General features: G+C 71.1%; 50 protein-coding genes (1 of these 50 running past the window's edge). 40 read left to right on the top strand and 10 right to left on the bottom strand.

Annotation, left to right across the window (positions count from 1 at the left end; translation table 11 throughout):
• The 4 genes from ACIPK3_RS30870 to ACIPK3_RS30855 all read left to right on the top strand — a co-directional run.
• Window positions 1-806: the 3' portion of an ABC transporter ATP-binding protein gene (locus ACIPK3_RS30870; protein WP_402575007.1), read on the top strand. It extends 295 nt beyond the left edge of the window; only the last 806 of its 1101 coding nucleotides appear in the window; its start codon lies off the left edge, out of view; its stop codon occupies window positions 804-806.
• Window positions 803-2326, top strand: a complete 1524-nt coding sequence (locus tag ACIPK3_RS30865) for an ABC transporter ATP-binding protein (RefSeq protein WP_402575005.1) — start codon at window positions 803-805, stop codon at window positions 2324-2326. The genes ACIPK3_RS30870 and ACIPK3_RS30865 overlap by 4 nt, the downstream gene beginning before the upstream one ends.
• Before the next feature lie 108 nt (window positions 2327-2434).
• Window positions 2435-3835: a M1 family metallopeptidase gene (locus ACIPK3_RS30860; protein WP_402575003.1), complete on the top strand. Its 1401-nt coding sequence runs from the start codon at window positions 2435-2437 to the stop codon at window positions 3833-3835.
• A gap of 47 nt (window positions 3836-3882) precedes the next feature.
• Window positions 3883-4551 carry a trimeric intracellular cation channel family protein gene (locus ACIPK3_RS30855; RefSeq protein ID WP_402575002.1) on the top strand — a complete coding sequence of 223 codons (669 nt, stop codon included), beginning with the start codon at window positions 3883-3885 and terminating at the stop codon, window positions 4549-4551.
• On the opposite strand, the gene ACIPK3_RS30850 is transcribed toward ACIPK3_RS30855, so the two are convergent.
• Complete coding sequence (locus ACIPK3_RS30850) at window positions 4448-5677, bottom strand: alpha/beta hydrolase (protein ID WP_402575000.1); 1230 nt, start codon at window positions 5675-5677, stop codon at window positions 4448-4450. The two genes, ACIPK3_RS30855 and ACIPK3_RS30850, sit on opposite strands and share 104 nt — an antisense overlap.
• A gap of 153 nt (window positions 5678-5830) precedes the next feature.
• Between ACIPK3_RS30850 and ACIPK3_RS30845 the strand changes: the two genes are divergently transcribed.
• Complete coding sequence (locus ACIPK3_RS30845) at window positions 5831-6691, top strand: thioesterase family protein (RefSeq protein ID WP_402574998.1); 861 nt, start codon at window positions 5831-5833, stop codon at window positions 6689-6691.
• Here ACIPK3_RS30845 and ACIPK3_RS30840 read toward each other — a convergent pair.
• Complete coding sequence (locus tag ACIPK3_RS30840) at window positions 6678-7271, bottom strand: TIGR03086 family metal-binding protein (protein ID WP_402574996.1); 594 nt, start codon at window positions 7269-7271, stop codon at window positions 6678-6680. The genes ACIPK3_RS30845 and ACIPK3_RS30840 overlap by 14 nt on opposite strands.
• A gap of 137 nt (window positions 7272-7408) precedes the next feature.
• Here ACIPK3_RS30840 and ACIPK3_RS30835 point away from each other — a divergent pair, with 137 nt between their 5' ends.
• Both ACIPK3_RS30835 and ACIPK3_RS30830 read left to right on the top strand, forming a co-directional pair.
• Entirely contained in the window at window positions 7409-8386 is a 978-nt protein-coding gene (locus tag ACIPK3_RS30835; RefSeq protein ID WP_402574994.1) for a helix-turn-helix transcriptional regulator, read from the top strand.
• Between the two features lie 139 nt (window positions 8387-8525).
• Window positions 8526-8933, top strand: coding sequence for a hypothetical protein (locus ACIPK3_RS30830; RefSeq protein ID WP_402574993.1), 408 nt, complete (start codon window positions 8526-8528; stop codon window positions 8931-8933).
• Window positions 8934-9015: 82 nt separating this feature from the next.
• Here the strand turns inward: ACIPK3_RS30830 and ACIPK3_RS30825 are convergent, their stop codons facing one another.
• Window positions 9016-9648 (bottom strand): TetR family transcriptional regulator, encoded by a 633-nt coding sequence (locus ACIPK3_RS30825; protein ID WP_402574991.1) that lies wholly within the window; start codon window positions 9646-9648, stop codon window positions 9016-9018.
• 122 nt (window positions 9649-9770) lie between these two features.
• Here ACIPK3_RS30825 and ACIPK3_RS30820 point away from each other — a divergent pair, with 122 nt between their 5' ends.
• The 3 genes from ACIPK3_RS30820 (at window position 9771) to ACIPK3_RS30810 (ending at window position 11595) form a co-directional block, all read left to right on the top strand.
• Window positions 9771-9935, top strand: coding sequence for a hypothetical protein (locus tag ACIPK3_RS30820; RefSeq protein ID WP_402574989.1), 165 nt, complete (start codon window positions 9771-9773; stop codon window positions 9933-9935).
• Window positions 9936-9967: 32 nt separating this feature from the next.
• A complete protein-coding gene (locus ACIPK3_RS30815) occupies window positions 9968-10261 on the top strand; it encodes a DUF4190 domain-containing protein (RefSeq protein WP_402574987.1) in 294 nt (97 codons plus the stop codon).
• A 170-nt stretch (window positions 10262-10431) separates the two neighbouring features.
• The gene (locus ACIPK3_RS30810; RefSeq protein WP_402574985.1) at window positions 10432-11595 is read left to right on the top strand and encodes a cysteine desulfurase family protein; all 1164 of its coding nucleotides are present in this window, start codon (window positions 10432-10434) and stop codon (window positions 11593-11595) included.
• An 8-nt stretch (window positions 11596-11603) separates the two neighbouring features.
• Here ACIPK3_RS30810 and ACIPK3_RS30805 read toward each other — a convergent pair whose 3' ends face one another.
• The gene (locus ACIPK3_RS30805) at window positions 11604-12275 is read right to left on the bottom strand and encodes an N-acetylmuramoyl-L-alanine amidase (protein ID WP_402574983.1); all 672 of its coding nucleotides are present in this window, start codon (window positions 12273-12275) and stop codon (window positions 11604-11606) included.
• A gap of 60 nt (window positions 12276-12335) precedes the next feature.
• Here ACIPK3_RS30805 and mnmA point away from each other — a divergent pair, with 60 nt between their 5' ends.
• Window positions 12336-13463 carry a tRNA 2-thiouridine(34) synthase MnmA gene (gene mnmA / locus ACIPK3_RS30800; RefSeq protein ID WP_402574981.1) on the top strand — a complete coding sequence of 376 codons (1128 nt, stop codon included), beginning with the start codon at window positions 12336-12338 and terminating at the stop codon, window positions 13461-13463.
• Between the two features lie 4 nt (window positions 13464-13467).
• Here the strand turns inward: mnmA and ACIPK3_RS30795 are convergent, their stop codons facing one another.
• Window positions 13468-13791, bottom strand: a complete 324-nt coding sequence (locus tag ACIPK3_RS30795; protein ID WP_402574979.1) for a DUF427 domain-containing protein — start codon at window positions 13789-13791, stop codon at window positions 13468-13470.
• 51 nt (window positions 13792-13842) lie between these two features.
• Here ACIPK3_RS30795 and ACIPK3_RS30790 point away from each other — a divergent pair, with 51 nt between their 5' ends.
• The 12 genes from ACIPK3_RS30790 to ACIPK3_RS30735 all read left to right on the top strand — a co-directional run bounded on the left by ACIPK3_RS30790 (window position 13843) and on the right by ACIPK3_RS30735 (window position 26415).
• Window positions 13843-14382 carry a TIGR00730 family Rossman fold protein gene (locus ACIPK3_RS30790; protein ID WP_402574977.1) on the top strand — a complete coding sequence of 180 codons (540 nt, stop codon included), beginning with the start codon at window positions 13843-13845 and terminating at the stop codon, window positions 14380-14382.
• An 18-nt stretch (window positions 14383-14400) separates the two neighbouring features.
• On the top strand, window positions 14401-15099 hold the full coding sequence (locus ACIPK3_RS30785; protein WP_402574975.1) for an SDR family oxidoreductase: 699 nt from the start codon (window positions 14401-14403) through the stop codon (window positions 15097-15099).
• A gap of 93 nt (window positions 15100-15192) precedes the next feature.
• Window positions 15193-16200, top strand: coding sequence for a methionine synthase (locus ACIPK3_RS30780; RefSeq protein ID WP_402574973.1), 1008 nt, complete (start codon window positions 15193-15195; stop codon window positions 16198-16200).
• A gap of 15 nt (window positions 16201-16215) precedes the next feature.
• Entirely contained in the window at window positions 16216-18411 is a 2196-nt protein-coding gene (ligA, locus tag ACIPK3_RS30775; RefSeq protein ID WP_402574971.1) for an NAD-dependent DNA ligase LigA, read from the top strand.
• 259 nt (window positions 18412-18670) lie between these two features.
• Entirely contained in the window at window positions 18671-20941 is a 2271-nt protein-coding gene (locus ACIPK3_RS30770) for a putative bifunctional diguanylate cyclase/phosphodiesterase (protein ID WP_402574969.1), read from the top strand.
• Between the two features lie 189 nt (window positions 20942-21130).
• Window positions 21131-21427, top strand: a complete 297-nt coding sequence (gene gatC / locus ACIPK3_RS30765) for an Asp-tRNA(Asn)/Glu-tRNA(Gln) amidotransferase subunit GatC (protein WP_018531282.1) — start codon at window positions 21131-21133, stop codon at window positions 21425-21427.
• Between the two features lie 5 nt (window positions 21428-21432).
• Window positions 21433-22935, top strand: a complete 1503-nt coding sequence (gatA, locus tag ACIPK3_RS30760; protein ID WP_402574967.1) for an Asp-tRNA(Asn)/Glu-tRNA(Gln) amidotransferase subunit GatA — start codon at window positions 21433-21435, stop codon at window positions 22933-22935.
• Window positions 22932-23174 carry a hypothetical protein gene (locus ACIPK3_RS30755; RefSeq protein WP_402574965.1) on the top strand — a complete coding sequence of 81 codons (243 nt, stop codon included), beginning with the start codon at window positions 22932-22934 and terminating at the stop codon, window positions 23172-23174. Before gatA ends, ACIPK3_RS30755 begins: the two co-directional genes overlap by 4 nt.
• Before the next feature lie 15 nt (window positions 23175-23189).
• Window positions 23190-24704 (top strand): Asp-tRNA(Asn)/Glu-tRNA(Gln) amidotransferase subunit GatB, encoded by a 1515-nt coding sequence (gatB, locus tag ACIPK3_RS30750; RefSeq protein WP_402574963.1) that lies wholly within the window; start codon window positions 23190-23192, stop codon window positions 24702-24704.
• A 130-nt stretch (window positions 24705-24834) separates the two neighbouring features.
• Window positions 24835-25230 carry a hypothetical protein gene (locus ACIPK3_RS30745; protein WP_402574961.1) on the top strand — a complete coding sequence of 132 codons (396 nt, stop codon included), beginning with the start codon at window positions 24835-24837 and terminating at the stop codon, window positions 25228-25230.
• A gap of 22 nt (window positions 25231-25252) precedes the next feature.
• The gene (locus ACIPK3_RS30740) at window positions 25253-25822 is read left to right on the top strand and encodes a GNAT family N-acetyltransferase (protein WP_402574959.1); all 570 of its coding nucleotides are present in this window, start codon (window positions 25253-25255) and stop codon (window positions 25820-25822) included.
• 35 nt (window positions 25823-25857) lie between these two features.
• Window positions 25858-26415, top strand: a complete 558-nt coding sequence (locus ACIPK3_RS30735; RefSeq protein WP_402574957.1) for a hypothetical protein — start codon at window positions 25858-25860, stop codon at window positions 26413-26415.
• 83 nt (window positions 26416-26498) lie between these two features.
• Here ACIPK3_RS30735 and ACIPK3_RS30730 read toward each other — a convergent pair whose 3' ends face one another.
• Together ACIPK3_RS30730 and ACIPK3_RS30725 are read right to left on the bottom strand one after the other, a co-directional pair.
• Window positions 26499-27653 carry a PQQ-dependent sugar dehydrogenase gene (locus tag ACIPK3_RS30730; protein WP_402575067.1) on the bottom strand — a complete coding sequence of 385 codons (1155 nt, stop codon included), beginning with the start codon at window positions 27651-27653 and terminating at the stop codon, window positions 26499-26501.
• Window positions 27654-27775: 122 nt separating this feature from the next.
• On the bottom strand, window positions 27776-28774 hold the full coding sequence (locus ACIPK3_RS30725) for an aldo/keto reductase (protein WP_402574955.1): 999 nt from the start codon (window positions 28772-28774) through the stop codon (window positions 27776-27778).
• 75 nt (window positions 28775-28849) lie between these two features.
• Between ACIPK3_RS30725 and ACIPK3_RS30720 the strand changes: the two genes are divergently transcribed.
• From ACIPK3_RS30720 to serA, 6 genes are all read left to right on the top strand, one after another.
• Window positions 28850-29812, top strand: coding sequence for a 2-hydroxyacid dehydrogenase (locus ACIPK3_RS30720; RefSeq protein WP_402574953.1), 963 nt, complete (start codon window positions 28850-28852; stop codon window positions 29810-29812).
• 409 nt (window positions 29813-30221) lie between these two features.
• Window positions 30222-33263, top strand: coding sequence for a putative bifunctional diguanylate cyclase/phosphodiesterase (locus ACIPK3_RS30715; RefSeq protein WP_402574951.1), 3042 nt, complete (start codon window positions 30222-30224; stop codon window positions 33261-33263).
• A gap of 252 nt (window positions 33264-33515) precedes the next feature.
• Complete coding sequence (locus ACIPK3_RS30710) at window positions 33516-35363, top strand: acetolactate synthase large subunit (RefSeq protein WP_402574949.1); 1848 nt, start codon at window positions 33516-33518, stop codon at window positions 35361-35363.
• Window positions 35364-35395: 32 nt separating this feature from the next.
• Entirely contained in the window at window positions 35396-35920 is a 525-nt protein-coding gene (gene ilvN / locus ACIPK3_RS30705; protein ID WP_402574947.1) for an acetolactate synthase small subunit, read from the top strand.
• A 124-nt stretch (window positions 35921-36044) separates the two neighbouring features.
• Window positions 36045-37043: a ketol-acid reductoisomerase gene (gene ilvC / locus ACIPK3_RS30700; protein ID WP_402574945.1), complete on the top strand. Its 999-nt coding sequence runs from the start codon at window positions 36045-36047 to the stop codon at window positions 37041-37043.
• A 218-nt stretch (window positions 37044-37261) separates the two neighbouring features.
• Window positions 37262-38851, top strand: a complete 1590-nt coding sequence (gene serA / locus ACIPK3_RS30695; RefSeq protein WP_402574943.1) for a phosphoglycerate dehydrogenase — start codon at window positions 37262-37264, stop codon at window positions 38849-38851.
• A 148-nt stretch (window positions 38852-38999) separates the two neighbouring features.
• Here the strand turns inward: serA and ACIPK3_RS30690 are convergent, their stop codons facing one another.
• On the bottom strand, window positions 39000-40547 hold the full coding sequence (locus ACIPK3_RS30690; protein ID WP_402574942.1) for an MFS transporter: 1548 nt from the start codon (window positions 40545-40547) through the stop codon (window positions 39000-39002).
• Window positions 40548-40643: 96 nt separating this feature from the next.
• Between ACIPK3_RS30690 and ACIPK3_RS30685 the strand changes: the two genes are divergently transcribed.
• Together ACIPK3_RS30685 and ACIPK3_RS30680 are read left to right on the top strand one after the other, a co-directional pair.
• Window positions 40644-41222, top strand: coding sequence for a TetR/AcrR family transcriptional regulator (locus ACIPK3_RS30685; RefSeq protein WP_402574940.1), 579 nt, complete (start codon window positions 40644-40646; stop codon window positions 41220-41222).
• A 4-nt stretch (window positions 41223-41226) separates the two neighbouring features.
• Window positions 41227-41580 (top strand): VOC family protein, encoded by a 354-nt coding sequence (locus ACIPK3_RS30680; protein ID WP_402574939.1) that lies wholly within the window; start codon window positions 41227-41229, stop codon window positions 41578-41580.
• 31 nt (window positions 41581-41611) lie between these two features.
• On the opposite strand, the gene ACIPK3_RS30675 is transcribed toward ACIPK3_RS30680, so the two are convergent.
• On the bottom strand, window positions 41612-42808 hold the full coding sequence (locus ACIPK3_RS30675) for a PucR family transcriptional regulator (protein ID WP_402574938.1): 1197 nt from the start codon (window positions 42806-42808) through the stop codon (window positions 41612-41614).
• A gap of 182 nt (window positions 42809-42990) precedes the next feature.
• Between ACIPK3_RS30675 and ACIPK3_RS30670 the strand changes: the two genes are divergently transcribed.
• The 4 genes from ACIPK3_RS30670 (at window position 42991) to ACIPK3_RS30655 (ending at window position 46630) form a co-directional block, all read left to right on the top strand.
• Window positions 42991-43917: a proline dehydrogenase family protein gene (locus tag ACIPK3_RS30670; RefSeq protein ID WP_402574937.1), complete on the top strand. Its 927-nt coding sequence runs from the start codon at window positions 42991-42993 to the stop codon at window positions 43915-43917.
• A 59-nt stretch (window positions 43918-43976) separates the two neighbouring features.
• Window positions 43977-45608 carry an L-glutamate gamma-semialdehyde dehydrogenase gene (pruA, locus tag ACIPK3_RS30665; protein ID WP_402574935.1) on the top strand — a complete coding sequence of 544 codons (1632 nt, stop codon included), beginning with the start codon at window positions 43977-43979 and terminating at the stop codon, window positions 45606-45608.
• 95 nt (window positions 45609-45703) lie between these two features.
• On the top strand, window positions 45704-46246 hold the full coding sequence (locus ACIPK3_RS30660; RefSeq protein ID WP_402574933.1) for a GNAT family N-acetyltransferase: 543 nt from the start codon (window positions 45704-45706) through the stop codon (window positions 46244-46246).
• A gap of 252 nt (window positions 46247-46498) precedes the next feature.
• Window positions 46499-46630 carry a hypothetical protein gene (locus tag ACIPK3_RS30655; protein ID WP_089098576.1) on the top strand — a complete coding sequence of 44 codons (132 nt, stop codon included), beginning with the start codon at window positions 46499-46501 and terminating at the stop codon, window positions 46628-46630.
• A 41-nt stretch (window positions 46631-46671) separates the two neighbouring features.
• Here the strand turns inward: ACIPK3_RS30655 and ACIPK3_RS30650 are convergent, their stop codons facing one another.
• A complete protein-coding gene (locus tag ACIPK3_RS30650; protein ID WP_402574931.1) occupies window positions 46672-48222 on the bottom strand; it encodes a purple acid phosphatase family protein in 1551 nt (516 codons plus the stop codon).
• Window positions 48223-48407: 185 nt separating this feature from the next.
• Here ACIPK3_RS30650 and ACIPK3_RS30645 point away from each other — a divergent pair, with 185 nt between their 5' ends.
• From ACIPK3_RS30645 to ACIPK3_RS30625, 5 genes are all read left to right on the top strand, one after another.
• Window positions 48408-49451, top strand: coding sequence for a 3-isopropylmalate dehydrogenase (locus ACIPK3_RS30645; RefSeq protein ID WP_402574929.1), 1044 nt, complete (start codon window positions 48408-48410; stop codon window positions 49449-49451).
• Between the two features lie 251 nt (window positions 49452-49702).
• The gene (locus ACIPK3_RS30640; protein WP_402574927.1) at window positions 49703-50791 is read left to right on the top strand and encodes a branched-chain amino acid aminotransferase; all 1089 of its coding nucleotides are present in this window, start codon (window positions 49703-49705) and stop codon (window positions 50789-50791) included.
• Window positions 50792-51172: 381 nt separating this feature from the next.
• Window positions 51173-52777 (top strand): citramalate synthase, encoded by a 1605-nt coding sequence (cimA, locus tag ACIPK3_RS30635; protein WP_402574925.1) that lies wholly within the window; start codon window positions 51173-51175, stop codon window positions 52775-52777.
• Window positions 52778-53015: 238 nt separating this feature from the next.
• Window positions 53016-56063, top strand: coding sequence for a glycoside hydrolase family 3 protein (locus ACIPK3_RS30630; protein ID WP_402574923.1), 3048 nt, complete (start codon window positions 53016-53018; stop codon window positions 56061-56063).
• Window positions 56064-56173: 110 nt separating this feature from the next.
• Window positions 56174-57517 (top strand): hypothetical protein, encoded by a 1344-nt coding sequence (locus ACIPK3_RS30625; protein WP_402574922.1) that lies wholly within the window; start codon window positions 56174-56176, stop codon window positions 57515-57517.
• Window positions 57518-57671: the final 154 nt, after the last annotated feature.

Genomic DNA, 57671 nt, shown 5'->3' with positions numbered 1-57671 from the left:
GCACCGAGCTGCTCTCCGCCGACCCGGACCACGTGCGCAAGCTGCGCGGCCGCCAGATGGCGATGATCTTCCAGGACCCGCTGTCCGCGCTGCACCCGTACTACACGATCGGCCAGCAGATCGTGGAGGCGTACCGGATCCACCACAACGTCGACAAGAAGACGGCGAAGAAGCGCGCCGTCGAGATGCTCGACCGGGTCGGCATCCCGCAGCCCGACAAGCGTGTCGACAGCTACCCGCACGAGTTCTCCGGAGGTATGCGCCAGCGCGCGATGATCGCGATGTCGCTGGTCAACAACCCCGAGCTGCTCATCGCGGACGAGCCGACGACCGCCCTGGACGTGACCGTCCAGGCGCAGATCCTCGACCTGATCCGTGACCTCCAGAAGGAGTTCGGCTCCGCGGTCATCGTCATCACCCACGACCTGGGCGTCGTCGCCGAACTGGCGGACGACCTCCTGGTGATGTACGGCGGCCGCTGCGTCGAGCGGGGCCCGGCGGAGAAGGTGTTCTACGAGCCCCGGCACCCCTACACATGGGGCCTGCTCGGCTCGATGCCGCGGCTCGACCGCGAGCAGCAGGAGCGCCTCATCCCGGTCAAGGGCTCCCCGCCCTCCCTCATCAACATCCCGTCCGGCTGCGCGTTCAACCCGCGCTGCCCGTACGCGGACATCCCGAAGGACAACGTCACCCGTACGGTCCGTCCCGAGCTGTCGGAGGTCGGCAGCAAGCACTGGGCCGCCTGCCACATGAGCCAGGAGCAGCGGGAGCGTATCTGGACCGAAGAGATTGCGCCGAAGCTGTGAGCGACAAGAAGGCCGACAAGAAGGCAGGGTCGATTCCTGCGCAGAGCGACGGCGCCGGCCGCGCCGACGGCGAGGTGCTGCTGAAGGTCACCGGCCTCCAGAAGCACTTTCCGATCAAGAAGGGCCTGCTTCAGCGGCAGGTCGGCGCGGTGCACGCGGTCGACGGCATCGACTTCGAGGTCCGGGCCGGTGAGACCCTGGGCGTCGTGGGCGAGTCCGGCTGCGGAAAGTCCACGATGGGCCGGCTGATCACCCGGCTGCTCGAACCGACCAGTGGCACCGTCGAGTTCCAGGGCAGGGACATCACGCACCTCGGCGTGGGCGGCATGCGCCCGATGCGCCGCGACGTGCAGATGATCTTCCAGGACCCGTACTCGTCGCTGAACCCGCGCCACACCATCGGCACCATCATCGGCGCTCCCTTCCGGCTCCAGGGCGTCGAGCCCGAGGGCGGCATCAAGAAGGAAGTCCAGCGGCTGCTGTCGGTGGTCGGTCTCAACCCCGAGCACTACAACCGTTACCCGCACGAGTTCTCCGGCGGTCAGCGCCAGCGCATCGGCATCGCCCGCGCGCTCGCCCTGAAGCCGAAGCTGGTGGTCGCCGACGAGCCGGTCTCCGCGCTGGACGTGTCGATCCAGGCGCAGGTCGTCAACCTCATGGACGACCTCCAGGAGGAGCTCGGCCTGACGTACGTGATCATCGCGCACGACCTCTCGGTGGTCCGGCACGTCTCGGACCGGATCGCGGTGATGTACCTCGGCAAGATCGTCGAGCTGGCGGACCGCGACTCGCTGTACCGGGCGCCGATGCACCCGTACACCAAGGCGCTGATGTCGGCCGTGCCGATCCCGGACCCGAAGCGCAAGGGTGCGAAGAGCGATCGCATCCTGCTCAAGGGCGACGTGCCGTCCCCCATCTCCCCTCCCTCCGGCTGCCGGTTCCACACCCGCTGCTGGAAGGCCACGGAGATCTGCAAGACGACCGAGCCGCCGCTCCTGGAGCTGAAGCCCGGTCAGCAGGTCGCCTGCCACCACCCGGAGAACTTCGAGGACCAGGCGCCGCAGGACACGGTCCTGCTCACCGTGGCCAAGGAGGCGTCGGAGCTCGTGCCGGACGCGGTCCTGGAGGAGTCGGCCGAGACGTCGGCGGCGGTGGCGGCGGCGGTCGCCCACGCGGAGCCGGACACGGAGGCGCAGCCGAGCGCGGAGGCCGAGCCGGAGACGGAAGCGGCGCCGAGCGCGGAGACGGAAGCGGCGCCGAGCGCGGAGGCCGAGCCGGAGACGGAAGCGGCGCCGAGCGCGGAGACGGAAGCGGCGCCGAGCGCGGAAGCCGAGCCGGAGACTGAAGCGGCGCCGAGCACGGAGGCCGAGTCGGAGGCGGAGCCGAGCGCGGAAGCGGCCGAGCCGAGCGCGGCTGCCGAGCCGGAGGCCGAAGTCGGGCCGAAGGCGGAGTCCGCCGGGGCCGGTGACGGCGTCACCAAGTCAGCGGCGGCCGATTCCGAGGGGTCGACCGAGAAGTAGCACATGCCATCCCGGCAAAGTCATGTACATGCCTGAACGGGAGGGTGCAGAGTCGTCCGTGTCATTTGGTCATTTGCCTGACCGGCACATGCTCGAAAGGGACGACTCATGGCACTCTCCCGTTCGGCACGTCTGGGGGCCGCCGTCACCGCGGCGGCCTCCTTCATGGTCATCGCCGCCTCCTCCGCCCCCGTGCAGGGCGCCCCCGGCATCGGTGACTCCTACTTCCCGCAGCTCGGCAACGGCGGCTTCGACGCCCGCCACTACGACCTCGACGTCGCGTACGCCCCGGGCACCGGCCGCCTCGACGGCCGTACGACCCTGACCGCGCGCGCCACCCAGAACCTGTCCTCGTTAGACCTCGACCTGCAGAAGCTGGAAGTCACCGGGGTCGAGGTGAACGGCAGACGGGCCGCGTTCACGCGCGACGGCGACGAACTGGTCGTCACCCCGCGCGCCACCCTGCGCAAGGGGCGGTCGTTCACCGTGACCGTCACCTACGGCGGCGTTCCCGAGGCCCTCGGCGGTCCCATCGTCTTCGGCTCGGACTACGGCTGGATGAAGACCGAGGACGGCGTCCTCGTCGCCTGCGAGCCCAACGCCGCCTCCACCTGGTTCCCGTCCAGCGATCACCCCTCCGACAAGGCCACCTACGACATCCGGATCAAGGCTCCCAAGGGGCTGACCGGGGTCTCCAACGGCCGGCTCGTGTCGACGTACGACCGGGGCGGCTCGACCTACACCCACTGGCGCGAGTCGAAGCCGATGGCGACCTACCTCGCCACCGCGACCATCGGCCGGTTCGACGTACGGACCGGCACCACCCCGGGCGGCACCCCGATCTACGTCGCCATCGACCCCACGCTCGCGAACAGCAGCACCGTCGACGTGTACGCCGTCACCGCCGCCGCCACCGACTACTGGTCGCAGGTCTTCGGGCCGTACCCCTTCGAGGTGACGGGCGCGGTCGTCGACAACGTACCGGCCGCGGGCTTCTCGCTGGAGGTCCAGTCGAAGCCGGTCTACTCGGCCGTGCGCAGCGAGTCGACGATCGTGCACGAGCTGGCCCACCAGTGGTTCGGCGACTCGGTCAGCGTGGCGCACTGGAAGGACATCTGGCTCAACGAGGGCTTCGCCACCTACGCCCAGTGGCTGTGGGCCGAGCACCAGGGCACCCGCTCGGCGCACGACTCCTTCCTCGCCGCCTACAACGTCCGCCCGGCCGACTCCGCCTTCTGGCAGACCACGGTCGGCGACCCGCAGCGCGACACGATGTTCGCCTCCGCCGTCTACCAGCGCGGCGCGATGACGCTCCAGGCGCTGCGCGAGCGGATCGGCGACACCGCCTTCTTCCGGCTGCTGCCCGCCTGGACCAGGCTGCACCGCTACGGCAACGCCGACACCGCGGACTTCATCCGCCTCGCGGAACGGATCAGCGGACGGCAGCTGGACGACCTCTTCCGGACCTGGCTGTTCACGACAGGGAAACCAGATCTTACGGCCAGCTAATCCTTGTATTGCAAGGTGCACGCTCAGTTCTGAGTAAGAATGGAAGGGTGCTCCAGCAACTGTTCAGTCCCTCCGTCCAGCACACGATCGACTTGGTCGGCATCTTCGTGTTCGCCATCTCCGGCGCGCTGCTGGCCGTCCGCAAGAACTTCGACGTGTTCGGCATCGCCGTACTCGCCGAGGTCACCGCGCTGGGCGGAGGGCTGTTCCGTGATCTGATCATCGGCGCCGTGCCGCCGGCCGCCTTCACGGACCTGGGGTACTTCCTCACCCCGCTGCTCGCCGCCCTGCTCGTCTTCTTCCTGCACCCGCACGTGGAGCGGACCCAGGCCGCCGTCAACGTCTTCGACGCGGCCGGACTGGGGCTGTTCTGCGTCGCCGGGACGACCAAGGCGTACGACTACGGCCTCAACCTCACCGCCTCCGCCACCCTGGGCCTGGCCACCGCGGTCGGCGGGGGTGTGCTGCGTGACGTGCTCGCGAACGAGGTGCCGTCACTGCTGCGCTGGGACCGCGACCTGTACGCGGTCCCGGCGATCGTGGGCGCCACCATGGTGGCGCTGTGCATCCACTACGATGCGCTGACCCCGTTCACCAGCGGGCTCGCGGTCGTCACGGCGTTCGTACTGCGCCTGCTCGCGATGCGGTTCCACTGGCGAGCTCCGCGGGCCTGGAACCGTCGTTCGACCGTTCGTGACGACGAGCCTCTTTCTTGACGGATTCCTGGCCGAACTGCTGGGTCAGCCAGCGGAAGACCGGTTCCACCTGCGGCTGCCACAGGTTCATGTTGTGGCCGCCGGCGCTGCGCGGCAGGAACACCACGTGCACGCGCGTCGGTGCCTTGGCGACCGACTCGAGGGCCTTGCCCGCCTCGTAGCCGTCACCCTTCTCGCCGGAGATGTAGAGCGCGACGCGCGGCGGTGTGGGTGCGTTGCGGAGGATCTCGTAGGGGTTGTTCTGCTTGCGCAGGTACCGGGAGTGCGCGGTCAGTGACCTGTGCTCGCCGATCGGGTCGTTGTAGCCGGACATCGAGACCGCCGCCCGGTAGCGGTCGGGGTGGGCGATCGCGAGCTTCGTCGCGCAGTGCGCGCCCGCCGAGTAGCCGGCGACCGCCCAGCCGGAGGGGGCCGGCTGTGCGCGGAAGTTGTCCATGACCATCTTCGGTACGTCGAGGCTCAGCCAGCTGTCCGCGTTCACCTTGCCCGCGATGTTCGCGCAGCCCGTGTCGACGTCGGCCAGCAGGCTGGTGCGCGGTGACACCAGGATGAACGGTGCGACCTGCCCGCTGCGCATCAGCGGCAGAAGCTTCTTGTGCGCGTCCATCGTTCCGAACCAGGCCTTCGCCGATCCGGGGTAGCCGGGAAGCAGCTCCACGACCGGGAACTTCTTGTTCCGCCAGGCGGGGTCGTTGTACTGCGGCGGCAGCCAGACGTAGACCTCGGCCTTCACGCCCGAGATCCGGCCCTCGAGCTCGGTCACCCGGACCCCGCCGGCCTCGTCCATGTCCGGCCCCTTGGCGGCCTTGAACTTCTGCTCCACCCTGGGCAGCTGTCTCAGCGCCATGCCGCCGGTGCCGTCCCGGCCCAGGTCCGCGGCCTGCTCGACGTGGTCGCCGGTGCCGAGCAGGTCGGCCCAGTTGTCGTACAGGTTGTTCTGGTTGTTGACCAGGACGAAGACCAACGTGACCGCCGTGCCCTGGGCGAACAGCAGCATCAGGGTCCGGCCCGCCAGGCGCAGTACCCGGGGTCCGCGAATTCTGGACCACACGACGAGGGGCAGGGCGAGGGCGACGACGGTCAGCACCACGGTCAGATAGAGGAACGGGGTCCCGGTGAGACTCATGTCCCAAAAGAGGCGATCGAACGCGTTTAGGTTGTGGACGTCTCGGAACCCGTGTTGAAAATCTCTGGAAGTTTGTGTCCGCAGGTTGGTCGCTTCATCTGAACGCAACATACAAAGCTACCGCTTAGTAATTTTGTGTTGTAGCGTTCAGGCATGTCTGAAGCAGCTACCGCGCCCCTCCAGCGGGCCGTGATCGGCGACAGCGAGTTCGACCGCGACACCGCGGTGACCCGGCGTGAGCCCGGCGTGTACGACATCGATCTCTCCGCCGGCTGGACCATCATCAGTGCCGTCAACGGCGGGTATCTGCTCGCGGTCCTGGGCAGGGCGCTCGGCGACGCCCTGCCGCACCCGGACCCCTTCACCATCTCGGCGCACTACCTGACCGCCTCCCAGCCCGGGCCCGCGGTCGTGCGCACCGAGACCGTGCGCACCGGCCGCGGCCTCTCCACCGGACAGGCGTCCCTCTACCAGTACGACGGGCAGGGCAACGAGGTGGAGCGCATCCGTGTCCTCGCCTCCTACGGCGACCTCGACGCCCTCCCCGACGACGTCCGCACGACGGCGGTGCCGCCCGTCCTGCCGCCCATGGAGCAGTGCTTCGGCCCCGAGGACGGTCCGGCCCCGATCGACGGCAGCAACGCCATCGTCGACCGTCTGAGTCTCCGTCTCGACCCCGCCACCCTCGGCTGGGCCCTCGGCGCACCGTCCGGCAAGGGAGAGATGCGCGGCTGGTTCGGCCTCGCGGACGGCCGTGACGCCGACCCGCTCGCCCTGCTCCTCGCGGTGGACGCGCTGCCGCCCACCGCCTTCGAGATCGGTATCAAGGGCTGGGTGCCCACGGTCGAGTTGACGGCGCATGTGCGCCGGCGCCCGGCCCCGGGCCCGCTGCGGGTCGCCATCACCACCCGCAACCTGGCCGGTGGCTTCCTGGAGGAGGACGCCGAGGTCTGGGACAGCGAGGACCGTCTGGTCGCCCAGTCCCGTCAGCTCGCGCGGGTCAGGCTCGGCTGAGCGGCTCGCGGCCGAGCCAGGCCGCGAGCTGTCCGTAGGCGTCCGAACCCTCGGGCGCCGTACGCGCGGCCGCGAACGGGGTGTCCGCGTCGCGCTCCGGGTCCGGCAGCACCCTGCGGGCGATCGCGAGCGCGAACCCGGCCGGCTCCGGGTCGAGCCCGAGCGGGTGGCCGAGCGCCTCGGCCAGGTCCCAGGTGTGGGTCACCAGCTCCATCGTGTAGCCGGACAGTGCCGCGTGCCCGGGTACCTCGCCCCACGGCACCCGGACCGCCGCCACCAGCCGTTCGTCGGGCGACCAGGCCTTGAGAACCCGCTCCCGCACCTCGTCGTAGGCGTCCGCCCAGGCGTCGTCCGCGACGCCTTCCACGAACGGGTGCACGGCCAGCCCGTCACCCCCCTCGCCGACCACCGCGATCCGCAGGGTGCCGCCGACCAGATGGCTCAGCAGGGTGCGCACGTCGAACTCGGCGCAGGGCGTCGGCCCCGTCAGCTGCCCGGGTTCCACGGTCGCGATCAGTGCGGCGGCCTGCTCGGTGGCGCGCCGGTAGTGGGGGCGGGGGTCGACGACGTTCGTGTCCATGGGTGCTCCGCGTTCCTTCCGTGATGCGTGATGCGTATGCGTGATGCGGTGGGAGAAGGATCCGTGGAAAACCTGACAGCTTCCGTCAACATTTCCGCCCGGCTCCGGGCGGCGCGGTTCCGGGGCATCCTGGGCCGGTGAAGTCCGACCGACTGCTGTCGATCCTGCTGCTCCTCCAGACCCGGGGCCGGGTACCGGCCCACGAACTGGCCGACCGGCTGGAGGTCTCCGTGCGCACCGTCTACCGCGACATCGAGGCCCTGTCGGCGGCCGGGGTCCCCGTCTACGCCGAGCGCGGCCGTCGCGGCGGCATCCAACTCCTCGCCGGATTTCGTACCGACGTCACCGGCCTGACCGCCGACGAGTCCCGGGCCCTGTTCGTGCTGGCCGCGCCGGGCGCGCACACCGCGCTCGGCCTGGACGCGGCGCTCGGCTCGGCGCTGCGCAAGGTGATGGCGGCCCTGCCCGCGCCGCACCGGCCGGCCGCGGAGGCGACCAGCCGCCGGGTCCTGGTCGACGCCACCCGCTGGCGGGGCGGGCCGGGACGGACCGTCGACCTGGAGGTGCTGCGGGAGGCGGTGTTCGCCGACCGCCGACTGAGGCTGCGCTACCGGCACAGCGGGGCGAAGGACGCGCGGACGTACACGGTGGACCCGTACGGCCTCGTCGCCAAGGCGGGCGTCTGGTACCTGGTCGCCGACCGGCAGGGCAGCCCGCGGCTGTTCCGCGCCGACCGGGTGCGGTCCGCCACGCCGCTGGACGATCCCGTGCGCCGCCGGCCCGGAGTGGATCTGGCCGAGGTCTGGGACGTGCTGCGCCGGGGGGTCGAGGAGCGGCCGGGCGGGATCGAGGTGACCGTACGGGTCCGCCGGGAGAGCCTGGACATGTTCCGGCGCGTGCTCGCCCCGGCGCTGACCGGACTGCCCGCCGACGACGGCGCGGACGAGTGGGCGACTGCCCGGCTGTCGTTCCCGGCGCTCCGCGCGGCCCGCCAACTGCTGGCGTTCGCCGACCAGGTGGAGGTGGTCTCGCCGCCCGAGGTGCGCGCGGAACTGGCCGCCGCGGCCCGTTCTGTCACGGACCTGTACCAGCGACGAGTCCGGGACGGTGGATGAAGTCGCAGGTCGGCGCGGTCACTTGGGTGTCGCTTTACCTCACTGACAGGCAGGGCACAGAGCGGACCCAAGAACGGCCCAAGCGGGGTTGGTTGAGTGCGCGCGTCAAAGTTCCTTCGAGTTTGTGGAGCTGTTCCTCATGAAGCGTGCACGTCTCGTCCCCGCTGTCGCCCTGCTGGCGCTGTCCCCGCTGCTGCTGACCGCCTGCGGCTCCGGCGACGACTCGTCGTCCACGAAGAACGGCACCTCGTCGTCCGCGGGGACATCGGGGTCATCGGGTGGCGGCACCTCGTCGTCCTCCAGCGGTGGCGCTTCGGGAAGCCAGAGCTGTCAGCCGCCGTCGGGGAAGCCGACCGGTATGCCCACCGGAATGCCGACCGGCAAGCCCGGCGGCGCCCCGTCCGGTGTGCCCAGCGGCATGCCGACCGGTGCCCCGCCGTCCGGCATGCCCAGCGGCGCTCCCTCGGGCATGCCCCCCAGGCGCCCCGGCGGTGGCTGCGGCGCCCAGTCCGGCGGTCAGGCCGCTCAGGGGCAGGGCCAGGGCTGACCTCGGGGTCACAGCGCACAGGGGCGGCGCGTCCGGCAACGGGCGCGCCGCCCCTGTGCGCTGTGCGGGGGACGGTCCGGGGTCAGTCCAGCCAGTGGCGACGGCCCAGGCTGATCAGCCGCATCTGACGGCTCGCGACATGGGCGACCCGGTCCCACTCCTCCGCCGAGGCCGAGGCCTCCAGGGCCTCGAGGAACAGTGAGGCGGTGAAGAGCATCTGGTCGACGTAGAGGTACGCGAGCATCAGCAGGTCGTCCTCGCCCCAGCCGACGGCCTCCGGGTCCTTGGCCAGCGCGGCCCGCACCTCCTCGGCGAACCTGCGCAGCTGCTTCCGGATGGCTTCCCGTACCGGCTGCACTCCGCCGTGCCGTTCGCGGGCGATGAAGCGGATGTGTGCGGGGTGGGTCTCGACATGCCGGGCGATCAGCTGGATGGCACGGGTGATGCGCTCGTCGCTGCCCCCGGCCGTGGACACGGTCGTACGGACCATCGGATGCAGGCTGCCCAGCGCCTCGTCGACCAGCGCCACGCCGAGGTCCGCCGTGGAGCGGAAGTGCCGGTAGAAGGCGGTCGGGGCGACGCCGACGGCCCGGGTGACCTCGCGCAGACCCAGACTGCTCAGGCTCTGCTCCTCCAGCAGGGCGAGTGCCGCGTCCAGGAACGCCTGCCGGGTCTTCTGCTTCTGGGCCTGCCGGATGCCGACGGTGTGACTCATGTCATCCAGTTAACAACTGTTCTCCGGATTTTAAAAGCCGTCCGAGGCGCTAGACTCAAAGTCAGTGAACAACTGTTACTACAACCGTTCACCGAAACTTCACGAAGGGGGGATCGAATCCCATGCTGTTCCTCGTCGCCGCACTCATGCTGTTGGGTGTCGTGATGGGCACCGTCGCCCACATGCCGCCCGCCGCCACCGTTGTGGCCGCCGCCGCGATCGCCGTCTGGCTCGGCATCTTCGCGCTGCGCGAGCGCCACGGCCGTCGTCGTACCTCGGCCGACTGACCGACCGATCCAATCCGCAGGAGCTGAGCACCATGCAACTGACCGCACCGGCCCCGAGCCGCACCGACACCGATAACCGCCGCACCGACACCAGCACCCGTGACGCCGACGGCATGGCCGTGGCCTCCTTCATCCTCGGCCTTCTCGGCCTCCTGGTCCTCAACGTCTTCCTCGGGCCGATCGCCGTGGTCCTCGCCGCCGTGGCCCTGTGGCGCGGCACCGCCCGCCGTGGCCGGGCCTACCTCGGTCTGGCGCTGGGCGTGGCCGACCTGGCGGTCCTGGTGACCGCCATGGAACTGTCCAACACCGTCTCCTGGAGCCTGTGAGCCGGCGGACCCAGCCCCCTGTGAGCCACCCGACCCGGCCCTGAGCCGCGCCGGCCCACCGGGTACGACGGCCGACGCCCCGAGGACGACGGGGCACCGCCGCCCGCCCGGCCGCATGGCCGCCCGCGCCGCCGAGCCGCCACCCGGGGCCCCGTAGAATCGGGCCCACCATGGCTTACCTCGACCACGCCGCGACAACCCCGATGCTTCCGGAGGCGGCAGAGGCACTGACCGCCGCGCTGAGCGTCACCGGCAACGCCTCCTCCCTCCACGCGTCCGGCCGAGCGGCCCGCCGCACGGTCGAGGAGTCCCGCGAGACACTCGCCGAAGCGCTCGGCGCCCGCCCCAGCGAGGTCGTCCTCACCTCAGGCGGCACCGAGGCCGACAACCTCGCGGTCAAGGGCCTGTACTGGTCCCGGCGCGACGCCGACCCGGCCAGAACCCGGGTCCTCGCGAGCCCCGTCGAGCACCACGCGGTCCTCGACGCCGTGCACTGGCTCGGCGAACACGAGGGCGCCACCGTCGAGTACCTCCCCGTCGACTCCTACGGCCGGGTGAGCCCGGAGGCGCTGCGCGAGGCGATCGCCCGCAATCCCGACGACGTCGCCCTGGCCACCGTCATGTGGGCCAACAACGAGATCGGCACGCTGCTGCCGGTCCGCGAACTCGCCGAGGTCGCGGCCGAGTTCGGCGTCCCGCTGCACTCCGACGCCGTCCAGGCCCTCGGCCAGGTCCCGGTCGACTTCGGCGCCTCGGGCCTCGCCGCGATGACCGTCTCCGGACACAAGATCGGCGGCCCCTACGGCATCGGCGCACTCCTCCTCGGCCGGGAGCACAGCCCGGTGCCCGTGCTGCACGGCGGCGGCCAGGAACGGCACGTACGCTCCGGAACCCTCGACGTCCCGGCGATCGCCTCCTTCGCGGTCGCCGCCCGGCTGGCCGCCGAACAACGGGTTCGGTTCGCCCGGGAGATCGGTGCCCTGCGGGACAGCCTGATCGAGGCGGTCCGTACGGCGGTGCCGGACGCGATCCTCGGCGGCGACCCGGTGCACCGCCTCCCGGCCAACGCCCACTTCACCTTCCCCGGCTGCGAGGGCGACTCCCTGCTGCTCCTCCTTGACGCCCAGGGCATCGAGTGCTCGACCGGCTCCGCCTGCACCGCGGGCGTCGCCCAGCCGAGCCATGTCCTGCTCGCCACCGGCACCGACCCGGACCTCGCCCGCGGCACCCTCCGCTTCTCGCTCGGCCACACCTCCACACGGGCCGACGTGGACGCCGTGGCGAAGGCGATCGGCCCGGCGGTGGAGCGCGCCAGGGCCGCGGGCCTCACCTGACGCGCGCGTCACGCCGTACGAGCCTGGCGCACCAGCCGTATGTAGCGGTCCCAGTCCCAGTACCGCCCCGGGTCCGTGTGGTCCGTGCCCGGCACCTCCACATGCCCGATGACGTGCTCCCGGTCCACCGGAATGCCGTACCGCCCGCATATCCCGGCCGTCAGCCGTGCCGAGGCCGTGTACATCGCGTCCGTGAAGGACGAGGCGCGCTCCACGAAACCCTCGTGTTCGATGCCGACACTGCGCTCGTTGTACGACCGGTTGCCCGAGTGGAACGCCACGTCCAGTTCACGGATCAGCTGGGTGATCCGCCCGTCCGCGCGCACGATGTAGTGCGCGGCGGCCCCGTGCCCGGGGTCCTGGAAGGCCCGCACCGCGCTCTTGTAGCCGCCCTGGGTGACATGGATGACCACCCGGTCGACCGGATAGTCGGCCGGCCGGTCCGCCGTCCGGTAGTTCGCCTCGGACGCGGCCACCCAATGGGCGCCGCGGAAGTCCACCGCACCCGCCACCCGTGACTTCTTCACCCCGGGCAGCCGCCAGTACAGCCGGGACAGCTCCTCCCGTGCCAGCGCGGCCGTGCCTGCCGCTGCCGCGACCCCGCCGACGACCAGGGCCCGCCGCCCCAGCCGCCGATCCGAGTCGCCGCCCTTTGCCGAACCCGCCCGTGTCGCGCCCACGTGGTCCAGAACGGATACGCGCGGTCTCCGGTTCCCGCGCCCCCTTACTCTGGAAGGGTTATGACTGAGACCCCGCAGCCCACCCGCCCCCTCCGCGTACTCGCCGCCATGTCCGGCGGCGTGGACTCCGCCGTCGCCGCCGCCCGCGCGGCCGAGGCGGGCCACGACGTGACCGGCGTCCACCTCGCGCTCTCCGCGAACCCGCAGTCGTTCCGCACCGGTGCGCGGGGCTGCTGCACCATCGAGGACTCCCGTGACGCCCGCCGGGCCGCCGACGTCATCGGCATCCCGTTCTACGTCTGGGACCTCGCCGACCGCTTCCGCGAGGACGTCGTGGAGGACTTCGTCGCCGAGTACGAGGCCGGCCGCACCCCGAACCCGTGCCTGCGCTGCAACGAGAAGATCAAGTTCGCCGCGCTGCTGGACAAGGCGCTGGCGCTCGGCTTCGACGCCGTCTGCACCGGCCACTACGCCCAGGTGATCGTGCACGAGGACGGCACCCGGGAGCTGCACCGGGCCTCCGACATGGCCAAGGACCAGTCCTATGTGCTCGGTGTCCTGGACGAGAAGCAGCTCGCGCACGCGCTGTTCCCGCTGGGCGACACCGTCACCACCAAGGACGAGATCCGCGCCGAGGCCGAGCGCCGCGGCCTCGCGGTGGCCAAGAAGCCCGACTCGCACGACATCTGCTTCATCGCGGACGGCGACACCCAGGGCTTCCTCTCCGCCCGGCTCGGCAAGGCCGAGGGCGACATCGTCGACGAGTCCGGCGCCAAGGTCGGCACGCACGAGGGCGCGTACGGCTTCACCATCGGCCAGCGCAAGGGCCTGCGCATCGGCGTCCCGGCCGACGACGGCAAGCCGCGCTACGTCCTCGACATCTCCCCGGTGACCAACACGGTGACGGTCGGCCCGGCCGCCGCCCTCGACGTCACCGCCCTGACCGCGATCAAGCCCCGCTGGTGCGGCACCGCCCCCCCCGGACCCGGCACCTACACCGCCCAGCTCCGCGCGCACGGCGGCGAGACCGAGGTCACCGCCGAACTCACCGACGGCACCCTGGAAGTCACCTTCACGGAGCCCGTCCGGGGCGTGGCCCCCGGCCAGGCGATCGTCCTGTACGACGGCACGCGCGTGGTCGGCTCCGCGACCATCGCGTCGACCACGCGCGCGGCGGCGGCCGTCTAGCGGGCTAGGAGGTTTCTACTTCGTAGAAGCAGAAGTGGTCCTTGATCCGCGCCACCCCGTCCTTCGGTTCGGGGTAACCCCACACCAGGTCGGGGGCGTCCGGCAGGGACCAGTACGACGCCGTCCCCTTGAACGGGCAGTACGTGTGGGTGTCGGAGGGGGTCAGCAGGTCGAGGCGTACGTCCTCGGCCGGGATGTAGTAGCGCACCGGGCAGCCCGTCTCGCGCAGCAACAGCGGCCGCCGGCTCTCCGCCAGCACCAGCTCCCCGCGCACCACGCGCACGTGCTGCTCGCTCTGCTCGATCGTGATCGTGTGTCCATCGCTCATACGCAGGGAAATGCTCGGAGGGCGCCGGTTCTTCCCGTCTAGGCTGAACGCATGCGTATTTGCGTCTTCCTCTCCTCCGCCGACCTGGCCGACCGCTACTCGCGCCCCGCGCGCGAGTTCGCGCAGCTGCTCGGAAAGGGCGGTCACACCCTGGTGTGGGGCGGTAACGACGTCGGTCTGATGAAGGTCGTCGCCGACGGCGTCCAGGAGGCGGGCGGCAGGCTGGTGGGCGTCTCCGTCCAGTTCCTCGCGGCGACGGCCCGGCCAGGCGTGGACGAGATGGTGATCGCGGCCGACCTCGCCGAGCGCAAGCGGCTGCTGGTGGAGAAGGCGGACGCGGTGGTCGTCATGGTCGGCGGGGCCGGGACGCTGGACGAGGTCACCGAGGTCCTTGAGCTGAAGAAGCACGGGCACACGGACAAGCCGGTCGTGCTGCTCAACACCGAGGGCTTCTACGACGGCCTCAAGGAACAGCTCCGCAGGATGGAGGACGAGGGCTTCCTGCCCCGACCGCTCACCGACCTGGTGTTCTTCGCGGAGGAGCCGGTGGGCGCGCTCGCCCACCTGGAGGAGAGCCAGGGCGTCAGGTAGACGTCCGGTGATGCGAGCATGGCCGACATGGCTACTCATGTGATCACCGGAGCCGGCTCCGGCATCGGCGCGGCCGTCGCCCGCAGGCTGCACGCGCGCGGGGACGACATCGTGCTGCACGCGCGCGACGCCGGCCGCGCCAAGGAGCTCGTGGCGGAGTTCCCCGGCGCCCGGACCCTGGTCGGCGACCTCTCCGACCCGGACCGGCTCTCCTGGGCCTTCTCCCACCAGGCGCTCCCGGACCGGGTGGACTCGCTGCTGCACATCGCCGGGGTCGTCGACCTCGGTGAGGTCGGCGAGCTGACCCCCAAGTCCTGGCACCACCAGCTCGACGTCAACCTCGTCGCGCCCGCCGAACTGACCCGGCACTTCCTGCCGCAACTGCGCCTCGCCCACGGCCATGTCGTCTTCGTGAACTCCGGCGCGGGCCTCAGCGCGCACGCCGGCTGGTCCGCCTACGCCGCCTCCAAGCACGGCCTGAAGGCCCTGGCCGACTCCCTGCGCGAGGAGGAGCACGGGAACGGCGTCCGCGTCACCTCCGTCTACCCGGGCCGCACGGCGAGCCCGATGCAGGCCAAGGTCCACCAACAGGAGGGCAAGGAGTACGAGCCGGCCCGTTGGATCGACCCCGAGTCGGTCGCGACGACGATCCTGATGGCCCTCGACCTGCCCGCGGACGCGGAGGTCAACGACCTGACGGTGCGACCGGGGAAGTGACGGGAGCCGTTTTCCGTGAACGGCGACCACTGCGTGAACGGCGCCGGGCAGCACCCTGAATCCGCTCCACCGCCGGAGGCATAGGCTTCCCGGGTGAGCGAAGACACGCAGTTCAGGTTCGGTGCCGCCACCGGTGTCGGGTCCATGCCCGGCGGCGACGCACGAGAAGCCGCCAAGACCGTCATGGGATCCTTCGAGGACTTCCCGTTCCTGCCCGAGCTGCCCGCCCGCGGCCCCGGTGCCGACATGATCGGCCGTACCACCGGGATGCTGGTCGAGCTGTACGCGCGCGTGGAGCCGAGCGGCTGGCGGATCGGGGACCGGCCGGGGCGGGACACCAGGCGGGCCCGGTCCTGGCTGGGTGAGGACCTCGACGCCCTGGAGGAGTTCGCCCAGGACTACGAGGGCCCGCTGAAGGTGCAGGCCGTCGGCCCCTGGACGCTCGCCGCCGCCCTCGAACTGAGGAACGGCGAGGTCGCCCTGTCCGACCCCGGCGCCTGCCGCGACCTCGTCGGCTCCCTCGCCGAGGGACTGCGTCTGCACCTCGCCGAGCTGCGCCGCCGGCTGCCCGGGGCCCAGCTCGTGCTGCAACTCGACGAGCCCTCGCTCACCGCCGTACTGCGCGGCCAGGTGCGCACCGCCAGCGGCTACCGCACCCACCGGGCCGTGGACCGTCAACTCGTCGAGGGCGCCCTCAGGGATCTCGTCGCGGTGCACGGCACCGGCCCGGTCGTGGTCCACTCCTGCGCCCCGGACGTGCCCTTCGCCCTGCTGCGCCGCGCGGGCGCGGCCGGGGTCTCCTTCGACTTCTCGCTTCTGACGGAGCGTGACGAGGACGCGATCGGCGAGGCCGTCGAGGGCGGCACGCGGCTGTTCGCCGGTGTCGTACCGGGCACGGACGGTCCGTTGTCAGACCCTGCCGGTAGCGTCATGGGGGTCAGAACGCTGTGGCGCAGGCTGGGGCTGAATCCGGGGCTTCTCGCGGAGACGGTCACGGTCACTCCCGCGTGCGGACTCGCGGGCGCTTCCCCCGCGTACGCGCGCCGGGCCCTCGCACACTGCGCCCTGGCGGCGAGATCACTCGCGGACAACCCAGAGTAACGGGAGGACGACACGGTGGCCGGCGACAAGCAGCAAGCGGAGACGGCAGTGCCCGCCGAGGCACGGGAGAAGCACGCCCGGATCGCCGAGCAGATCGAGGAGCACCGCTTCCGGTACTACGTGAAGGACGCTCCCGTCGTCAGCGACGCGGAGTTCGACAAGCTCCTGCGCTCCCTGGAGGCGCTGGAGGAGCAGTATCCGGAGCTGCGCACCCCGGACTCGCCGACCCAGAAGGTCGCGGGAGCCTACGAGACCGAGTTCACGTCGGTCGAGCACCGCGAGCGCATGCTCTCCCTGGACAACGCCTTCAACGACGAGGAACTGGCCGCCTGGGCCGAGCGCGTCGCCAAGGACACCGGCACCTCCGACTACCACCTCCTGTGCGAGCTCAAGGTCGACGGCCTCGCCGTCAACCTCACCTACGAGCACGGCCGGCTGACCCGCGCGGCCACCCGCGGCGACGGCCGCACCGGCGAGGACATCACGCCCAACGTCCGTACGATCGCCGAGATCCCGGACCGGCTGACCGGCGACCGCGTCCCCGACCTCGTGGAGATCCGCGGCGAGGTCTACTTCCCGATGGAGAAGTTCAAGGAGCTGAACGAACGCCTGGTCGCGGCCGGCGACAAGCAGTTCGCCAACCCGCGGAACGCGGCGGCCGGTTCGCTGCGCCAGAAGGACCCGCGCGTCACCGCCGGCCGCCCGCTGCACATGGTCGTCCACGGCATCGGCGCCCTGGCCGGCTACGAGGGCCTGACCCGCCTCTCCCAGGGCTACGACCTGTTGAAGTCCTGGGGCCTGCCCACCTCCGCGCACAACCGGGTGGTGGACGGCCTCGACGGCGTACGGGAGTTCATCGCGTACTACGGCGAGAACCGCCACTCCGTGGAACACGAGATCGACGGCGTGGTCGTGAAGCTGGACGAGATCCGCCTCCAGGGACGCCTCGGTTCGACGGCTCGCGCGCCACGCTGGGCGATCGCGTACAAGTACGCGCCGGAGGAGGTCAACACCAAGCTCATCGACATCAAGGTGGGCGTCGGCCGCACCGGCCGGGTCACGCCGTACGCCCAGGTCGAGCCGGTCACGGTGGCCGGTTCCGAGGTCGAGTTCGCCACCCTGCACAACCAGGAGGTGGTCAAGGCGAAGGGCGTCCTCATCGGCGACACCGTGGTGATCCGCAAGGCCGGCGACGTCATCCCGGAGATCCTCGGCGCGGTGGAGGACCTGCGGGACGGCAGCGAGCGCGCGTTCGTCATGCCCGCCGAGTGCCCGGAGTGCGGCACGCCCCTGCGGGCCATGAAGGAGGGCGACATCGACCTCCGCTGCCCCAACGCCCGCACCTGCCCGGCCCAGTTGAGAGAGCGCGTCTCCTATCTCGCGGGCCGGCAGTGCCTGGACATCGAACACTTCGGTGCGGTGGCGGCGGCCGCGCTGACCTCCCCGCTGGAACCGGCCGCCCCGCCGCTGGCCGACGAGGGCGACCTGTTCGACCTCACCGTGGAGAAGCTGCTGCCCATCAAGGCCTACGTCCTGGACCCGGACAGCGGCCTGCCCAAGCGCGACCCCAAGACGGGTGAGGACAAGGTCGTCACGGTCTTCGCCAACCAGAAGGGCGAGCCGAAGAAGAACACCCTCGCGCTGCTGGAGTACATCGAGGCGGCCAAGCAGCGCCCGCTGGCGCGCTTCCTCAACGGGCTGTCCATCCGGCACGTCGGCCCGGTCGCGGCCGAGGCCCTGGCCCGCGCCTTCCGCTCGCTCGACCGCATCGAGGAGGCCACCGAGGAGGAGCTGAAGAACACCGACGGCGTCGGCCCGATCGTGGCCGCCGCGGTCAAGGAGTGGTTCGCCGAGGAGTGGCACCGGGAGATCATCCGCAAGTGGAGGGCGGCCGGTGTCCGGCTGGAGGACGAGGCGTCGGGAGAGGACGAGGGACCGCGCCCGCTCGAAGGGCTCACCGTCGTCGTCACCGGCACCCTGGAGAACTTCACGCGCGACGGCGCCAAGGAAGCGCTCCAGAGCCGCGGGGCGAAGGTGACCGGGTCGGTGTCGAAGAAGACATCTTTCGTGGTCGTGGGCGAGAACCCGGGATCGAAGTACGACAAGGCGATGCAGGCCAAAGTGCCTGTTCTGGACGAGGACGGCTTCCGTGTTCTGCTGGAACAGGGACCGGAGGCCGCGGCCGAAGTCGCCCTCCCGGCCGGGGAGTAGCGGTTGAAGGCCACCCGATCGGCGCATATCAGATGTATACGGGTGGCCCGGGCGCATTCGGGCAACCACCGACGACCGCTGCCCGTGGAAGCCTTCCGCGGCCTACTGTTGAGACGTGCGCCTGCCGTGCCCAGCTGCGGCCGGGGCATTCCCGTGCTCATCGAGCGTGCGGGGAAGGGTTTTCCAACGCGGGACCGCTGATGGCCGTCGGACAGCGGACCGCGTGGCGTGGGCACCGCCGGCTGTGAGAGGGACGGGAATGGAACCGACCGAGAGCGCCGCCCCGGACTCATGGCAGCGCCTGCGCCGGAAGGCGGGCGCGTGGCGGGAGATCCGGTGGCCGCGCCGGGCCGCGGAGCGGACGGGGGCGGCCGCGGACGGCCGCGGCACCTTCCCCCCGGCACTCGTGGCCCCCCTGATGTCCCCGGCACCGCTGACCGTCGAACCCGTCGCCGTGCTTCCCGGTGGCGAACACGAACGCCGGCAGTCCTGGCCCGCGCTGCCCGCCGCGGTCGTCGCGGCCGCCGGATTCACCCTGGGCGCCGGATTCCTGCGGGCGTTCACCGACGGCCACGCCCTCTTCCCGTCCGGCACGGTCGGCTGGTCGCTGGCCGTGCTCACCGGAGTCATCGTCGGCCACCTGGTCATGCTCGGCCGCTCCCGCTGGTGGAGCGGCACCGGCTCCGGCGCCGCGCTCACCCTCGCCGTACTCCTGCTGTACGGCTGGGTGCCCGCCGGAATGGTCAGTCTCAGCGTCGTCGTCCTGGTCGCCGCCGCCCGCCGCAACCGGTGGCGCCAGGGCGCGCTCCAGGGCGCGGTGGACATCCTCGGGATCGGCGTCGGCGCCCTGGTGCTCCGTGCCTTCGGCCGCGTTCCGAGCGTCGAGGCCCCCTGGGACCCGCACCGCTGGACCGTCGCCACCGCCGCGGAGGTGGTGCTCGTCGCGGCCGCCTACCTCGCGGTCACCCGCGTCCTGCTGTGGTACCTGCACGCCCCGCGCGGCGGACTGCCCACCATCGCCCGCACCGCGCTGGCCAGACAGGGCCTGATCGCAGTCGCGCTGCTCGGCATCACCCCGCTGGTCTGCGCGGTCGCCGACGCCCAGCCGGTGCTGCTCCCGCTGTTCGCCATCCCGCTCGTCGCGCTCGACTCCACCCTGTGGATCGCCCGCGCGCGGGCGGAGGAACAACTGCGCGACCCGCTGACCGGGCTGCCCAACCGGCAGTGGCTCCTGGAGCGGATCTGGACCGCCCTCGACGACGCCGAACGCATCGGCGCGCGGGCCGCCCTGGTACTCATCGACCTCGACCGCTTCCGTTCCGTCAACGACACCCTCGGCCATCTCGCCGGCGACCGCCTGCTGCTCCAGACGGCCGACCGGCTGCGGCTCGCGCTGCCGCGCGGCGCCGAGGCGGCCCGGCTCGGGGGAGACGAGTTCGCCGTGTTACTGCCCGTCGCCGACTCCACCACGTCGGCGACCCGCGTCGCCCGCAACCTGATCGCCGCCCTCGGCTCCCCGCTCGACCTGGACGGGCTCACCCTCGTGCTGGAGGCCAGCGCGGGCGTCGCCGTCTTCCCCGATCATGCCCTGGACGCCGAGGGGCTGCTGCGCCGGGCGGACGTGGCGATGTACCAGGCGAAGCGGGACCGCACGGGCGTGGAGGTGTACGAGTCCAAGCGGGACTCCAACACCCCCGACCGGCTCGGGCTGCTCGGCGATCTGCGCCGCGCCCTGGACGCGCACGAGGTCCAGCTGCACTACCAGCCCAAGGTCCGCTTCGACGGCCAGGTCGCCGGTCTGGAGGCGCTGGTGCGCTGGGTCCACCCCGAGCGCGGAAAGGTTCCCCCGGACGAGTTCATAGCGATCGCCGAGTCCTCCGGGCTGATGCCCCATCTGACGGAGTACGTGCTGGAGACCGCGCTCGGGCAGGTCGCCCGGTGGCGCGCGCAGGGGCTGCGCGTGCCGGTCGCCGTCAACGTCTCCCCCCGCGACGTCCACACCCCCGGCTTCGCCGGTTCGGTGGCCGCCCGGCTGGCCCGGCACGGCGTCCCGGCGGGGGCGCTGCAACTGGAGATAACGGAACACGTGCTGCTGGAGGACCCGCAGCGGGCCGCGGACACCCTGGCCGGGCTGACCGGGCACGGTGTGAAGATGTCCCTGGACGACTTCGGCACCGGGTACTCCTCCCTGGTGCACCTGCGCCGGCTGCCGGTCAGCGAACTGAAGATCGACCGGTCGTTCGTGGCCCGGCTCGCCGTGGACAACCAGGACGCGGAGATAGTGCGCTGCACGGTGGACCTCGCGCACTCCCTCGGGCTGCTGGTGGTGGCCGAGGGCGTCGAGGACGACGAGACCTGGGAGCGACTGCGGGACCTCGGCTGCGACGCCGTACAGGGCTGGCTGGTCGCCGCGGCGATGCCCCCCGACGAAACCACGGCATGGCTGCGCGCTCGCGGCTCCCGCGGCTGGCAGCGCCCGAAGGCCGCCCTGCCGGCGGCGGCCGCGGACGACACGGGCCTGGTGGGCTGAGACCCGGGGGAGTGTGTCCGGGCGGCGCCGTGCCAGGCCGTGCGAGGCCGTCCCAAGGTCGCCGCGCGCTGCCCGAGAGCGGCCCGGGGGAGTGTGCCGGGCGACGCCGGGGGAAACCGTTGCACGGTCACGGTGCCCAGCCCCATAGGATTGGGTCAACCACACACACTCACCCCAGAGGAACGCTGCATGCCTGGCATCACGCGCGAGGAGGTCGCCCACCTCGCCCGGCTGGCGCGTCTGGAGCTGAAGCCCGAAGAACTCGACCACTTCGCGGGCCAGCTCGACGACATCATCGGCGCGGTCGCCCGCGTCAGCGAGGTCGCCGACCAAGACGTACCGCCGACCTCCCACCCGCTGCCGCTGACCAACGTCATGCGCGCGGACGAGGTCCGTCCCTCGCTCACCCCCGAGCAGGCGCTCTCCGGCGCCCCGGCCCAGGAGCAGCAGCGTTTCAAGGTGCCGCAGATCCTGGGGGAGGACTGAATCCCATGACGGACAACGTCAACATCATCAAGCTCACGGCCGCCGAGACCGCCGGGAAGATCGCCTCCGGCGAGCTGACGGCGGTCCAGGTGACCGAGGCCCACCTCGCCCGCATCGAGGCCGTCGACGAGAAGGTGCACGCCTTCCTTCACGTCGACCGCGAGGGCGCCCTCGCCCAGGCACGCGCCGTGGACGAGAAGCGCGCCCGTGGCGAGAAGCTCGGCCCGCTGGCCGGCGTCCCGCTCGCGCTGAAGGACATCTTCACCACCGAGGGCATCCCGACCACCGTCGGCTCGAAGATGCTCGAAGGCTGGATCCCGCCGTACGACGCGACGCTCACCAAGCGGCTGAAGGCCGCCGACGTCGTCATCCTCGGCAAGACCAACATGGACGAGTTCGCCATGGGGTCCTCCACCGAGAACAGCGCCTACGGGCCGACCGGCAACCCCTGGGACCTCACCAGGATCCCCGGCGGCTCCGGCGGCGGCTCCTCCGCAGCGCTCGCCTCCTTCCAGGCGCCGCTCGCCATCGGCACCGACACGGGCGGCTCCATCCGCCAGCCGGCCTCCGTCACCGGCACGGTCGGCGTGAAGCCGACGTACGGCGCGGTCTCCCGCTACGGCATGGTGGCGTTCTCCTCCTCCCTCGACCAGGGCGGCCCCTGTGCCCGTACGGTCCTGGACGCGGCCTTGCTGCACGAGGTGATCGCCGGACACGACCCGATGGACTCCACGTCCATCGACGCGCCCGTCCCGCCGGTCGTGGAGGCCGCCCGCAACGGCAGCGTCGCCGGTATGCGCGTCGGCGTCGTCAAGCAGTTCCGCGGCGAGGGCTACCAGGCCGGCGTCATCCAGCGGTTCGACGAGTCGGTCGAGCTGCTCAAGGAGCTGGGCGCCGAGATCGTCGAGCTGGACTGCCCGTCCTTCGACCTCGCGCTGTCGGCGTACTACCTGATCGCGCCGTCCGAGTGCTCGTCCAACCTCGCCCGCTTCGACGGCCTGCGCTACGGCCTGCGGACCGGCGACGACGGCACCCACTCGGCCGAGGAGGTCACCTCCCTCACCCGTGAGGCGGGCTTCGGCGCCGAGGTCAAGCGCCGCGTCATGCTCGGCACGTACGCCCTGTCGAGCGGCTACTACGACGCGTACTACGGCTCCGCGCAGAAGGTCCGCACGCTCATCACGCGTGACTTCGAGAAGGCCTTCGAGCAGGTCGACGTGATCGTCTCCCCGACGACCCCGACCACCGCCTTCGCGATCGGCGAGCGCGCGGACGACCCGATGGCGATGTACCTCGCCGACCTGTGCACCATCCCGACCAACCTGGCGGGCAACGCGGCCATGTCCCTGCCCTGCGGTCTCGCCCCGGAGGACAACCTGCCGGTCGGCCTCCAGATCATCGCCCCGGCGATGCAGGACGACCGTCTGTACAAGGTGGGTGCCGCCGTCGAGGCCGCCTTCGTGGAAAAGTGGGGACACCCGCTGCTGGAGGAGGCTCCGTCGCTGTGAGCAACACACTGTCGAAGGCCAAGGGCTTCAAGAAGACGAAGTCCGGCACGTACCTGTCGATGGCCGGGACCGCGTTCGGCGCGTTCGGTGTGGCCAAGCAGATGAAGAAGGCACGCACCGAGCACGACACCCTGCGGCTGATCGACGCCGCCGTGTCCGCCGCCGCGATCGTCACCGGCCTCGCCATCCTCTACCGCGAGCTCAAGCGGCTCGGCGACGACGACGTCCTGCTGGGCTGAGAGGGAACTTTCACCGTGACCACCACGACCGACCTGGTGTCGTACGAGGACGCGCTGGCGTCGTACGACCCCGTCATGGGCCTTGAGGTCCATGTCGAACTCGGCACCAAGACCAAGATGTTCTGCGGGTGCTCCACCGAGCTGGGCGCCGAGCCCAACTCGCAGACCTGCCCGGTCTGCCTCGGCATGCCCGGCGCGCTCCCGGTCGTCAACGCGACCGGCGTCGAGTCCGCCGTCAAGATCGGCCTCGCGCTGAACTGCGAGATCGCCGAGTGGTGCCGCTTCGCCCGGAAGAACTACTTCTATCCGGACATGCCGAAGAACTTCCAGACCTCCCAGTACGACGAGCCGATCGCCTTCAACGGCTACCTCGACGTACAGCTGGAGGACGGCGAGACCTTCCGCGTGGACATCGAGCGCGCCCACATGGAGGAGGACACCGGCAAGTCGACGCACGTCGGCGGCGCCACCGGCCGTATCCACGGCGCGTCCCACTCCCTGCTGGACTACAACCGCGCCGGCATCCCGCTCATCGAGATCGTCACCAAGCCGATCACCGGCGCCGGCGAGCGCGCTCCCGAGGTCGCCCGCGCCTACGTCCGTGAGCTGCGCGAGCTCATCCGGGCGCTCGGCGTCTCCGAGGCCCGCATGGAGATGGGCCAGATGCGCTGCGACGTGAACCTGTCGCTGATGCCCAAGGGCGCCGAGAAGTTCGGCACGCGCTCCGAGACGAAGAACGTCAACTCGCTGCGCTCGGTGGAGCGTGCGGCCCGCTTCGAGGTCATGCGGCACGCCGCGGTGCTCTCGTCGGGCGGCACGATCATCCAGGAGACCCGTCACTTCCACGAGGACACCGGGTCGACGACCTCGGGCCGGGTGAAGGAGGAGGCCGAGGACTACCGGTACTTCCCGGAGCCCGACCTCGTCCCGGTGGCGCCCGCCCGCGAGTGGGTCGAGGAGATCCGCGCCGCGCTGCCGGAGATGCCGCTGGCCCGCCGCACCCGCCTGCTCGCGGAGTGGGGCATCTCGGCCACCGACATGCAGTCGATCCTCAACGCCGGTGCGCTGGACCCGATCGTCGCCACGATCGACGCCGGCGCCGACGCGGCCTCCGCCCGCAAGTGGTGGATGGGCGAGCTGGCACGCAGCGCCAACGAGTCGGGCACGTCGCTGGACGAGCTGGCCATCACACCGCAGCAGGTCGCCCGGGTCACCGAGCTGGTGAACTCCGGTGACCTGAACGACAAGCTGGCCCGCCAGGTCATCGAGGGCGTCCTCGCGGGCGAGGGCACCCCGGACGAGGTCGTCGAGAAGCGCGGTCTGAAGGTCGTGTCGGACGACTCGGCGCTCGGTACCGCCGTGGACGAGGCCATCGCCGGCAACCCGGGAATCGCCGACAAGATCCGCGGCGGCAAGGTGGCCGCGGCCGGCGCCCTGGTGGGCGCGGTCATGAAGGCCACGCGCGGCCAGGCCGACGCGGCCCGCGTCAAGGAGCTGATCCTGGCGAGGCTGGGCGTCAGCGAGGGCTGACTCCGGCCCGAGGGGGTGCGCCGGCACCGGCGCACCCCCTCGGCACCGCGTCGGCCCGGTGAACGTGCCGCCCGGCGCGCGCGTACCCGAAGGTATGCGCTCGGAGGCACAGGTACTACGCTCGCCCGCCATGAGCGGACGCACCGATTACGACACCCGGCCGGACACGGACGAGGTGAGCGACGTGGACGACGACGTGCACGACGCGGCCGACGCGGCCGACGCGGCCGACGTGGACGGCGTGGATGAAGCCGACCACGAAGGCGACGGAGACGGGGCCGAGGACGCGCGCCGGGCCCGCTGGACCGCGTCCGGTGCCGGAGCCCTGCTGTTTCTCGCGGGACTCGCGGCGTCCCTGATGCGCCTGACCGGCTCCGCACCCGCCCTGGTCCCGGCCGCCTACGGGTTCGGCGCGGCGGTGTGCGCGTGCGGCGCGGTCCTCGGCCACGGGGGCCGTACGCGCCGGGCCCTGTGGCTGCTGATCGTCGGCACGATGGTCATGGCGCTGGGAGACCAGTTCGACTGAACATCCGAAGGAGAACGGCACGATGTACGCGATATCCCTGGGCGACGACGGCGCGGAACTGCGCCCGCTGGAGTCCTGGCACGCGGAGGAGTTCCTCGCCCACCTCGACCGGGGGCGGGAGCACATCGGCCGGTACATCACCTTCGGTTCGCAGGCCACCGACGTCGAGTCCGCCCGTGCCCTGCTCACCGGGCACGCCGACAAGCGCACCGCCGACAACGGAGGCCTGCACGGCATCTGGCTGGACGGCAAGCTGGTCGGCGGAGTGCTGTTCTGCACGTTCGACGCCGTGAACGGCACCTGCGAGGTCGGCTGCTGGCTGGAACCCGCCGCGACCGGGCGGGGACTGATCACCCGGGCCATCACCGTGCTCATCGACTGGGCGGTCGAAGTGCGCGGCATCCACCGGGTGGAGTGGCACGCGGCGTCCGGCAACGTACCGAGCGTCAACACCGCCCGGCGGCTGGGCATGACCCGGGACGCGGTCATGCGCGAGACCCACCTCCACCGGGGAGTACGGCACGACATGGAGGTCTGGTCGGTGCTGGCGCCGGAGTGGCGTACGGCACGTGGGCACCGCGACGATCATTAAGGGACCTCTCAGACAGCGTCCGTACGGTGCCAGACATGGGAACGAAGACTGTTGACGGTGCCGCTCCCGGCACCGAGGCACAGACCGACGAGACCAACCCGGCCGAAGAGACCACGAAGAACGCCACCGAGGCCGCCGCAGGGGAAGAGGCCGCCGCGGAATCGGAGAAGCAGGGCCCCTCCGGCGTCGACCAGGGCCCCTCCGGGGTCGGACAGGGAGCCGCCGCCGTCGTCTCCGCCGCGCTGGGCCTCGTATCGCTCAGCGGAGGCTGGATCGGCACCGTGGCCGCCGCCCGCACGACCCTCGACGGCCAGCTCCACACCGCGTCCAACGCGGGTGTCGCCACACAGATCAAGGCGGTTTACGGCGACGCCTGGCACACCACCGCGCTGTGGGCGGGGCTGTTCGCCCTGGTCGCGCTGCTCACCGGCGTCGCCGTCCTGGCCCGTCCCGCGTTCGGCACCCCCGGCGGGCCGCAGGCCCCCTGGATCAAGTCGGTCGCCTGGGCGGGCGTATCGCTCGGTGTCGTCGGACTGCTGCTGGCCCTGCTCAAGTACTCCGACGTTCTGCTGGGACTGCCCTCCGCCGGCTGACCTCACCACCACCGATCACCAGGGGTCTCAGGTCCTGCGTAAGTACCTACGCAGGACCTGGGACCCCTTAGGTGTGTCCGGGCTCAGCGCACCTCCAGCTCCAGGATCCGGTCGTCACCCTTCTTCGGGGTGCCCCTGCCGTCCGTGTTGCTGGTGACCAGCCACAGCTTGTGGGGGTCCGCCGCGACGACCGTGCGCAGCCTGCCGTACTCGTCGGTCAGGAAGGCCTGCGGGGCCGCCGAGGCCGTCGTGCCCTTCAGCGGGACGCGCCACAGGCGCCGACCCTTCAGGCCCGCCATCCAGACCACCCCGTCGGTCTGGGCGATGCCGCTGGGGGAGGCGTCGTCGGTGTGCCACTGGGCGATCGGGTTCTGATAGGCCGGGTCGGCCGACCTGCCCTCCGCCGTCGGCCAGCCGTAGTCGCCGCCCGGCTTGATCGCGTTCAGCTCGTCCCAGGTGTCCTGGCCGAACTCCGAGGCGAACAGCCGCTGCCGGTCGTCCCAGGCGAGGCCCTGCACATTGCGGTGGCCGTAGCTGTAGACCGGGGAGCCGGGGAAGGGGTTGCCCGGCGCGGGCTCGCCCTCCGGGGTCATCCGCAGGATCTTCCCGCCCAGGGACTTCCTGTCCTGCGCCAGGCCCCGCTGACCGCTTTCGCCGGTGCCCGCGTAGAGCATGCCGTCGGGACCGAACGCGATCCGGCCGCCGTTGTGGATGAAGCCCTTCGGGATGCCCTTGAAAACCGTGTCGGGGGCGCCCAGTTGATCACCGGCGGGCCTGTGCTCGTCGTACAGCACGCGCACGATCCGGTTGTCCGAGGCGGAGGTGAAGTAGGCGTAGATCATGTGGTCCGAGGCGAAGTCGGGGGAGACGGCGAGGCCCAGCAGGCCGCCCTCGCCCGCCGCGGACACCCCGGAGACCCTGCCCAGTTCGGTCGTGCGGCCGGTCTTCTCATCCACCCGGGTGATCGTGCCCTCGTCGCGCGAGGAGACCAGCAGGCCGCCGTCCGGCAGGGGAGCCAGGCCCCACGGGGTCTTGAGACCTTCGGCGACCGTGCGCAGCACCTTGACCGACCCCTTGGCGGGCGGGACCCGCTCGGTCGCGCCCGCGGACGGATCGGCGGTGGAGGACTTCCCCTTCGACGCCGTGGTCGTACCCACGCCCGGGAACGGCGGCCCTCCGTCGCCCGAGGAACAGCCCGCCGTCAGCAGGAGCGCGGCCGCGGCCAGTGCGGCGGGCACGGCTCGGCGTTGTACGAATGGCACGATCGAGTTCCCTTCGACGCGGCGATGCCGTCGGCTTCTCTCTCTCATACACCGCTCGTCCCGCCCGGGTTCCCGATTTCCCGGGATCATTCCCGGGATCAGTCCCACGAGCCCCGTGCGGGCGGCACCAGGGACAGCTCCGCCAGATCCTCCGTGGTCAGGCACAGGCCCGCGGCAGCCGCGTTCTCCGCCGCCCAGCGCTCCTGCTTGGTGCCGGGCACCGCGACCACGTGTCGGCCCCGCGCCAGCACCCAGGCCAGGGCCACCTGGGCGGGCGTGACCTCCGGGCCGTGCCGGCCGGCCACCCGCCGCAGTCCGGCCACGGCGGCCTGGTTGGCGGCCATCATCTCGGCCGTGAAGCGGGGGTGCCGGGCGCGTACGTCGTCCGGCTCGAAACCCTCACCGGGGGTCAGAGTCCCGGTCAGGAACCCGTTGCCCAGCGGCATCGCCGCCAGGAAGCCGATCCCCCGCGCCTCGCACCACGGCAGCAACTCGTCCAGGGCCTCCCGCGACCACACCGACAGCTCGGCCTGCACCGCGCTCACCGGGAACACCTGCTGCACCCGCCGGAGCTGACGCAGCGTGCCGTCGTACAGCCGGCTGCCCGCCCGCCGCCCGCCCCGCACGCCCATCGCGCACAGCCCCAGTGCCCGTACCTTCCCGGCCCGCACCAGATCCGCCATGGCGCCCCAGGTCTCCTCGACCGGCACCTCCGGGTCGGCCCGGTGCAGCTGGTAGAGGTCGATCACATCGGTCTGGAGCCGTCTGAGCGAGGCGTCGCAGGCGCGTCTCACGTATCCCGGACGGCCGTTCGCCACGATGTGCTGCTCGCCCACCAGCAGGCCGACCTTGGTCGACACGAAGGCGTCCACGCGCCGCTCCCTCAGCACCCGGCCGAGCAGCAGCTCATTGGTGAACGGCCCGTACATGTCCGCCGTGTCCAGGAGGGTCGAGCCCAGGTCCAGCGCCCGGTGCACGGCCCTGAGCGACTCGTCACCCCGCTGCCGCGACCTCGTGTACGCCCAGCTCATCGGCATGCAGCCGAGTCCGACGGCCCCGACCGCGAGCGCCCCCGCGCCGATCGTCCTGCGCTCCACCTGCTTGTGAACCTCCCTCTCCTGCCACCCCAACCTAACCCGGGCTCGGGCACCCGCCTGACATAGCCTCCTGACATGACTGCTGACGTGTGGCTTCCCATTCCACCGAAGGAGATCGAGGGGCTTCCCGAAGGGCTCCGCTACCTGTTCTGGGACGGGGGCGAGGACGGTGACCAGGAGTTCCCCGGCGATCCCGCGGACTGCGCCCTGTATGTGGTGCCGTACATGAAGCGTCAGCCCGTCCTGGTCCGCCCGCTGGAGCGGATGCGCAACGTCCGCGTCGTGCAGACCCTCACGGCCGGGGTCGACGACATCAGCGAGCGGATGTCCTTGTTCCCGCCCGGGGTACGGCTGTGCAACGCGCGCGGGGTGCACGAGGCGAGCACAGCCGAACTGGCGCTCACCCTGACCCTCGCCTCACTGCGCGGAATTCCGAACTTCGTGCGGGCGCAGGAGCGGGGGGCCTGGGCGAGTGAATTCCGTCCGGCGCTCGCCGACCGCAGCGTCCTCATCGTCGGCTACGGGGCCATCGGCGCCGCCATCGAGGACCGGCTCGTGCCCTTCGAGGTCGCGCGGGTGGTGCGCGTCGCGCGCTCTGCCCGCACCACGGAGCGCGGACCGGTGCACCCGCTCACCGAACTGCCCGCCCTGCTTCCGCAGGCCGACGTCGTCATCCTCTCCACCCCGCTGCTCGACAGCACCCGAGGCCTCGTCAACGCCGACTTCCTCACCCTGATGAAGGACGGAGCGCTGCTCGTCAACGTCTCCCGGGGGCCCGTCGTCGACACGAACGCGCTGCTCACGGAGCTGGAGAGCGGGCGGATCAGCGCGGCCCTGGACGTCACCGACCCCGAACCGCTGCCCGCGGGACACCCGTTGTGGCAGGCGCCCGGTCTGCTGATCAGCCCGCACGTGGGCGGCCCCACCTCGGCTTTTCTGCCGCGCGCCAAACGTCTGCTGGTGGACCAGTTGCACCGGTTCGTGAACCGGGAGCCCCTGCGCAACGTGATCCTCACGACGGGGTCACCGAACGGGTGAGGACGGGCGCAACGGGCACGTAACACCGGCTTCCGGTACCCTCCGCGACCTTCCGGACGCGGTCTGCGCCCGCATAACCGCTGGTCGTCACTGTCCGTAGAGAAGCTATGTCCCTGAGTGACGAGACTGGTGTATCGTCCCGACAGGGGCTGCGCCGCGCACCGTTCGGCGCCGGGGATGGACATTTCAGACTGTGAGGGGGGCGACGGGCGATGCACGGCCTATGGACGAACGATCCGACGCGGCGGAGCCGCCGGCGACGACCCTGGCGCACAGCCGCGCTTGGACGCGGCCACCACACCACCCACCACCGCAGGCACAGTGCACGCAGGAGGCACACGCACCCCGCGCACCAGGAGGCGCACCGGGACCCACGGGACCCGGGGGCGGAGCGCACCGGGAGGCCCCGGTGAGTTCCCCGTCGACTGTGACCACCACCCTCGACGGAGGGCTGCGGGCGCAGCCTCCGTCGGGAACCCAGCTGCCCCGTCCGCCGGCCCTCGGCGGCGGGTCCGGCCTGGCTCAGCAGCTCGTCCTGGCCCTGCTCTGCGCGGCATACGCCGTCGGTTCCGCGCTCGGCTGGGGCTCGGCCGTACTGGCCCTGTTCATGGGGGACTTCGGGCTGACCGCGGCCGCGGGCACCGCCGCGGTCTCGTGCTTCCTCTTCGCCCGGAGCCCCCACGTCCGTTTCCGGCCCGCCTGGCTGCTGTTCGCCCTCTCCTCGGCGATGGCCGCCCTCGGCAACGCGGTCTGGGGGTGGTACGAGGTCGTCCTCCAGAAGCCCGTGCCCAGCCCCAGCTACGCCGACCTGTTCTTCCTGTGCTTCGCGCCGCCCGCCATCGTCGGACTGCTGGTGCTGGCCAAACGGCCGGTGTCCAAGGCCGGGTGGATCTGTCTGACGCTGGACGCCTGGCTGATCGGTGGCTCACTGCTCACCCTGTCCTGGAGCCTCGCGCTCGCCCAGGCGGCCAAGTTCGACGGGCCGAGCGTGGCGCACACCGCGCTGTCACTGGCGTACCCGCTCCTCGACATCGCGCTGGTCAGCATGGTGCTCGCGCTGCACTTCAGGCGCTCGCCGGGCAATCGCACAGCGGTGAACACGGCGATCGGGGCGCTGGCCCTGACCGTCATGTGCGACGCCCTGTTCACCTCGCCGCTGCTGCACAGCAGTTACCGCTCCGGCCAGTTGCTCGACGCGGGCTGGTTCGCCGGGTCGCTGCTGCTGGCGTACGCGCCCTGGGCCCCGACCCGGCGCCACGACCGGCCCGAGGGCGACCGGCAGGGTGACCGCCAGGGCGGCGACGGGCACACCCGCGCGGTCCACGAGCACGTCCCGGGGCAGCGCACCTCCGGCCCCGGCCCCGGCCGGAAGGCACCCGGGCAGACGCCGGGCGGCGACCACCACGTCGGTCTTCCGGCGGGCCGTCCGCTCACCGGCTCGCTGGCCGCGCTCACCCCGTACCTGGCCGCGGCCGTGTGCACGCTGGGCATCCTCTACAACGTCCTCAGCGGCCGCAGCCCCGACCACGTGGTGCTGCTCACCGCGGGCGCCGTCGTGCTCGCGCTCGTCGTGCGTCAGGGCATCATGCTGCTCGACAACATCACCCTCACCCAGGAACTGGCGCAGAAGGAGAACCACTTCCGCTCCCTGGTCCAGGGCTCCAGCGACGTCATCATGATCGCCGCCCCCAATGGCTTCCTCCGCTACGTCTCCCCGGCCGCCGCCGGGGTGTACGGCCGGTCCGCCGAGGAGCTGGTCGGCACGGAACTGGCCGGTCTCATCCATCCGGAGGACCTCGGCTGTGTGGTGCACGAGGTGCGCCGCTTCATCGCCGCCAACCCCCTGGAGGAACCCACCACCCGCATCGAGTGCCGCTTCCGGTCCGGCAACGGCGGCTGGCTCAACGTCGAGTCCACCGTCAACCGCCACCACGGCGGCCTGATCTTCAACAGCCGTGACGTCACCGAACGGGTGCGCCTCCAGGCGCAGCTCCAGCACAACGCCGAGCACGACCCGCTCACCGACCTGCCCAACCGCGCGCTGTTCACCCGGCGTGTGCAACAGGCGCTGTCCGGCCGCCGGGCCTCCGACCGCGGCGCCCATCTGCGCGGCACGGCCGTCCTCTTCATCGACCTGGACGGCTTCAAGGCGGTCAACGACACCATCGGGCACCAGGCCGGGGACGAACTGCTGGTCCAGGCCGCCCGCAGACTCCACGACGCGGTACGGCACGGGGACACCGCCTCCCGGCTGGGCGGCGACGAGTTCGCGGCCCTGATCGTCGGGGACGGCGCCCGTGACCGCAGCGCCCGGGAGCGGCACATCCTGGAGCTCGCCGACCGCCTCAGGCTGACCCTCTCGCAGCCGTACCTCATCGACGGCAACGATGTCCGTGTCAACGCCTCGATCGGCGTCGCCTTTGCCGAACCAGGCCTCGGCGCGGGTGAGTTGCTGCGCAACGCCGACCTCGCCATGTACCGGGCCAAGGCGGCCGGAAAGGGCCGGGTCGAGCTGTACAGACCGCAGATGCAGCAGGACGTCGTCCGCAAGGCGGAGCTGGCCACCCGGCTGCGCGCCGCGCTGCACGACGGCGAGTTCACCCTGCTGCACCAGCCGGTGGTCAGCCTGGCGGACGGCCGGATCACGGCCGTCGGCGCACAGGCGCGCTGGCGCTCCTCGCAAGGGGTGCTGTTCACCCCGGCCGAGTTCCTGCGGGTCGCCGAGGGAAGCGACAAGACCTCGGAACTCGACCGCTGGATCCTGGAGGAGGCGGTGGAGCAGGCGGCCGAACGCTCGTCGAACGGGCTCGCCGTGCCCGTGGTCGTCCGGATGAGCGCCCATCGGCTGCTCGACCGCTCACTGCCGCTCGGCTCGGTGGAGGCCCTGCTCAACCGGCACGGGCTGCCCTCCGGCGCCCTGCTGGTCGAGCTGGCGGGCGCCGACCCCCGGGACTGCCTGGACGAGCTGGAGCGGCGCCTCGGCGCCCTCAGACGGCTGGGCGTCCGGATCGCGCTGGACGGCTTCGGCAGCGGCTGCGCGGCGATCACCGCGCTCCGTCGCCTCCCCGTCGACGTACTCAAACTCGACCGCGGTCTGGTCGAGGGCGTGGTGGAGTCCGCGCGGCTGCACAAGATCACCAACGGGCTGCTGCGTATCGCCGCCGACCTCGGCATGCAGTCCGTGGCCGACGGTGTGGACGGGCCGGAGCAGGTCCTCGCGCTGCGCTCGATGGGCTGCACCCACGGGCAGGGCATGGCCTTCGCCGGGCCGCTGGACGAGTGCCGACTGCGGCGGGCGCTCGGAACCGGTCAGTATCCGGTTCCGCGCGTTCCGGTCGAGCCGGCGTTCGCGGGCGGGGGCGCGGGGGTGTACACAAGTGGTGTGCCCGCTGTCTTCGGAGGCGGAAGTGCCCTTCGCCCACATAGTGAGACGCCCGTCCCACCCACTTGACACGTGGTGCGCGTCGGGGGGAGGGTCAGTCCCATGCGCACCCGAATTCTCGTACTTGGACAGCGCGTCGGCTGAGCTGGGACCCACCGGAGGACGATCCGGAATCCCCAGCGACCTCACCGGCGCGCTCCCCTCGCTTGCCTTCTGGCACGAGGGGTTTTTTGTTGCCCAGCACGCCCCAACAGCAAGACCCGCAGCGAAACCCGCAGCGAAACCCTCAGCAAAACCCTCAGCATCGAGAAGAGAATGCCGATGACCGAGCAGGCCACCGGGGCCCACCATCCGCAGCCGCGGCCCCGTTCCGGAGGACAGCACCCGCCCGTCGAGCACATCACGGGCGCGCAGTCCCTCATCCGTTCGCTTGAGGAAGTCGGCGCGGACACGGTATTCGGCATTCCCGGCGGCGCGATCCTGCCCGCCTACGACCCGCTGATGGACTCCACCCGGGTCCGCCATGTGCTGGTCCGCCACGAGCAGGGCGCCGGCCACGCGGCCACGGGCTACGCGCAGGCCACCGGCAAGGTCGGCGTCTGCATGGCCACCTCCGGGCCCGGCGCCACCAACCTGGTCACGCCGATCGCGGACGCGCACATGGACTCGGTGCCGCTCGTGGCGATCACCGGGCAGGTCGCGTCCCGCGCGATCGGCACGGACGCCTTCCAGGAGGCGGACATCGTCGGCATCACGATGCCCGTCACCAAGCACAACTTCCTGGTCACCAAGGCCGAGGACATCCCCCGGGTGATCGCGCAGGCCTTCCACATCGCCTCCACCGGCCGCCCCGGTCCGGTCCTGGTCGACATCGCGAAGGACGCGCTTCAGGCGCGTACCACCTTCTCCTGGCCGCCCGTCATGGACCTGCCCGGCTACCGCCCGGTCACCAAGCCGCACGCCAAGCAGATCCGCGAGGCCGCCAAGCTGATCACCTCGGCCCGCAGGCCCGTCCTCTACGTCGGCGGCGGTGTGATCAAGGCCGGTGCCACCGCCGAACTGAAGGTCCTCGCAGAACTCACCGGAGCGCCCGTCACCACCACCCTGATGGCGCTCGGCGCATTCCCCGACAGCCACCCGCTGCACGTGGGGATGCCGGGCATGCACGGTGCGGTCACCGCCGTCACCGCGCTGCAGAAGGCCGACCTGATCGTCGCCCTCGGAGCCCGCTTCGACGACCGTGTCACCGGCAAGCTGGACAGCTTCGCTCCCTACGCCAAGATCGTCCACGCCGACATCGACCCGGCCGAGATCGGCAAGAACCGCGAGGCCGACGTGCCGATCGTCGGCGATGCCCGCGAGGTCATCGCCGACCTGATCCAGGCCGTGCAGAAGGAGCACAGCGAGGGCCACTCGGGCGACTACACCGCATGGTGGAACGACCTCAACCGCTGGCGCGAGACCTATCCGCTCGGCTACGACCAGCCCGCCGACGGCTCGCTCTCCCCGCAGCAGGTCATCGAGCGCGTCGGACAGCTCGCCCCCGAGGGCACGATCTTCGCCGCGGGCGTCGGCCAGCACCAGATGTGGGCCGCCCACTTCATCCAGTACGAGAAGCCCGCCACCTGGCTCAACTCCGGTGGCGCCGGGACGATGGGCTACGCGGTCCCGGCCGCGATGGGCGCCAAGGCCGGCGCTCCGGACCGCACCGTCTGGGCGGTCGACGGCGACGGCTGCTTCCAGATGACCAACCAGGAACTCACCACCTGCGCCCTCAACAACATCCCGATCAAGGTCGCCATCATCAACAACGGCGCTCTCGGGATGGTCCGCCAGTGGCAGACCCTCTTCTACAACCAGCGCTACTCCAACACCGTGCTGCACTCCGGCCCCGAGGACGTCAACCCGGAGGCCAGGGGCACCCGCGTGCCGGACTTCGTGAAGCTGTCCGAGGCGATGGGCTGCGTGGGCCTGCGCTGCGAGAGCCCCGACGACCTCGACAAGGTCATCGCGGAGGCGAACTCCATCAACGACCGTCCGGTCGTCATCGACTTCATCGTCCACGAGGACGCGATGGTGTGGCCGATGGTCGCCGCCGGCACCTCCAACGACGAGATCATGGCCGCCCGGGACGTCCGCCCCGACTTCGGCGACAACGAAGACGACTGAGAAGACGACCGAGCGAGAGAGACCACTGACCCATGTCCAAGCACACGCTCTCCGTCCTGGTGGAGAACACACCGGGCATCCTCGCCCGGATCGCCGCCCTGTTCTCCCGCCGCGGCTTCAACATCGACTCGCTCGCGGTCGGTGTCACCGAGCACCCCGACATCTCCCGCATCACCATCGTGGTGAACGTCGAGGATCTGCCGCTGGAGCAGGTGACCAAGCAGCTCAACAAGCTCGTCAACGTGCTCAAGATCGTCGAGCTGGAGCCCGCGCACGCCGTTCAGCGTGAACTCGTTCTGGTGAAGGTGCGCGCCGACAACGAGACGCGCTCCCAGATCGTGGAGATCGTCCAGCTGTTCCGCGCCAAGACCGTGGACGTCTCCCCGGAGGCCGTCACCATCGAGGCCACCGGCAGCGGCGACAAGCTCACCGCGATGCTCAAGATGCTGGAGCCGTACGGCATCAAGGAACTGGTCCAGTCCGGCACCATCGCGATCGGCCGGGGCGCCCGCTCCATCACCGACCGCTCGCTGCGCGCACTCGACCGATCCGCGTAGGGCTGGTGCGGGCGTCCGTCGCACCGCCGCCCGCAGCCGCCCGTATGCCGAGACCCCCGAACCACCCTCCCGCCCGCCGTCATACGGTGGGAGCAACATCTGCACACCAAGGAGAGAACCCAAAGTGGCCGAGCTGTTCTACGACGCCGACGCCGACCTGTCCATCATTCAGGGCCGCAAGGTCGCGGTCATCGGATACGGCAGCCAGGGCCACGCCCACGCCCTGTCGCTGCGCGACTCGGGTGTCGACGTCCGCGTCGGTCTGCACGAGGGCTCCAAGTCCAAGGCCAAGGCCGAGGAGCAGGGCCTGCGCGTGGTGAGCCCCGCCGAGGCCGCCGCCGAGGCCGACGTCATCATGATCCTCATCCCGGACCCGATCCAGGCCCAGGTGTACGAGGCGTCCATCGCGCCGAACCTGAAGGACGGCGACGCGCTGTTCTTCGCCCACGGCTTCAACATCCGCTTCGGCTTCATCAAGCCCCCGGCCGGCGTCGACGTCGCCCTGGTCGCCCCGAAGGGCCCGGGCCACCTGGTCCGCCGCCAGTACGAGGAGGGCCGCGGCGTCCCCGCGATCGCCGCCGTCGAGCAGGACGCCACCGGCAACGCCTTCGAGCTGGCCCTGTCGTACGCCAAGGCGATCGGCGGCACCCGCGCGGGCGTCATCAAGACGACGTTCACCGAGGAGACCGAGACCGACCTGTTCGGTGAGCAGGCGGTGCTGTGCGGCGGCACCTCCGCACTGGTCAAGGCCGGTTTCGAGACCCTGGTCGAGGCGGGCTACCAGCCGGAGATCGCCTACTTCGAGTGCCTGCACGAGCTGAAGCTCATCGTCGACCTGATGTACGAGGGCGGCCTGGAGAAGATGCGCTGGTCCGTCTCCGAGACCGCCGAGTGGGGCGACTACGTCACCGGCCCGCGCATCATCACGGACGCCACCAAGGCCGAGATGAAGCAGGTCCTCGCGGAGATCCAGGACGGCACCTTCGCGCAGAACTGGATGGACGAGTACCACGGCGGTCTGAAGAAGTACGACGAGTACAAGAAGCAGGACTCCGAGCACCTCCTGGAGACCACCGGCAAGCAGCTGCGCAAGCTGATGAGCTGGGTGAACGAAGAGGCGTGAGCCTTCCGGTCCGTGGCCGGGGCACGCAGCCCCGGCCACGGACGGGTGATCCTTCCGGATCCACCCGTGGAGACGCGAGGCGATCGGCCTCCCGCCACTACACTTCTGTTTCACAACGCGTCAGGCCCACAGCGTCGTGCGTCTTCCGCGGCTAGCCCCTCCTCCGCTTGCGGCCGTCGGGACGGCCGTCCGCACGCCAAGGACTTGTGAGGACTCACGTGAGCTCGAAACCTGTCGTACTCATCGCTGAAGAGCTGTCGCCCGCGACCGTGGACGCGCTCGGCCCCGACTTCGAGATCCGCCAGTGCAACGGCGGCGACCGGGCCGAACTGCTCCCCGCCATCGCCGACGTCGATGCCATCCTGATCCGTTCCGCCACCAAGGTCGACGCCGAGGCCATCGCCGCCGCCAAGAAGCTCAAGGTCGTCGCGCGAGCCGGCGTCGGCCTGGACAACGTGGACGTCTCCGCCGCCACCAAGGCCGGTGTGATGGTCGTCAACGCCCCCACCTCGAACATCGTGACCGCCGCCGAGCTGGCCTGCGGTCTCCTCCTCGCCACCGCCCGCAACATCCCGCAGGCCAACGCCGCGCTGAAGGTCGGCGAGTGGAAGCGCAGCAAGTACACGGGCGTCGAGCTGGCCGAGAAGACGCTGGGCGTCGTGGGCCTCGGCCGCATCGGCGCGCTGGTGGCCCAGCGCATGTCCGCGTTCGGTATGCGCGTCGTCGCCTACGACCCCTATGTGCAGCCCGCGCGCGCCGCCCAGATGGGCGTCAAGGTGCTGTCGCTGGACGAGCTCCTCGAGGTCGCCGACTTCATCACCGTGCACCTGCCGAAGACCCCCGAGACGCTGGGTCTCATCGGTGAGGAGGCGCTGCACAAGGTCAAGCCGAGCGTGCGCATCGTCAACGCGGCACGCGGCGGGATCGTGGACGAGCAGGCGCTGTACTCGGCGCTCAAGGAGGGCCGCGTCGCGGGCGCCGGGCTGGACGTCTACGCGAAGGAGCCGTGCACGGACTCCCCGCTGTTCCAGTTCGACCAGGTCGTGTGCACTCCGCATCTCGGCGCCTCCACCGACGAGGCCCAGGAGAAGGCGGGTATCGCCGTCGCCAAGTCCGTCCGCCTCGCCCTCGCCGGTGAGCTGGTGCCGGACGCGGTGAACGTCCAGGGCGGTGTCATCGCCGAGGACGTCAAGCCGGGCCTGCCGCTCGCCGAGCGCCTCGGCCGTATCTTCACCGCGCTGGCGGGCGAGGTCGCGCTCCGCCTCGACGTCGAGGTGTACGGCGAGATCACCCAGCACGATGTGAAGGTGCTGGAGCTGTCCGCGCTCAAGGGCGTCTTCGAGGACGTCGTCGCCGAGACGGTGTCCTATGTCAACGCCCCGCTGTTCGCGCAGGAGCGCGGCGTGGAGGTCCGGCTGACCACCAGCTCGGAGTCGGCGGAGCACCGCAACGTGGTGACCGTGCGCGGCACCCTGGGCAGTGGCGAGGAGGTCTCGGTCTCCGGCACCCTGTCCGGCCCGAAGCACCAGCAGAAGATCGTCGCGGTCGGGGAGTTCGACGTCGACCTGGCGCTCGCCGACCACATGGTCGTCCTGCGCTACGAGGACCGTCCGGGCGTCGTCGGCACCGTGGGCCGCATCCTCGGCGAGGGTGGCATCAACATCGCCGGTATGCAGGTCGCCCGCGCGGTGGCGGGCGGCGAGGCGCTGGCGGTACTGACCGTGGACGACACGGTCGGCTCCGCCGTCCTGGCCGAGGTCGCGGAGGAGATCGGGGCGACGTTCGCCCGGTCGGTGAACCTGGTCTGACACCGGACCAGCGCTTGTAGCGCTTGTTAGTACGACGCCCGCAGGCGTAGAGCGCCGGGCGGAGCCGGGGAAAATCCCGGCTCCGCCCGGCGCTCCGCCGTGTCCGCGCGGTCCGTGTCCGCGAGGGCGATCTCACGCGCGGTCCGTCTCACTCGCGGCCGGCGTCGATCTTCCGCAGCGTCACCGCCGCGAGCCCCGCGGCCCCGGCCAGTACGACGGCCCCGGCGATCGCCGCCGCGTGCATCCCGCCGGTGAACGCCTCCCGCGCCGAGGCGAGCAGATCCGCGCCGGTACGGCCGGGCATCCGGGCGGCGGTGGCGAGCGCGCCGCCGAGGGTCTCCCGGGCGGAGTCGGGGGCCGAGGAGGGCAGTTCGTGCCGGTAGACAGCCGTGCCGACGGAACCCAGGACCGCCATTCCGAGGGCGCCGCCGAACTCGGTGCCGGTCTCCAGCAGAGAGGAGGCGGTGCCTGCCCGCTCGACCGGGGCGGTGCTCATCGCGAGGTCGGTGAGCTGGGACATCACCATGACCACCCCGGAGGCGAGGACACCTGCGGCGGCCAGCACCAGCCAGAGCGAGTCGGTGCCGGTGAAGACGAGCAACGCGTAACCGGCGGCGCTGACGCCGAACCCGGCGGCCACGACGTGACCGCGGTTCACCCCCCGGGCCACGAGCAGTCCGGTGACCGGCCCGGCGACGCCGATCAGCACGGAGGGGAGCAGGCTCCACAGGGCGGCCTGAAGCGGGCTCCTGCCGAGGACGGACTGGAGGTACTGCGTGGTGAAGATGGCGGAGCCCATCATCCCGAACGCGGAGACCAGGGTCAGGACGAGCGCGGGGCTGAAGCCGCGGCCCCGCAGCAGGGCCAGGGGTACCAGCGGGGAGGCCGCGGTGCGCTGGCGGTGGACGAAGAGCACGGCGAAGACCAGACCGACGGCGATCGAGGCGCCGTAGCGCGGGTCCCAGCCCTCGGAGGGGATCTCCTTGAGGCCGTAGATCACGGGAAGGACGGCGGCCAGGGACAGCGGAACGCTGATCCAGTCGAACCGGCCGGGGTCGGGATTCCTGGACTCGGGGAGCAGCACGGGGCCGAGAACGAGCAGCAGCGCCATGGCCGGCAGGTTGACCAGGAAGACCGAACCCCACCAGAACTGCTCGACGAGGACCCCGCTCATCACCGAGCCGAGCGCGATCCCTCCGGTCATCACGCCGGACCAGAGCCCGATCGCCTTCGCCCGCTGGCCGGGGTCGGTGAACATCGTGCGCAGCAGGGCCATGGTCGACGGCATCAGGGTCGCGCCGCCGACCCCGAGGATCGCGCGGGCCGCGATGAGGGTTCCGGCGCTGTCGGCGTAGGCCGCGAGGACGGAGGCGGCGCTGAAGGCCGCGGCGCCGGTGAGCAGGAGCCTGCGTCGGCCCACGCGGTCGCCGAGTGAGCCCATCGTCATCAGCAGACCGGCGAGCACGAAGCCGTAGATGTCGAAGATCCAGAGCTGCTGGGTGCCGCTCGGCCGCAGGTCTGCGCTGATCGCCGGGGCGGCGAAGTAGAGGACGGAGACGTCCATCGAGACCAGCAGCAGCGGAAGCATCAGCACGCCGAGAGCGGTCCACTCCCGGCGGCCGGCGCGGGAGGTGGCGGGTGAGGGTGTGTTCGAAGGCGAAGGCGAAGGCGGGGTCGTGCTCGTCGAGTTGGTCACGACGAGGAATGTACGCGCGTCTTAAACGCTTGTCTAGGACGACTGTGTAATTCATGCGTCTAGGACGCGTGTATGTCCCCGGGGTAGGGTGCGCGCATGGGTCATCGTGAGGATCTGCTCGAAGGCGCCAAGCGCTGTCTGCTGGAGAAGGGCTTCGCGCGCACGACGGCGCGCGACATCGTCCGGGAGTCGGGGACGAACCTGGCTTCGATCGGCTACCACTACGGCTCGAAGGACGCGTTGCTGGCGCAGGCGTACGTCGCGCTGGTGGAGAACACGTCCGCCGGATTCGACGGGACCGGCGAGGGGGCGGAGGGCGCGCCGGGTTCGCTGGAGCGCTTCCGATGGGTGTGGTCCAACATCGTGGACACCATGCGGGAGCCCGGATCGGTCTGGCGGCTGAGCATGGAGGTCATGACCATCGACCTGCCCGAGCTGCGCGAACACCTGGCCCGTGCGCAGCGGGAGGGCGGGCGCGGGCTCGTGGCGATGCTCATGGGAGTGCCGGAGGAGGAGGTGTCCGACGAGACGGCCGACACCCTCGGCAAGCTCTACCTGACCCTGATGACCGGGCTCATCGCCCAGTGGACCTTCGATCCGGCGACGGCCCCGGACGGGGACGCCCTCGCCGAGGGGCTACGACAGGTCGTGCTTGCCGTCGGCAAGGCAGGATGACGGTATGGAACATGTGCTTGGAATCGGTGGGTACTTCCTGCGAGCCGCCGACCCGGCGGCAATGAGCGCCTGGTATCGCGAATGCCTGGGCATGGACACCGACGCCAACGGCCTGTGGCGTCAGGAATCCGGGCCGACGGTGTTCGCGGCCTTCGAGTCGGAGACCGAGTACTTCGGCTCCCGCGACCAGCAGACCATGCTCAACTTCCGCGTCCGCGACCTGGACGCGATGCTCGCGCAGCTGCGCGCCAAGGGAGCGGACGTGGCCGAGGAGACGCAGGAGATGGACGGTGTCGGCCGATTCGGCTGGGTCACCGATCCCGAGGGCAACCGGATCGAGCTCTGGCAGCCCGCCTGAGCCCGAGCCCGGCACGCACCCGGGCGGTGGGTCACATCCGCGCCCGCTTGAGCACCATGTGCAGCAGCAGCCGGTCCTCCCCGTCCCCCAGATCCAGCCCCGTCACCTGCTCCACCCGCGACAGCCGGTAGTACAGGGTCTGCCGATGGATGCCCAGCGCGGCCGCCGCCCGCCCCGCCTGGCCCGCGCAGTCGAGGTAGACCTCGGCGGTGCGGGCCAGTTCCTGGTGGGCGGGGGAGAGGAGGGGCCCGGCCGCGGGGTCCTGGACGGCGTCCGGGGGGAGTGCGGTCAGCAGCCGATACGGCCCGATCCGCGCCCACTCCACGACGGGTCCGAACCGGGACTCGGCCAGCGCGGCGCGCGCCGCCGCCACGGCTTCCTCCCAGGCCGCACCCAGCTCGGCCAGACCGGTGCGGACCGCTCCCACGCCCGCGGCGGGCGCGGCTTCGGGGCCGGCGGCCGCCCGGAGCCCTTCCGCCTCCCTCAGCAGCCGTCCCGCCGCGGCGGTGGCCGGTGCGACCGTGTCCGGCGAGCGGAGCCGGACCAGTGCCGCGAGGCACTGGGCGGTGTCCCCCCACGGCACCGCACACAGGGCCGTCGCGTGCGGCACCGTACGGGCCGTGGGGGCGTCGTCCGGGTCCGCGGAGGGCCACGGAGCGACGCAGATCAGTGTGTGCGGGCCCTGCGCGCGAGGGCCGAGGGCCGTCCGCAGCTCGGCCACCGCCATGTCCCGCTGCCAGCCCCGCTCCGCCGTGAGCACCGCACGCAGCTCCCGGCCAAGACCCGCCCCGGCCTGCGCCTCGTCGGCGAGCAGTGCGCCGAGGCGGCCCGTGACCGCCATCGCGGCGGTCAGCTGGGCGGCCGTCGGCCCGGGGTCGTCGTCCAGCAGCCAGACATAGCCGAGGACCACACCCCGATGGCGTACCGGGAGGCAGACCCGTCCCCGGTACACCCCGGCCTCGGGGGTGGGCGGGATGCGCACCGGTCCGGTCGCCCGGGTGATCCCGAAGCCCTCGAACCACGTCCTGACCGCCGCCGTGGAGCGCCGGGTCAGGATCGAGCGGGCGCGCACCGGGTCCAGGGCGGAGGCGTCGAGCTCGCCCTCGCTGTCGTACGTGCCGAAGGCGATCAGCTCGAAGTCACGGTTCTCCAGCGTCGCCGGGGCGCCGAGAAGCTCCGAGATCTCGTCCACCAGCTCCTGGTAGTCACCCTTGTAATCCGTCGCCACCCGGGCATTCTCCCCCAATTCCCGGCCGCCTTCATACATCTGTCTGAGATCCAGTACACGGATGCGTGACAGCTGTCGATGGCCGACGATCGGAGAGATCCTTAAGTTTCACGGTGGTTCTCCGTGCCGCACCCAAAACGTCGGGTGACGGCTGTTCTGGTGCTTGTCTGTGGAGGTGCCCCGTGCTGGGTCCCGTGATTCTCGCCGCGTCGCGCAGCGACCGGATGCGACGCCTGATCTCGGCGGCCCCGGTGACCAAGCGGGTGGTGGACCGGTTCATCCCCGGTGAGACCGTGCGCGACGTCGTCCCGGTCATCGAGCAGCTCACCGCCCAGGGGCTGGAGCTGACCATGGACGTCGTCGGAGAGGACATCACCACCCCCGAACAGGCCTCCGCCGCCCGGGACGCCTACCTGGACCTGATCGAGCACATCAAGGGCATGGACCTCGGTCCCATGGTCGAGATGTCCGTCAAGCTGTCGATGTTCGGCCAGGCCCTCGACGGCGGCCATGAGCTGGCGCTCGCCAACGTACGGCCGGTGGTCGAGGCCGCCGCCGCCATCGGTACGACCGTCACCCTGGACGCCGAGGACCACACCACCCTCGACTCGATGTTCGCCATCCACGAGGAGCTGCGGAAGGAGTTCCCGGGGACCGGCTGCGTCATCCAGGCCTACCTCTTCCGCACCGAGGCCGACGCCCGCCGCCTCGCCGCCTCCGGCAGCCGCGTGCGGCTGGTGAAGGGCGCCTACAAGGAGCCCGCCGAGGTCGCCTACCAGCAGAAGCACGAGATCGACAAGGCGTATGTGCGCATCCTGCGCACCCTGATGGACGGCGACGGGTACCCGATGGTCGGCTCCCACGACCCCCGCCTGATCTCGATCGCCCAGGAACTGGCCCACCAGGCCGGTCGCAAGATGGACGAGTACGAGTTCCAGATGCTGTACGGCATCCGCGGCGACGAGCACCTGCGGCTGGCCGCCGAGGGCCACCGCATGCGCGTCTACACCGCCTTCGGCACCGACTGGTACGGCTACTTCATGCGCCGTCTCGCGGAGAAGCCGGCCAACCTCCGGTTCTTCCTCCGCTCGATGGTCAGCAAGGGCTGAGCCCGAGCACCCGCTCAAGACCCCGAACACCCGCTCAAGATCAAGGAGTTACGGATCTCATGGACGCTGTGACCCAGGTCCCCACCCCCGTCAACGAGCCGGTGCACGGCTACGCCCCCGGCTCGCCCGAGCGCGCCCGCCTGGAGGCCAAGCTCAAGGAGCTGGCCGAGAACCCGATCGACCTGCCGATGACCATCGGCGGCGAGCAGCGGATGGGCGGCGGCGAGGCCTTCCAGGTGGTCCAGCCGCACAACCACAAGTCCGTCCTCGGCACCGGCCGGCACGCCACCCAGCAGGACGCCCAGGACGCCGTCGACGCGGCCCTGGCCGCAGCTCCGGCCTGGCGCGCGATGTCCTTCGACGACCGTGCCGCGATCATCCTGCGCGCGGCCGAACTGCTGGCCGGCCCCTGGCGCGAGACCATCGCCGCCTCCACCATGCTGGGCCAGTCCAAGACCGCCCAGCAGGCGGAGATCGACAGCCCCTGCGAGCTGGTCGACTTCTGGCGCTTCAACGTCCACTACGCCCGCCAGATCCTGGCCGAGCAGCCCCCGGCGAACTCCCCGGGTGTGTGGAACCGCCTGGACCACCGCCCGCTGGAGGGCTTCGTCTACGCGATCACGCCGTTCAACTTCAGCGCCATCGCTGCCAACCTGCCCACCGCCCCGGCCCTGATGGGCAACGTGGTGGTCTGGAAGCCGTCCCCGACGCAGACCCACGCCGCCGTGCTGCTCATGCGGTTGCTGGAGGAGGCCGGACTGCCCAAGGGCGTCATCAACCTCGTCACCGGCGACGGCATCGAGGTCTCCAAGGTGGCCCTGGAGCACCGCGACCTCGCGGGCATCCACTTCACCGGCTCGACCAAGACCTTCCAGTACCTGTGGAAGACGGTCGGCAACAACATCGAGAAGTACCGTGCCTACCCGCGCCTGGTCGGTGAGACCGGAGGCAAGGACTTCCTGGTCGCCCACCCGAGCGCCGACCGCGCGGTGCTGAAGACCGCCCTGACCCGCGGTGCCTTCGAGTACCAGGGCCAGAAGTGCTCCGCCACCTCCCGCGCCTACATCCCGGCCTCCATCTGGAACTCGGGCTTCAAGGAGGAGTTCGCGGCCGAGGTCGACTACCTGACCATGGGTGACGTCACCGACCTGTCGAACTTCGTCGGCGCCGTGATCGACGACCGTGCCTTCGCCAAGAACAAGGCCGCCATCGACCGCGCCAAGCAGGACCCGACCTGCACCATCGTCGCGGGCGGCTCCTACGACGACTCGGTCGGCTACTTCGTCCGCCCGACCGTCGTCGAGTGCACCGACCCGGAGAACGAGGTCTTCCGCACCGAGTACTTCGGCCCGTTCCTGGCCGTGCACGTCTACGAGGACGACCAGTACGACGAGATGCTGACCCAGATGGAGTCGGTGTCCGACTACGCCCTCACCGGCGCGGTCGTCTCGGGCGACCGCGCGGCGGCCGCGTACACGATGGAGAAGCTGCGCTACGCGGCGGGCAACTTCTACATCAACGACAAGTCGACCGGTGCCGTCGTCGGCCAGCAGCCCTTCGGCGGCGGCCGCGCCTCCGGCACCAACGACAAGGCCGGCGCCCCGCAGAACCTGATGCGCTGGACGCTGACCCGCGCCATCAAGGAGACGCTGGTCCCGCCGACCGACTACGGCTACCCGCACATGGGCTGACCAGCCCCCCGAACGCGGGCCGGGAAGCCTGACCCCCCGAGCAGGCTTCCCGGCCCGTCGCCATGTCCGGGCCCGGCCGCGCCCATACTCGGGCCATGACCGTCCGTCTGCGCACCGCCCACACGGCCGACCTCGCCCCCGGCGACCTCCGCGCCGTCCGTGGCCTTCTGGACACCGCCTTCGACGGCGGCTTCGACGACGACGACTTCGAGCACTGCCTCGGCGGCATCCACGCCCTCGTGCACGACGGGACGGGGTCGCTCGCCGCCCACGGCTCGGTCGTGATGCGCCGCGCCCGCCACCGTGACCGCTGGCTGCGCGTCGGCTACGTGGAGGCGGTCGGCGTACGGCGGGACGCGCGCCGTACCGGACTGGGCGGCCGGGTGATGACCGCGCTGGAGCGCGTCATCGACGGCGCCTACGACCTCGGCGCGCTCTCCGCGAGCGACTCCGGCGCCCGCCTCTACGCCGACCGCGGCTGGCAGCCCTGGACGGGCGGCCTCCACGCCCTCTCGCCGAACGGGATCGTCCACCTGCCCGAGGAGGAGGGCAGCACCTATGTGCGGCCCGCGCTCGCCGGTCCGCTCGACCCGGGTCCCGGACTGCTCTTCGACTGGCGGGACGGGGATGTGCTGTGACCGTGAAAGGCCAGTTCACAGCGGGGTGGGCCGATCGGCCGTCTCAGATAGTAGGAAGTCCGACTAACTATGGAGACAGGAACGCGTCCCTCCCTTACGTTTGTAGAAGCCGAACGTCTCGCTAGATCAAGCGAATGGCGGTCGTGAGCCGAGCCCCGTGCAGGCAACCCCTGCGGCACCGCTCCCCGCCCCTTCCGGCGTCTCGTAAACCCTCTTGCCGAACTCCGGTTTTGCCGAAGGAGTCGATTCACCATGGCCGAGACGACCGTCCGCCGCCGGGTCCGCCACGTGTCCCGCACGAGCGAGTCCGAGCGCAAGAACGCCGCAGCCGCCCTCCAGCGCGCCCTCGACCGCCGTGACAACGGCGGCGAGACCGGACACTGAGCCCGCGCCACAACTGATCCCGCACGAGGTGCGGCCCGGCCTCAACCGCCGCGCCGCACCTCGAAGTGGTCGATCCGGTCGCCGCTCTGCGCCAGCGCCGACACCTTGAGCCTCGGGACCGTACCCGTCTCCGCCTCCACCGAGAGGAAGGAGAAGCCGGTGTACCGCACCCGCGACCAGTCCGCCGTCTCGGGCACCGGGACCTTGGACTCGGTCCAGTGGAACGTCTTCACCTCGTCGTGCCGGGCGATGTTCCCCTCGTAGCTGTCCTTCACCCCCGACGGGAACGAGTACAGGTCCCGTCCGCCGCCGCCCGCCGTGACGTACACGATCCCGTCCCGCGTCGGGTCGGTCGACGCGCCGACCGGCACCGGACGGGCGGCCGCGCCCTCCCTGATCGCGTCCGTCCGCTCGTACACATGGTTGTGACCGTTGATCACCAGGTCCACCTGGTGCCGGGCGAACAGCGGCAGCCACTGCTCGCGCAGCCCGCCGTCGGAGGCGTGCTGGGAGGTCGAGTAGGCGCAGTGGTGGAAGAAGACCACCACGAAGTCGACGTCCTTGTCCGCGCGCAGCCGCCCGAGCGTGCTGTCCAGCCACCTGGTCTGCCGTCCGCCGGTGTGGCCGAAGTTGGCGGGGATCTCGTGGGACACGTCGTTCGCGTCCAGCGCCACGAAGCCGACGTTGCCGTAGGCGAACGCGTACACGCCCGGCGTGCGGCGCGGGTCGAAGCCGTTGTCCGGGAGGCTGAAGCGGGCCAGCTGTCCACCGTAGCCGTTGGGCGAGTACCAGGCCTCCATGTCGTGGTTGCCGGTGGTCACCATCCACGGCACCGACTTGGCCACCGTCTCGGTCTGCTTCAGGAACAGGTCCCAGAACCGCGGGTCGTAGCCGTCCGACGTCTTGCCGGCCCCGTTGACGTCGGCGTAGCAGATGTCGCCCGCGTGCAGATGGAACGCCGGGTTCTGGCGCAGCAGCACATGGTCGTTGGTGTCCGCGCCGGTGCTCACGCCCTGGTCGCCGAAGGCGGTGAACACGAACCGCTCCGGGGTGGCGGGTGCGGTGCGGAAGGAGGCGATCGCCGAGCGGTGGGCCGGGGAGGCGGGATCCCAGCCCTCGTGGCCGACGCCGTAGTAGTACGTCGTTCCGGGGCGCAGGCCGTCCAGGGCGGCGTGCACGTAGTACTGCTCGACGGCCGGCCGCACCCCCCGCACTCCCGGTGTGTGCAGGGCGCGCACCTCGGCCTCGACCTGCCGGCCGAGGTCGTCGGGCCGATGTCCCAGCCGCACGTACGGCCGCCTGACCGCGAACGGCACCTGCCAGGAGATCCGCATCCGGGTCTTCGGGTCCGCACCGAAGGCGAGGTGCCGGCCGAAGGGACGTACGGCGGAGCCGCGCACCCGCGACGTCGCCGGAGTCCTGACCGTGCCGCCGGGCGTCGTCGAGCAGCCGGCCAGCAGCCCGCTCGCCACCGCACCCGCCGTCACCAGCGTGCGGCGCCGGGTGATCCGGGTGCGCAGGTACTCGTACTGCTCGGCCATGCTCAGGCGTTCGGCCAACTGGGGCGGAACGCCGACGTCCGGGGTGTCCATGCGGGAGAAGTTCCCACCGAATGCCGACACCGGGCCCACATCCGGGTGAACGCCGCCCAACAGGATGAAGCCTGCCCCTCGTTTGTCCCTCCTCCCATCTCTCCTCCTGTCCCTCCTCCGCCATACGGATGTCCGTATGGCGGACATCCAATGTCATCCCATGGGACGAGGAGTAGGGTGCCGACATGTCTCGCAGCATCAATCTCGCAGTGATCCCCGGTGACGGCATCGGCCGTGAGGTCGTGGCCGAGGGCCTCAAGGTCCTCTCCGCCGCGCTTCCGCAGGACGTGAAGCTGGAGACCAAGGAGTACGACTTCGGCGCCCGCCGCTACCGCACCACCGGCGAGACGCTCACCGACGCCGACCTGGACGAGCTGAAGCGCCACGACGCCATCCTGCTCGGCGCCATCGGCGACCCGAGCGTCCCCTCCGGCGTCCTGGAGCGCGGTTTCCTGCTCAAGCTGCGGTTCGCCTTCGACCACCACGTCAACCTGCGTCCGTCGAAGCTGCTCCCGGGCGTCGCCACCCCGCTGGCCGGACAGCCCGAGATCGACTTCGTGGTGGTCCGCGAGGGCACCGAGGGCCCCTACACCGGCAACGGCGGCTCCATCCGCACGGGCACCCCGCACGAGGTCGCCACCGAGGTGTCCGTGAACACGGCCTACGGCGTCGAGCGGGTCGTCCGTGACGCCTTCGCCCGCGCCCAGGCCCGTCCGCGCAAGAAGCTCACGCTGGTCCACAAGAACAACGTGCTGACCTTCGCCGGGCACCTGTGGACGAACATCTTCAACAAGGTTGCCGAGGAGTACCCCGAGGTCACCACCGAGTACATCCACGTCGACGCGGCGACCATCTACCTGGTCACCCAGCCCGAGCGGTTCGACGTGATCGTCACCGACAACCTCTTCGGCGACATCATCACCGACCTCGCCGCGGCCGTCTCCGGCGGTATCGGCGTGGCCGCCTCCGGCAACATCAACCCGAGCGGCGCCTTCCCGTCCATGTTCGAGCCCGTCCACGGCTCGGCCCCGGACATCGCCGGCCAGGGCAAGGCCGACCCCACCGCCACGGTCCTCTCCGTCGCCCTCCTGCTGGGCCACCTCGGCTACGACACCGAGGCCGGCCGTATCGACGCGGCCGTGGCCGCCGACCTCACCGAACGTGTCGGGGGACCCGCCCGCTCCACCTCCGAGATCGGCGACGCGCTCGCCGTACGAGTAGCCGGCTGACCCGCCGCGTCACTCACAGCCGCCGGGTCGCATCAGCGCCCGGCGGCTTTCTCATGCGGCCACCGGGTGCCACCATCTTCCCTGGGCCGCTCCCACCCCCATTCCGACCACCACGGGTCCCGCGCGATAATCGAACGCGGAGCCGCGGTATGAGGGAAAGCCCGGACGTCCGACACACCGGCGAAAGCCGGTGCCGGACGGGCGGACGTGAGGCGCGGCCTGTCACTACAACTGGTGAAGGACACCCACTCATGACGACGCCCACGATCGAGCTCAAGCCCTCGTCCAGCCCGCTCGCCACAGCGGAGCGCGAGGCGATCCTGGCCAACCCCGGCTTCGGCCGTCACTTCACCGACCACATGGTCACCATCAAGTGGACCGAAGGCCGGGGCTGGCACGACGGACAGCTCGTTCCCTACGCGCCGATCCCGCTCGACCCCGCCACCAACGTCCTGCACTACGCCCAGGAGATCTTCGAGGGCCTCAAGGCGTACCGCCGCGCCGACGGCTCCGTGGCGACCTTCCGCCCCGACCAGAACGCCCTGCGCTTCCAGCGCTCCGCCAACCGGCTGGCCATGCCCGAGCTGCCGGTCGAGACGTTCATCGAGGCGTGTGACGCCCTGGTCCGCCAGGACCGGGACTGGGTGCCCGCGCACGGTGGCGAGGAGTCCCTCTACCTGCGCCCCTTCATGATCGCGACCGAGGTCGGGCTGGGCGTGAAGCCCGCCAACGAGTACCTCTTCATCGTCATCGCCTCCCCGGCGGGCGCCTACTTCCAGGGCGGTGTCCGGCCGGTCTCCATCTGGGCCTCCGAGGACCGCGTCCGCGCCGTCCCCGGCGGCATGGGCGACGCCAAGACCGGCGGCAACTACGCGGCCTCCCTGCTCGCCCAGGCCGAGGCTGCCGCGCACGGCTGCGACCAGGTCTGCTACCTCGACGCGGTCGAGCACAAGTGGGTCGAGGAGCTGGGCGGCATGAACCTGTACTTCGTGTACGGCGACAAGATCGTCACGCCGACCCTGACCGGCTCCATCCTGGAGGGCATCACCCGTGACTCCCTGCTGGCCGTCGCCCGCGACCTCGGCTACGAGTCCGAGGAGGCCCGTGTCTCCATCGACCAGTGGCAGGCCGACTCGGAGAACGGCACCCTGACCGAGGTCTTCGCCTGCGGCACCGCCGCGGTGATCACGCCGGTCGGCACGGTCAAGCGCGACGGTGTGGAGTGGCGGCAGTCGGGCGGCGAGCCGGGCGAGGTCACTCTCAGGCTCCGCCAGGCCCTGCTGGACATCCAGCGCGGCATCACGGACGACAAGCACGGCTGGATGCACGACATCGGCTGACCGGTCGGCCGTTCCGGATCAGGGCGCAGGATGCCGACGGCGCCCTGATCCGGGGAGCCCGCCGTGCCGTGGGTCAGGACAGCCGTACCGCATCCTGAGACACCCGTGAGCCGGCCGGCCCCCTGTGCCAGAATCTGCCCGTGCTCTCGTTCGCCATGATTATGGGCAGCAGGCGCGCCGGTCCGCAGTGACCACCTCGTACGACCAGGTACGGGTGGCCACCGTCGTCCTCGACCCGCGCGCAGACCTCTCGCACCCGCGAGGGGTTTTTTCGTTTTCCCGGCCCATCCTCAGCCGGGTGCGAAGCGCGAGGGAGTATGGAGGGACGGTGGAGCCGGTCATTCCGGTAAGACCGAGATTCAACACAGGAGCCTTGAGATCATGACCTCAAACAGCGAGCCCGACGACTCGTTCCACGTCTTCGACACCACGCTGCGCGACGGCGCGCAGCGCGAGGGCATCAACCTCACGGTCGCGGACAAGCTCGCCATCGCACGGCACCTGGACGACTTCGGCGTGGGCTTCATCGAGGGCGGCTGGCCCGGCGCCAACCCGCGGGACACCGAGTTCTTCGCCCGCGCCCAGCAGGAGATCACCTTCCGGCACGCCCAGCTGGTCGCCTTCGGCGCCACCCGCAGGCCCGGCGTGCAGGCGGCACAGGACCCGCAGGTCAGGGCGCTGCTGGAGTCCGGCGCCCCGGTCATCACGCTCGTCGCCAAGTCGCACGACCGGCATGTGGAACTGGCGCTGCGCACCACGCTCGAAGAGAACCTGGAGATGGTCCGCGACACCGTCGCCCACCTGAGCGCACAGGGCCGGCGGGTCTTCGTGGACTGCGAGCACTTCTTCGACGGCTACCGCGCCAACCCCGAGTACGCGAAGGCGGTAGTCCGTGCCGCCGCCGAGGCCGGCGCGGACGTGGTCGTGCTCTGCGACACCAACGGCGGCATGCTGCCCGCCCAGATCCAGGCGGTCGTCTCCACGGTCCTCGCGGACACCGGCGCCCGGCTCGGCATCCACGCCCAGGACGACACCGGCTGCGCGGTCGCCAACACCCTGGCCGCGGTGGACGCGGGCGCGACCCACGTGCAGTGCACGGCGAACGGCTACGGCGAGCGGGTCGGCAACGCCAACCTGTTCCCGGTGGTCGCCGCCCTGGAACTGAAGTACGGCAAGAAGGTCCTGCCCGACGGGCACCTGCGCGAGATGACCCGCGTCTCGCACGCCATCGCCGAGGTCGTCAACCTCACCCCCTCCACCCACCAGCCCTACGTGGGCGTCTCCGCCTTCGCGCACAAGGCGGGCCTGCACGCCTCAGCGATCAAGGTCGACCCGGACCTGTACCAGCACATCGACCCCGAGCGGGTCGGCAACACCATGCGGATGCTGGTCTCCGACATGGCGGGCCGCGCCTCCGTCGAGCTCAAGGGCAAGGAGCTCGGCGTCGACCTCGGCGACGACCGCGAGCTGGTCGGCCGGGTGGTCGACCGGGTCAAGGAGCGCGAGCTGGCCGGCTACACCTACGAGGCGGCCGACGCCAGCTTCGAACTGCTGCTGCGCGAGGAGGTCGAGGGCGGGCCCCTCAAGTACTTCGAGGTCGAGTCCTGGCGCGCCATCGTCGAGGACCGCCCCGACGGCAGCCACGCCAACGAGGCCACGGTCAAGCTCTGGGCCAAGAGTGAGCGGATCGTCGCCACCGCCGAGGGCAACGGCCCGGTGCACGCCCTGGACCGGGCGCTGCGCGTCGGCCTGGAGAAGATCTACCCCCAGCTCGCCAAGCTGGAGCTGGTCGACTACAAGGTCCGCATCCTGGAGGGCAAGCACGGCACCCAGTCCACCACCCGGGTCCTCATCGCCACCTCCGACGGCACGGGCGAGTGGTCCACGGTGGGCGTCGCCGACAACGTGATCGCCGCCTCCTGGCAGGCGCTGGAGGACGCCTACACCTACGGCCTCCTCCGAGCCGGCGTCGAGCCCGCCGAGTAGCACCCGTTCAGCAGGAAGGAGTCCTCGGCGAGCCTCTCGAACTCGCCGAGGCCCATCGCCCGGCCGGGGTGACGTATGCGGCGCGCATTCAACTCTCGAACTCATAACTCCCGTCTGCCGCAAGGTGATTGGGAGCACATCACTTATGACGTGAAGTCTTGACGGCGTCCGGGTACGCCAGTTGACTCACGCACTGGTCTAAGCCATGAGTGATTCAAGATGAGTCGAGGGAAGGTCCATGCGAAGAACCGCCCTGCTCGCCTTCACCGCCCTGCTCGCGTCCCTGATGCCGCTGGCGTCGGCCCGAGCCGCCGACGAGTCGGCACCCGCACCCGCACCCGCACCCGCACCCGCGCTCACGCCCGTCGACCGCTTCGAGGGCGAGGTCCCCTTCGCCTCCCAGCCCGCCGAGGGCATCTTCACCTGGGGAAGCGACGCCGACGATCCGCCCGCGCTCGCGCTCGCCGACCGCGCCGACGCCCCCGAGGGGGCCAAGGTCCTCACCGGCACCTACGACATCAGCGGCTACGGCGGCTTCACCCACGACTACGCGGCGACCGAGCCCGGCCACGACTGGTCCGCGCACCAGGGCATCCGTTTCTGGTGGGAAGGCCGGCACGACGGCCGGAAGATCGCCTTCGAGATCAAGGACGGCGGAGCGAACGGCGAGGCGTCCGAGCTCTGGACCACCTCCTTCACGGACGACTTCACCGGCTGGAAGCAGATCGAGATCCCGTTCACGGACTTCGTCTACCGCACCGACTACCAGCCGGTCGGCGGCATCGACCACGTCCTCGGACTCACCCGGATGTGGGGTTACGCGGTCACCCTCCCCGTCGGGGTCCGGGGCGGGTTCGCGATGGACGGCGTCGAGCTGTACGGCAGTGCCGACCAGTCACTGCGCGCCTCCGTCACCACCGACGCCGCCGTGTACCCGGTGGGGGAGGGCGGCACGGCCGCCGTCACGGTCTCCGTGGGCACCACCGGGTCCGCTCCGCTGGAGGAGCCGGTGACCGTCGCCTACGAGACCGCGCCGACCGGGACCGCGGAGCCCGGCAAGGACTACACCCCGGTCTCCGGCACCGTCACCTTCCCGGCCGGCACCGCCTCCGGCGCCGCACGGACCATCGGCGTGCCCACCCTGAAGGACCGGGCGGCCGAGCCCGCCGAGACGGTCCCGCTCAAGCTCACGGTGACCGGCGCCAAGGCTCCGGCCGAGACCCCGCAGATCGTGGTCGACGCCCATGGACTCCCCTACCTGGACCGCCGGTTGCCGGTGCGCAAGCGGGTCGCGGACCTCGTCGGCCGGATGTCCCTGGAGGAGAAGGTCGGTCAGATGACCCAGGCCGAGCGCGGCGCGATGAGCGCCCCCGCCGACCTCGCGACCTACGCCCTCGGCTCACTCCTCTCCGGAGGCGGCTCCACTCCGACGCCCAACACCCCCGAGGCGTGGGCCAGGATGATCGACGGCTTCCAACTGCGCACTCGGGCCACGCGGTTCCAGATCCCGCTGGTCTACGGTGTCGACGCGGTTCACGGCCACAACAACCTGGCCGGTGCCACGGTCATGCCGCACAACATCGGTATCGGCGCGACCCGCGACCCCGAACTCGCCTACCAGGCCGGTGCGGTGACGGCGGCCGAGGTCCGCGCCACCGGCATCCCCTGGGACTTCGCGCCCTGCCTCTGCGTCACCCGCGACGAACGCTGGGGCCGCTCCTACGAGTCCTTCGGCGAGGACCCGGCACTCGTCCAGTCCATGGAGACGGTCGTGCAGGGACTCCAGGGCCGGCCCGACGGCGGCGACCTGAGCCGTGACGACAAGGTCCTGGCCACCGCCAAGCACTTCGCCGGTGACGGCGGTACCGGGTACGGCTCCTCCACGACCGGGGCCTACACGATCGACCAGGGGGTCACCAAGGTCACCCGGGAGCAACTGGAGTCGATCCATCTGGCGCCGTTCAGGACCGCCGTGGAGCGGGGTGTCGGGACGGTCATGCCGTCCTACTCCTCCCTCGACATCCTGGGCGACGGCAAGGGCGCGGTGAAGATGCACGCCCGGGGCGACATGATCAACGGCGTCCTCAAGGACCGTATGGGCTTCGACGGGTTCGTGATCAGCGACTGGAACGCCATCGACCAGCTCCCCGGCGACTACGCGACCCGGGTGCGGACCGCGGTCGACGCGGGCGTGGACATGATGATGGTGCCGTACGGCTACAAGGACTTCACCGCCGCCCTGACTGCCGAGGTGACGGAGGGTCGGATCGGCCAGAAGCGGATCGACGACGCCGTCTCGCGGATCCTCACCCAGAAGTTCCGGCTGGGCCTGTTCGAACACCCGTACGCCGACACGAGCGGTGCGGCGCGGATCGGCTCCGCCGGTCACCGTGCCGTGGCCCGCAGGGCCGCCGCCGAGTCCCAGGTGCTGCTGAAGAACGACGGCGGGCTGCTGCCGCTGAAGAAGTCGCAGAAGGTCTACGTCGCCGGATCCAACGCCGACGACATCGGCAACCAGACCGGCGGCTGGACCCTCACCTGGCAGGGCTCCTCCGGCGACATCACCAAGGGCACGACCATCCTCCAGGGCATGCGCGCGGCGGGCGGGGACGTCACCTACTCCAAGGACGCCTCGGCTCCCACCTCCGGCTACGACGTCGGCGTGGTCGTCGTCGGCGAGACTCCCTACGCCGAGGGCGTCGGAGACGTCGGCAACGGCCACGACCTGGAGCTGTCCGCCGCCGACCGGGCCGCCGTGGACAAGGTGTGCGCGGCCATGAGGTGCGCCGTGCTCGTCGTCTCCGGGCGGCCGCAGCTGATCGGCGACCGGCTCGGCGCGATCGACGCCCTGGTCGCCTCCTGGCTCCCCGGCACCGAGGGCGACGGCGTGGCGGACGTCCTCTACGGCCGACGCCCCTTCACCGGGCGGCTCCCGGTCACCTGGCCCAAGTCCGAGGCCCAGCTCCCGGTCAACGTGGGCGACGCGTCGTACGACCCGCAGTACCCGTACGGCTGGGGTCTCACCACCCTGACCAAGGCACCGCGGGACGGCGAACGCACCCTTCGGGCGCTCGCCGGACAGGCCGCGGCGGCCGAGCGGGCGGGCCGGGACGACAGCGGGCGCGCACTGGTCGCCAGGGCACGGCTGATCGTGCAGGATCGGATCGGACAGCGGATCACGGCGGCGGTGGCCAAGCCCTTCGCGGACGCCGACCATCTGCTGCTGACCGGAAAGTACGGAGCGGCGCTGGAACGGCTGACGCAGGCGTACCGGGCGGCCGCCTGAGACCGCGGGCGGGAGGCGCACCGGACGGTGGGCGCCTCCCGCCCGCTCGATCCCTCCGGTCACCCCTTCGAGGAATGACCATTTCGGACGGGTTCGGGTAGCTTCGAACCATGAAGGCCGTCGTACGGACCCGAAGCCTCGCCGGACTGCTGGCGGCCCTGGCGCTCCTGCTCCTCACCCTGCTCGCGCCCGGCGCCTCGGCGGCCACCAGCGTCTCGTCGATCGCCGCGGCCCTGCGCGAGAACCCGGTCTACGTCGACCCGGCGGCCTCCGGACAGCTCTCCACGGCCGCCGCGAGAAACCTGACCGACGAGATCAGACGCGCGGGCAAACCGGTCTTCATCGCCGTCCTCCCGGCCGACTACCCGACCCAGAACCTCTTCACCGACCTGCGCACCGCCACCGGCGTCACCGGGCTGTACGCCGTCCGCCTCGGCGACCGCTTCGACGCCCGCGCCGACTCCTCGGTGCTCTCCCGGGCAGCCGTGAAGAACCTGGTCACCAGCGTGCAGGGCGAGGACACCAAGACCCAGCTGACCGACTTCACCGGCCGGGCGGTGGCCAACATGGGCGGCCGGGCCCCCGCGTCCTGGGGTTCACCCGGCGGCGGCGAGGGCGTCTCCGGCACCGCGCTGATCACCGTCGGGGCGCTGATCGTGGCGGGCGGCGCCGGCGCGTACACCCTGGTACGACGGAACCGGCGGCGCCGCGAACAGGAGCGGCGGGCCGCCCTCGACCGGCTCCGGGTGGTCGTGGACGAGGACATCACCGCCTTCGGCGAGGAACTCGACCGGCTGGACTTCCACCCCGCCGAAGCGGGCGCCGACGACGCGATGCGCGCGGACTACGAGCGGGCCCTGGACGCGTACGAGCAGGCGAAGCAGTACATGGCCGCCGCCCACGGCCCGGAAGACGTCCGGGCCGTCACCCAGGCCCTGGAGGACGGCCGCTTCTCCCTAGCCCAGCTCTCCGCCCGCCGCGAGGGCCGCCCCCTGCCCGAACGCCGCCCGCCCTGCTTCTTCGACCCACGTCACGGTCCCTCGGTCGCCGACGCTACGTGGACCCCCCCGGGCGGCTCCTCCCGGGAGGTCCCGGTCTGCGCGGCCGACCGCACCCGTCTCGCCGACGGCCGCGACCCGGTCATCCGCGAGGTGGACACCGACCAGGGCCGCCGCCCCTACTGGGACGCGGGCCCCGCCTACGGCCCCTGGGCGGGCGGCTACTTCGGCGGCGGCATCCTCCCCGGGCTGCTGGTCGGCACCCTCCTGGGCAGCGCCATGTCCAGCCCGGCGTACGGAGCCAACTACGACATGGGGTACGGCGACTTCGGCTCCGGCGGCTACCAGGGCGGCGACGTCTCCGGTGCGGACTTCGACCCCGGCGACTTCGGCGGCGGTTTCGGGGACGGCGGGGGCGACTTCGGCGGGGGCGGCGACTTCGGGGGCGGTTCCTAGGACACGACCTGGGCCCTGTCCTTTCCGGCGATCAACTCGATCGCCGTGTTCGAACGCCGCTAGGGCGTGTCTGACAATTCCCGCCTGCCTCGCGGGGGCTGGCACGCACGCTCGCAGCGTTGCCGAAACGCCCACGTGGCGCCGCCACGAGGGC

It is taken from the genome of Streptomyces sp. NPDC086787, assembly GCF_044745865.1.
In the GTDB taxonomy this organism is placed as follows: domain Bacteria; phylum Actinomycetota; class Actinomycetes; order Streptomycetales; family Streptomycetaceae; genus Streptomyces.
This window is presented reverse-complemented; position numbering and strand designations above follow the sequence as displayed.

Bases quoted from the DNA above. Each gene is read 5' to 3' on its own strand.
- ACIPK3_RS30860 (WP_402575003.1), top strand. From the start codon at position 2,435: ATGGCACTCTCCCGTTCGGCACGTCTGGGGGCCGCCGTCACCGCGGCG.
- ACIPK3_RS30850 (WP_402575000.1), bottom strand. From the start codon at position 5,677: ATGAGTCTCACCGGGACCCCGTTCCTCTATCTGACCGTGGTGCTGACC.
- ACIPK3_RS30845 (WP_402574998.1), top strand. From the start codon at position 5,831: ATGTCTGAAGCAGCTACCGCGCCCCTCCAGCGGGCCGTGATCGGCGAC.
- ACIPK3_RS30840 (WP_402574996.1), bottom strand. From the start codon at position 7,271: ATGGACACGAACGTCGTCGACCCCCGCCCCCACTACCGGCGCGCCACC.
- ACIPK3_RS30830 (WP_402574993.1), top strand. From the start codon at position 8,526: ATGAAGCGTGCACGTCTCGTCCCCGCTGTCGCCCTGCTGGCGCTGTCC.
- ACIPK3_RS30825 (WP_402574991.1), bottom strand. From the start codon at position 9,648: ATGAGTCACACCGTCGGCATCCGGCAGGCCCAGAAGCAGAAGACCCGG.
- ACIPK3_RS30820 (WP_402574989.1), top strand. From the start codon at position 9,771: ATGCTGTTCCTCGTCGCCGCACTCATGCTGTTGGGTGTCGTGATGGGC.
- ACIPK3_RS30815 (WP_402574987.1), top strand. From the start codon at position 9,968: ATGCAACTGACCGCACCGGCCCCGAGCCGCACCGACACCGATAACCGC.
- ACIPK3_RS30810 (WP_402574985.1), top strand. From the start codon at position 10,432: ATGGCTTACCTCGACCACGCCGCGACAACCCCGATGCTTCCGGAGGCG.
- mnmA (WP_402574981.1), top strand. From the start codon at position 12,336: ATGACTGAGACCCCGCAGCCCACCCGCCCCCTCCGCGTACTCGCCGCC.
- ACIPK3_RS30795 (WP_402574979.1), bottom strand. From the start codon at position 13,791: ATGAGCGATGGACACACGATCACGATCGAGCAGAGCGAGCAGCACGTG.
- ACIPK3_RS30790 (WP_402574977.1), top strand. From the start codon at position 13,843: ATGCGTATTTGCGTCTTCCTCTCCTCCGCCGACCTGGCCGACCGCTAC.
- ACIPK3_RS30785 (WP_402574975.1), top strand. From the start codon at position 14,401: ATGGCCGACATGGCTACTCATGTGATCACCGGAGCCGGCTCCGGCATC.
- ACIPK3_RS30770 (WP_402574969.1), top strand. From the start codon at position 18,671: ATGGAACCGACCGAGAGCGCCGCCCCGGACTCATGGCAGCGCCTGCGC.
- gatC (WP_018531282.1), top strand. From the start codon at position 21,131: ATGCCTGGCATCACGCGCGAGGAGGTCGCCCACCTCGCCCGGCTGGCG.
- gatA (WP_402574967.1), top strand. From the start codon at position 21,433: ATGACGGACAACGTCAACATCATCAAGCTCACGGCCGCCGAGACCGCC.
- ACIPK3_RS30745 (WP_402574961.1), top strand. From the start codon at position 24,835: ATGAGCGGACGCACCGATTACGACACCCGGCCGGACACGGACGAGGTG.
- ACIPK3_RS30740 (WP_402574959.1), top strand. From the start codon at position 25,253: ATGTACGCGATATCCCTGGGCGACGACGGCGCGGAACTGCGCCCGCTG.
- ACIPK3_RS30735 (WP_402574957.1), top strand. From the start codon at position 25,858: ATGGGAACGAAGACTGTTGACGGTGCCGCTCCCGGCACCGAGGCACAG.
- ACIPK3_RS30720 (WP_402574953.1), top strand. From the start codon at position 28,850: ATGACTGCTGACGTGTGGCTTCCCATTCCACCGAAGGAGATCGAGGGG.
- ACIPK3_RS30710 (WP_402574949.1), top strand. From the start codon at position 33,516: ATGACCGAGCAGGCCACCGGGGCCCACCATCCGCAGCCGCGGCCCCGT.
- ilvN (WP_402574947.1), top strand. From the start codon at position 35,396: ATGTCCAAGCACACGCTCTCCGTCCTGGTGGAGAACACACCGGGCATC.
- ACIPK3_RS30685 (WP_402574940.1), top strand. From the start codon at position 40,644: ATGGGTCATCGTGAGGATCTGCTCGAAGGCGCCAAGCGCTGTCTGCTG.
- ACIPK3_RS30680 (WP_402574939.1), top strand. From the start codon at position 41,227: ATGGAACATGTGCTTGGAATCGGTGGGTACTTCCTGCGAGCCGCCGAC.
- pruA (WP_402574935.1), top strand. From the start codon at position 43,977: ATGGACGCTGTGACCCAGGTCCCCACCCCCGTCAACGAGCCGGTGCAC.
- ACIPK3_RS30660 (WP_402574933.1), top strand. From the start codon at position 45,704: ATGACCGTCCGTCTGCGCACCGCCCACACGGCCGACCTCGCCCCCGGC.
- ACIPK3_RS30655 (WP_089098576.1), top strand. From the start codon at position 46,499: ATGGCCGAGACGACCGTCCGCCGCCGGGTCCGCCACGTGTCCCGCACG.
- ACIPK3_RS30650 (WP_402574931.1), bottom strand. From the start codon at position 48,222: ATGGACACCCCGGACGTCGGCGTTCCGCCCCAGTTGGCCGAACGCCTG.
- ACIPK3_RS30645 (WP_402574929.1), top strand. From the start codon at position 48,408: ATGTCTCGCAGCATCAATCTCGCAGTGATCCCCGGTGACGGCATCGGC.
- ACIPK3_RS30640 (WP_402574927.1), top strand. From the start codon at position 49,703: ATGACGACGCCCACGATCGAGCTCAAGCCCTCGTCCAGCCCGCTCGCC.
- cimA (WP_402574925.1), top strand. From the start codon at position 51,173: ATGACCTCAAACAGCGAGCCCGACGACTCGTTCCACGTCTTCGACACC.
- ACIPK3_RS30630 (WP_402574923.1), top strand. From the start codon at position 53,016: ATGCGAAGAACCGCCCTGCTCGCCTTCACCGCCCTGCTCGCGTCCCTG.
- ACIPK3_RS30625 (WP_402574922.1), top strand. From the start codon at position 56,174: ATGAAGGCCGTCGTACGGACCCGAAGCCTCGCCGGACTGCTGGCGGCC.